59 protein-coding genes and 1 pseudogene are annotated in these 57,184 nt (G+C 63.7%); 38 read left to right on the top strand and 22 right to left on the bottom strand.

Features of this window, described 5'->3' with window-relative positions; genetic code table 11:
* Positions 1-91: 91 nt before the first annotated feature.
* The 5 genes from K6L26_RS31295 to K6L26_RS31275 form a co-directional block, all read right to left on the bottom strand.
* Entirely contained in the window at positions 92-1,039 is a 948-nt protein-coding gene (locus K6L26_RS31295) for an ESX secretion-associated protein EspG (protein ID WP_221853623.1), read from the bottom strand.
* A gap of 259 nt (positions 1,040-1,298) precedes the next feature.
* A complete protein-coding gene (locus K6L26_RS31290) occupies positions 1,299-1,595 on the bottom strand; it encodes a WXG100 family type VII secretion target (RefSeq protein ID WP_221853622.1) in 297 nt (98 codons plus the stop codon).
* Between the two features lie 48 nt (positions 1,596-1,643).
* Complete coding sequence (locus K6L26_RS31285) at positions 1,644-1,940, bottom strand: hypothetical protein (RefSeq protein WP_221853621.1); 297 nt, start codon at positions 1,938-1,940, stop codon at positions 1,644-1,646.
* A gap of 87 nt (positions 1,941-2,027) precedes the next feature.
* Positions 2,028-3,179 carry a PPE domain-containing protein gene (locus K6L26_RS31280; RefSeq protein WP_221853620.1) on the bottom strand — a complete coding sequence of 384 codons (1,152 nt, stop codon included), beginning with the start codon at positions 3,177-3,179 and terminating at the stop codon, positions 2,028-2,030.
* 44 nt (positions 3,180-3,223) lie between these two features.
* Positions 3,224-3,523 carry a hypothetical protein gene (locus tag K6L26_RS31275; protein ID WP_221853619.1) on the bottom strand — a complete coding sequence of 100 codons (300 nt, stop codon included), beginning with the start codon at positions 3,521-3,523 and terminating at the stop codon, positions 3,224-3,226.
* A 226-nt stretch (positions 3,524-3,749) separates the two neighbouring features.
* Between K6L26_RS31275 and K6L26_RS31270 the strand changes: the two genes are divergently transcribed.
* A protein-coding gene (locus tag K6L26_RS31270) for an IS3 family transposase (protein ID WP_085976171.1) occupies positions 3,750-4,975 on the top strand; the annotation gives its coding sequence in 2 pieces (ribosomal slippage) (positions 3,750-3,981 and positions 3,981-4,975; 1,227 coding nt in all).
* Positions 4,976-4,989: 14 nt separating this feature from the next.
* Positions 4,990-6,150, top strand: a complete 1,161-nt coding sequence (locus K6L26_RS31265) for a hypothetical protein (protein WP_221853618.1) — start codon at positions 4,990-4,992, stop codon at positions 6,148-6,150.
* 26 nt (positions 6,151-6,176) lie between these two features.
* On the opposite strand, the gene eccCa is transcribed toward K6L26_RS31265, so the two are convergent.
* The 6 genes from eccCa to K6L26_RS31950 all read right to left on the bottom strand — a co-directional run bounded on the left by eccCa (position 6,177) and on the right by K6L26_RS31950 (position 14,210).
* Positions 6,177-10,301 (bottom strand): type VII secretion protein EccCa, encoded by a 4,125-nt coding sequence (gene eccCa, locus K6L26_RS31260; protein ID WP_221853617.1) that lies wholly within the window; start codon positions 10,299-10,301, stop codon positions 6,177-6,179.
* A 54-nt stretch (positions 10,302-10,355) separates the two neighbouring features.
* Positions 10,356-11,837 (bottom strand): type VII secretion protein EccB, encoded by a 1,482-nt coding sequence (eccB, locus tag K6L26_RS31255; protein ID WP_221853665.1) that lies wholly within the window; start codon positions 11,835-11,837, stop codon positions 10,356-10,358.
* Between the two features lie 25 nt (positions 11,838-11,862).
* The gene (locus tag K6L26_RS31250) at positions 11,863-12,144 is read right to left on the bottom strand and encodes a hypothetical protein (RefSeq protein ID WP_206477755.1); all 282 of its coding nucleotides are present in this window, start codon (positions 12,142-12,144) and stop codon (positions 11,863-11,865) included.
* Positions 12,141-12,446 carry a type VII secretion target gene (locus K6L26_RS31245; RefSeq protein WP_206477754.1) on the bottom strand — a complete coding sequence of 102 codons (306 nt, stop codon included), beginning with the start codon at positions 12,444-12,446 and terminating at the stop codon, positions 12,141-12,143. The genes K6L26_RS31250 and K6L26_RS31245 overlap by 4 nt, the downstream gene beginning before the upstream one ends.
* Positions 12,447-12,462: 16 nt before the next feature.
* Positions 12,463-13,959, bottom strand: a complete 1,497-nt coding sequence (locus K6L26_RS31240; RefSeq protein WP_221853664.1) for a DUF4226 domain-containing protein — start codon at positions 13,957-13,959, stop codon at positions 12,463-12,465.
* A 122-nt stretch (positions 13,960-14,081) separates the two neighbouring features.
* Entirely contained in the window at positions 14,082-14,210 is a 129-nt protein-coding gene (locus K6L26_RS31950) for a hypothetical protein (RefSeq protein ID WP_272875863.1), read from the bottom strand.
* Positions 14,211-14,301: 91 nt separating this feature from the next.
* Here K6L26_RS31950 and K6L26_RS31845 point away from each other — a divergent pair, with 91 nt between their 5' ends.
* Entirely contained in the window at positions 14,302-15,387 is a 1,086-nt protein-coding gene (locus K6L26_RS31845) for a VldE C-terminal domain-containing protein (protein ID WP_237112285.1), read from the top strand.
* Between the two features lie 30 nt (positions 15,388-15,417).
* Here the strand turns inward: K6L26_RS31845 and K6L26_RS31230 are convergent, their stop codons facing one another.
* Entirely contained in the window at positions 15,418-16,113 is a 696-nt protein-coding gene (locus K6L26_RS31230) for a helix-turn-helix domain-containing protein (RefSeq protein WP_206477752.1), read from the bottom strand.
* A gap of 135 nt (positions 16,114-16,248) precedes the next feature.
* Here K6L26_RS31230 and K6L26_RS31225 point away from each other — a divergent pair, with 135 nt between their 5' ends.
* Both K6L26_RS31225 and K6L26_RS31220 read left to right on the top strand, forming a co-directional pair.
* Positions 16,249-16,794, top strand: coding sequence for a WhiB family transcriptional regulator (locus K6L26_RS31225; RefSeq protein ID WP_206477751.1), 546 nt, complete (start codon positions 16,249-16,251; stop codon positions 16,792-16,794).
* A 904-nt stretch (positions 16,795-17,698) separates the two neighbouring features.
* A complete protein-coding gene (locus K6L26_RS31220) occupies positions 17,699-19,624 on the top strand; it encodes a hypothetical protein (RefSeq protein WP_221853663.1) in 1,926 nt (641 codons plus the stop codon).
* Position 19,625: 1 nt separating this feature from the next.
* Here K6L26_RS31220 and K6L26_RS31215 read toward each other — a convergent pair whose 3' ends face one another.
* Complete coding sequence (locus K6L26_RS31215; protein WP_206477749.1) at positions 19,626-19,871, bottom strand: ribbon-helix-helix domain-containing protein; 246 nt, start codon at positions 19,869-19,871, stop codon at positions 19,626-19,628.
* Positions 19,872-20,009: 138 nt separating this feature from the next.
* Here K6L26_RS31215 and K6L26_RS31210 point away from each other — a divergent pair, with 138 nt between their 5' ends.
* A complete protein-coding gene (locus K6L26_RS31210) occupies positions 20,010-20,339 on the top strand; it encodes an ArsR family transcriptional regulator (RefSeq protein ID WP_245008816.1) in 330 nt (109 codons plus the stop codon).
* Positions 20,340-20,609: 270 nt separating this feature from the next.
* Here the strand turns inward: K6L26_RS31210 and K6L26_RS31205 are convergent, their stop codons facing one another.
* Positions 20,610-21,335, bottom strand: coding sequence for a DUF2637 domain-containing protein (locus K6L26_RS31205; protein ID WP_206477748.1), 726 nt, complete (start codon positions 21,333-21,335; stop codon positions 20,610-20,612).
* A gap of 803 nt (positions 21,336-22,138) precedes the next feature.
* On the opposite strand from K6L26_RS31205, the gene K6L26_RS31200 reads away from it, so the two are divergent.
* The gene (locus tag K6L26_RS31200) at positions 22,139-23,029 is read left to right on the top strand and encodes a ParA family protein (RefSeq protein WP_221853662.1); all 891 of its coding nucleotides are present in this window, start codon (positions 22,139-22,141) and stop codon (positions 23,027-23,029) included.
* Positions 23,022-23,888: a hypothetical protein gene (locus K6L26_RS31195; protein WP_206477747.1), complete on the top strand. Its 867-nt coding sequence runs from the start codon at positions 23,022-23,024 to the stop codon at positions 23,886-23,888. The genes K6L26_RS31200 and K6L26_RS31195 overlap by 8 nt, the downstream gene beginning before the upstream one ends.
* A gap of 163 nt (positions 23,889-24,051) precedes the next feature.
* Here the strand turns inward: K6L26_RS31195 and K6L26_RS31190 are convergent, their stop codons facing one another.
* Positions 24,052-25,257, bottom strand: a complete 1,206-nt coding sequence (locus K6L26_RS31190; protein ID WP_206477746.1) for an XRE family transcriptional regulator — start codon at positions 25,255-25,257, stop codon at positions 24,052-24,054.
* Positions 25,258-25,419: 162 nt separating this feature from the next.
* Here K6L26_RS31190 and K6L26_RS31185 point away from each other — a divergent pair, with 162 nt between their 5' ends.
* From K6L26_RS31185 to K6L26_RS31170, 4 genes are all read left to right on the top strand, one after another.
* Positions 25,420-25,689 carry a type II toxin-antitoxin system Phd/YefM family antitoxin gene (locus K6L26_RS31185; protein WP_206477743.1) on the top strand — a complete coding sequence of 90 codons (270 nt, stop codon included), beginning with the start codon at positions 25,420-25,422 and terminating at the stop codon, positions 25,687-25,689.
* Complete coding sequence (locus tag K6L26_RS31180) at positions 25,686-25,964, top strand: type II toxin-antitoxin system RelE family toxin (RefSeq protein ID WP_206477742.1); 279 nt, start codon at positions 25,686-25,688, stop codon at positions 25,962-25,964. The genes K6L26_RS31185 and K6L26_RS31180 overlap by 4 nt, the downstream gene beginning before the upstream one ends.
* Before the next feature lie 206 nt (positions 25,965-26,170).
* Positions 26,171-26,668 (top strand): hypothetical protein, encoded by a 498-nt coding sequence (locus K6L26_RS31175; protein ID WP_206477920.1) that lies wholly within the window; start codon positions 26,171-26,173, stop codon positions 26,666-26,668.
* A gap of 651 nt (positions 26,669-27,319) precedes the next feature.
* Complete coding sequence (locus K6L26_RS31170) at positions 27,320-27,661, top strand: hypothetical protein (RefSeq protein ID WP_206477890.1); 342 nt, start codon at positions 27,320-27,322, stop codon at positions 27,659-27,661.
* Between the two features lie 216 nt (positions 27,662-27,877).
* Here the strand turns inward: K6L26_RS31170 and K6L26_RS31165 are convergent, their stop codons facing one another.
* A complete protein-coding gene (locus tag K6L26_RS31165; RefSeq protein WP_016341434.1) occupies positions 27,878-29,284 on the bottom strand; it encodes an IS1380 family transposase in 1,407 nt (468 codons plus the stop codon).
* 535 nt (positions 29,285-29,819) lie between these two features.
* Between K6L26_RS31165 and K6L26_RS31160 the strand changes: the two genes are divergently transcribed.
* The 21 genes from K6L26_RS31160 (at position 29,820) to K6L26_RS31060 (ending at position 43,764) form a co-directional block, all read left to right on the top strand.
* Complete coding sequence (locus K6L26_RS31160; protein ID WP_206477889.1) at positions 29,820-31,547, top strand: ParB/RepB/Spo0J family partition protein; 1,728 nt, start codon at positions 29,820-29,822, stop codon at positions 31,545-31,547.
* Between the two features lie 363 nt (positions 31,548-31,910).
* The gene (locus tag K6L26_RS31155; RefSeq protein WP_221853661.1) at positions 31,911-32,948 is read left to right on the top strand and encodes a DUF932 domain-containing protein; all 1,038 of its coding nucleotides are present in this window, start codon (positions 31,911-31,913) and stop codon (positions 32,946-32,948) included.
* 511 nt (positions 32,949-33,459) lie between these two features.
* Positions 33,460-33,699, top strand: a complete 240-nt coding sequence (nrdH, locus tag K6L26_RS31150) for a glutaredoxin-like protein NrdH (RefSeq protein WP_221853660.1) — start codon at positions 33,460-33,462, stop codon at positions 33,697-33,699.
* Between the two features lie 43 nt (positions 33,700-33,742).
* A complete protein-coding gene (locus tag K6L26_RS31145) occupies positions 33,743-34,387 on the top strand; it encodes a hypothetical protein (RefSeq protein ID WP_221853659.1) in 645 nt (214 codons plus the stop codon).
* Positions 34,384-35,010 carry a hypothetical protein gene (locus K6L26_RS31140; RefSeq protein ID WP_206477884.1) on the top strand — a complete coding sequence of 209 codons (627 nt, stop codon included), beginning with the start codon at positions 34,384-34,386 and terminating at the stop codon, positions 35,008-35,010. Before K6L26_RS31145 ends, K6L26_RS31140 begins: the two co-directional genes overlap by 4 nt.
* Entirely contained in the window at positions 35,007-35,189 is a 183-nt protein-coding gene (locus K6L26_RS31135; RefSeq protein WP_206477883.1) for a hypothetical protein, read from the top strand. The genes K6L26_RS31140 and K6L26_RS31135 overlap by 4 nt, the downstream gene beginning before the upstream one ends.
* A gap of 48 nt (positions 35,190-35,237) precedes the next feature.
* The gene (locus tag K6L26_RS31130) at positions 35,238-36,023 is read left to right on the top strand and encodes a 3'-5' exoribonuclease domain-containing protein (protein WP_206477882.1); all 786 of its coding nucleotides are present in this window, start codon (positions 35,238-35,240) and stop codon (positions 36,021-36,023) included.
* Between the two features lie 15 nt (positions 36,024-36,038).
* Positions 36,039-36,221: a hypothetical protein gene (locus K6L26_RS31125; RefSeq protein WP_206477881.1), complete on the top strand. Its 183-nt coding sequence runs from the start codon at positions 36,039-36,041 to the stop codon at positions 36,219-36,221.
* Between the two features lie 10 nt (positions 36,222-36,231).
* A complete protein-coding gene (locus K6L26_RS31120; RefSeq protein ID WP_206477880.1) occupies positions 36,232-36,720 on the top strand; it encodes a hypothetical protein in 489 nt (162 codons plus the stop codon).
* 13 nt (positions 36,721-36,733) lie between these two features.
* A complete protein-coding gene (locus K6L26_RS31115) occupies positions 36,734-36,925 on the top strand; it encodes a hypothetical protein (RefSeq protein ID WP_206477879.1) in 192 nt (63 codons plus the stop codon).
* Positions 36,922-37,290: a hypothetical protein gene (locus K6L26_RS31110; protein WP_206477878.1), complete on the top strand. Its 369-nt coding sequence runs from the start codon at positions 36,922-36,924 to the stop codon at positions 37,288-37,290. Before K6L26_RS31115 ends, K6L26_RS31110 begins: the two co-directional genes overlap by 4 nt.
* Positions 37,287-37,502, top strand: coding sequence for a hypothetical protein (locus K6L26_RS31105; RefSeq protein WP_221853658.1), 216 nt, complete (start codon positions 37,287-37,289; stop codon positions 37,500-37,502). Before K6L26_RS31110 ends, K6L26_RS31105 begins: the two co-directional genes overlap by 4 nt.
* Positions 37,503-37,966: 464 nt before the next feature.
* The gene (locus K6L26_RS31100; RefSeq protein ID WP_206477917.1) at positions 37,967-38,407 is read left to right on the top strand and encodes a hypothetical protein; all 441 of its coding nucleotides are present in this window, start codon (positions 37,967-37,969) and stop codon (positions 38,405-38,407) included.
* Between the two features lie 545 nt (positions 38,408-38,952).
* Positions 38,953-39,261 (top strand): hypothetical protein, encoded by a 309-nt coding sequence (locus tag K6L26_RS31095; RefSeq protein ID WP_221853657.1) that lies wholly within the window; start codon positions 38,953-38,955, stop codon positions 39,259-39,261.
* Positions 39,262-39,317: 56 nt separating this feature from the next.
* Positions 39,318-40,244, top strand: coding sequence for a DNA adenine methylase (locus tag K6L26_RS31090; protein WP_206477900.1), 927 nt, complete (start codon positions 39,318-39,320; stop codon positions 40,242-40,244).
* A gap of 594 nt (positions 40,245-40,838) precedes the next feature.
* Positions 40,839-41,279, top strand: a complete 441-nt coding sequence (locus K6L26_RS31085) for a hypothetical protein (protein WP_206477901.1) — start codon at positions 40,839-40,841, stop codon at positions 41,277-41,279.
* A gap of 84 nt (positions 41,280-41,363) precedes the next feature.
* Entirely contained in the window at positions 41,364-41,846 is a 483-nt protein-coding gene (locus tag K6L26_RS31080; RefSeq protein ID WP_206477902.1) for a hypothetical protein, read from the top strand.
* Positions 41,847-42,250: 404 nt separating this feature from the next.
* Positions 42,251-42,436, top strand: a complete 186-nt coding sequence (locus K6L26_RS31075; RefSeq protein WP_206477903.1) for a hypothetical protein — start codon at positions 42,251-42,253, stop codon at positions 42,434-42,436.
* Between the two features lie 70 nt (positions 42,437-42,506).
* Positions 42,507-42,719: a hypothetical protein gene (locus K6L26_RS31070; protein WP_221853656.1), complete on the top strand. Its 213-nt coding sequence runs from the start codon at positions 42,507-42,509 to the stop codon at positions 42,717-42,719.
* Positions 42,720-42,802: 83 nt separating this feature from the next.
* Complete coding sequence (locus K6L26_RS31065; protein WP_221853655.1) at positions 42,803-43,138, top strand: hypothetical protein; 336 nt, start codon at positions 42,803-42,805, stop codon at positions 43,136-43,138.
* Between the two features lie 377 nt (positions 43,139-43,515).
* Entirely contained in the window at positions 43,516-43,764 is a 249-nt protein-coding gene (locus K6L26_RS31060) for a hypothetical protein (protein ID WP_206477875.1), read from the top strand.
* A 150-nt stretch (positions 43,765-43,914) separates the two neighbouring features.
* On the opposite strand, the gene K6L26_RS31055 is transcribed toward K6L26_RS31060, so the two are convergent.
* Positions 43,915-44,241 carry a hypothetical protein gene (locus K6L26_RS31055; RefSeq protein ID WP_237112334.1) on the bottom strand — a complete coding sequence of 109 codons (327 nt, stop codon included), beginning with the start codon at positions 44,239-44,241 and terminating at the stop codon, positions 43,915-43,917.
* A 167-nt stretch (positions 44,242-44,408) separates the two neighbouring features.
* Positions 44,409-44,870, bottom strand: coding sequence for a hypothetical protein (locus K6L26_RS31050; protein WP_206477873.1), 462 nt, complete (start codon positions 44,868-44,870; stop codon positions 44,409-44,411).
* Between the two features lie 192 nt (positions 44,871-45,062).
* On the opposite strand from K6L26_RS31050, the gene mobF reads away from it, so the two are divergent.
* From mobF to K6L26_RS31025, 5 genes and pseudogenes are all read left to right on the top strand, one after another.
* Positions 45,063-51,464, top strand: a complete 6,402-nt coding sequence (mobF, locus tag K6L26_RS31945; RefSeq protein ID WP_221853654.1) for a MobF family relaxase — start codon at positions 45,063-45,065, stop codon at positions 51,462-51,464.
* An 88-nt stretch (positions 51,465-51,552) separates the two neighbouring features.
* Positions 51,553-51,678 (top strand): annotated as a pseudogene (locus K6L26_RS31040) (IS21-like element helper ATPase IstB); the annotation flags it as partial.
* A 193-nt stretch (positions 51,679-51,871) separates the two neighbouring features.
* On the top strand, positions 51,872-52,177 hold the full coding sequence (locus K6L26_RS31035; RefSeq protein ID WP_237112333.1) for a hypothetical protein: 306 nt from the start codon (positions 51,872-51,874) through the stop codon (positions 52,175-52,177).
* Positions 52,174-52,485 (top strand): type II toxin-antitoxin system PemK/MazF family toxin, encoded by a 312-nt coding sequence (locus K6L26_RS31030; RefSeq protein WP_206477871.1) that lies wholly within the window; start codon positions 52,174-52,176, stop codon positions 52,483-52,485. The genes K6L26_RS31035 and K6L26_RS31030 overlap by 4 nt, the downstream gene beginning before the upstream one ends.
* Positions 52,486-52,763: 278 nt before the next feature.
* Positions 52,764-53,447, top strand: coding sequence for a GNAT family N-acetyltransferase (locus tag K6L26_RS31025; protein ID WP_221853653.1), 684 nt, complete (start codon positions 52,764-52,766; stop codon positions 53,445-53,447).
* Between the two features lie 133 nt (positions 53,448-53,580).
* Here the strand turns inward: K6L26_RS31025 and K6L26_RS31020 are convergent, their stop codons facing one another.
* From K6L26_RS31020 to K6L26_RS31005, 4 genes are all read right to left on the bottom strand, one after another.
* Positions 53,581-54,018, bottom strand: coding sequence for a hypothetical protein (locus K6L26_RS31020; protein WP_221853652.1), 438 nt, complete (start codon positions 54,016-54,018; stop codon positions 53,581-53,583).
* Positions 54,019-54,122: 104 nt separating this feature from the next.
* On the bottom strand, positions 54,123-55,352 hold the full coding sequence (locus K6L26_RS31835) for a hypothetical protein (protein WP_245008815.1): 1,230 nt from the start codon (positions 55,350-55,352) through the stop codon (positions 54,123-54,125).
* A 286-nt stretch (positions 55,353-55,638) separates the two neighbouring features.
* A complete protein-coding gene (locus tag K6L26_RS31010; protein WP_221853651.1) occupies positions 55,639-55,980 on the bottom strand; it encodes a hypothetical protein in 342 nt (113 codons plus the stop codon).
* Between the two features lie 52 nt (positions 55,981-56,032).
* Positions 56,033-57,118: a DUF1173 family protein gene (locus tag K6L26_RS31005; RefSeq protein ID WP_245008817.1), complete on the bottom strand. Its 1,086-nt coding sequence runs from the start codon at positions 57,116-57,118 to the stop codon at positions 56,033-56,035.
* Between the last annotated feature and the right edge of the window lie 66 nt (positions 57,119-57,184).

Genomic DNA, 57,184 nt, shown 5'->3' with positions numbered 1-57,184 from the left:
TTCCATACAAACACCCATTCTGACCCTTGTCTACAAAGCCCTAACCTGGTGTGTACAAACCATTTTGGCCAGTAGGCAAGCGTGTTTTGACTCACATTGCGCGGCGGTGGTCCCACTGGGCCCCGGCGGCGCTACGCTCAAGCAGCGTGGCCAGTTCGGCGGTAACCCGGGCGCGATCCGCGGGCGCGATGGTCAGCCAGGTTTCAATCTGATCGGACCAATGGCCACCCAGGAACTCGGTGGTGCTCATTACCCGGCCGTACTCGGTATCAATAAGACACAGCACAGTGTTCCCGCACATTTGCTCGGGATACTCAACCACGCCGACTGTAAGCATCGGCGCCATCGGATTACCGGCTGCCGCAACGACTTCCGCCTGGTGCGCAGACATACCCATACCGAAAAGGTCGGCCAGTCCCGCGCCGCCCAGGCAGCTACCTACAGCGGCCAACAATTCGTCTCGGCGGCCGTGTACAGGATCGATGTCGGCCGATTCGAGCTGGCCGGCCAGACCCAGGATCACCTCGGTCAGCGTGCTCAACGCCATGTCACGGCCCATGTCGCCCAACGTCGACAGCACTACTTCCGCGGGTAGCTCTGCTGGTGCACTGGATTCGGCCGATTCAAGCGGTGCGCCGTTGTTGCCGGCCAAAGCGGATACATCGTGAGGTTTCGCTGCCCACCCATGTGTCGTCGCTCCCACCCACGTGGAGCCTTGGCGGACAAGGGAAGCCACCATTTCTCGCAAAGTGTCATCATCGTGCCAGCGAGTGATGGACACCGAGACCTCGATGTCAGGGTTGGACAGCACCCGCATTTGTTCGGCGTATTCGTCTTTGACGCGCCCAGATACGTCGATGACCTCCCCCGCGAGCAGCTCGTGCCACACAGGATCCGCAGTCGTAGGAACACCAGATTTAGGCAGCCAGGGCGGTATCCGCAGAGTCTGCGGCAGAGACTCGCAGCCAGTCAGCGCCTGCGTAGCCCACAGTTGCGGAAGTGTGAATGCTCCGATAGCCGTGCGATTGTTGGTGTTCAACGACCGACCTCGAAACTCGCGACGTGCATCCGTTGATTCTCCCTCCGCCCAGACTGCCAATTTCCGGTCTTGCCCAAGGGTTTTAAGTGCGGCGCGAGTTCACCGAGGCGCGTGTGAGCGCTCGCATGTGCCGACGTCTCGGGTTGCCGCGCGTACCGCTGTCGAGGAGCCGATAACACCTGGGTGTCCGCCACGCTCGTTATGCGGGGGACCAGCCTATCGACTGGTCCCCCGCACTTCGAACGAGGTCGTAACCGGTTCACACTCCGGCAAAGCCCGAGCCCGACACCGCGTCGGCGTCCTGCATGCCCTGGTTGCCGCCCCGGGTTACCCGTGCATGGTCGCCGACGGTCTGGCGGATGGCGATCTGCATTTGGTCTGTCTGTGCCTGGATCTCGCGGAATTTCACGCCAGCGTGACGTGACTCGAAAGTTCCGTCGAGCGATCCGACCAGTTTCTTAATCGCGCTCATGTGCTCTTCGAGAGCAGCGCCGATTGCGTCGGTGCCTCTAGCATGGCCATCCATTGCCTCGTGATCCATAGAGATCAATGCCATGGGTTTGATTCCTTTCCTGAGAGATAAGTCGCGGGCCGGTCTGAGCGCTTAGCCGGCAATCCCGGCCTGCTGGGCGGCGTGCTGGGCGTCTTCGTTCTGCCAGCTGGTCACGGTGTTGCGCAGCTGGTGGACGATCCCCTGGGCCACAGAGTCGATCTTTGCTTGCTTCATGGTGACGTCGGTGGCGGTTTGGACGTTCTGTGCCTGCGACTTTCCTTTCCAGAATGAGTCCGATGCCAAGTTGCTCGACTTGTACTTGTTCATCAGGTTGTAAATCTCTTGGCGATGATTGTCGATCTCGTTGGTCACGCCGGTCACCTGGTCGGGATCCATAATCAACGTCATGCTGACCGTTCCTTTCGTTGCTGTCAGTGACCGTTGATGGTCACCCTGTTGTGGAGTCTAAACCCGGTTTTGCGCGCGTGAAGGGGGTCAAATTTCCCCGCCCGCGGTAACTACCGGTGGTTGCTTGGCCAGTCGGATACCCAGCCGACCGGCGGTAGCGCTGTGCGGCTCGCTCGAACCCTCCCCTCGGCGTGCTGCACCCATCGGCCCGTACATCGGTGCAGCGCCCCCCAACCCGGTGCCTGTGGACGCCGAAGCCCCGCGACTCACGTTCTTTGTGGTCGCTGCAGGAGACCAGCCGGCCGGAACCCCGAGTCCGCCGCTGACCGTCCCGATCCCGCTGACCGGCCTTGTGGCACCGAGCGCCGCCGACAGGCCACTGCCGCCGCCCCCAGCGCCAACACCGCTCAATGCTGTGCTGGCGGGCAGCGCCGAGCTGGTCCCGCCGAGGTTGGACATTCCCTGCCCGAGGCTCGATAGGGCAGGAGCGAACAAACTCATGGCTTGCTGTGGCATCGACATCAACGGTTGGACCAGCGTCTGTAGAAGCTGCGGCAGCATGCCGGCGAGTTGGCCCGCCATCGACGGAGCCATCGTCACGATCTGCATCATCTGGCCCATAACGCCGCTGTTCATCGGGCTCGCGGCTTCGGCCGAGGCACGCATGGACGCGTTCACGCCCGTCTGGGCAGCCTGCTCGCCTTGCATCGCGGAGGCCCCAGCCGCCTGTATCGCCGGGTTCGCCGGCGCTGCGGTGACCACCGGCGGGACCGCCAGTGCGCTCACTGCGCCGTCAACGGCACTGCCATACCCCATGCGCAAAGCCGAGTTTCGAGGCCAGTAGTCCAGGAAGTACTCGCCGTCGAGAAAGTTCATCGGCGGAAAGTTCTGGCCGAACACGTTCGACCCGGCCAGCGCAGCCCACGTCATGCGGTTTCCTTCGCAGACCGGTTCGGGAACCATGCCGCTGAGCGCAGAGGTATAGGCCTGCACCATTGACTCGGCAAGCAGCGAGTTCTTGAGGCAATGCGCGGCCATCACCGCGAGGTCGGCGATCTCGGGGACCGCTGAGGTCGCCATGGCCGTGCCACTGACCCCGATCCACTCGGTAGCCGTGGTCGCAGTGGTGGCCCCTTTGGCAGCCGCCTGGGCGGCGCAGCCATCGGCTATTGACTGCATCAACGCGCCCCACGCCGCTACCCCCGCCGGTCCCGTGCCTGGGGCGCCAACCATCAGCATGTGGTTCTGCCCTGGGGGTAGAGCCGCCGCGTCAGCTCCCAGCATTAGCCAAGCGACCCGTTCACAGCGTTCACCAGGTCCTGCTCCTCGATGATCAGCCCACCAGTGGCCATAGATACCGCTCGCGCGATACGCGACGCCGCGATCTCACCAAGGATGCCGTGCGTTACCCCGGCATTGGCTCCCAGCGCCGTCGACAACGCAAACGCCTCCGGGCCCGCTCCCATCGGCGGCACCACGAGGGTGTTTGCTGCGGTCGCTGCTGAGTGAGCGATCATCGTTTCCGCGCCGGCGGACTCCGCTGCCGCACCGGAAAGAATGGTCGGTGTGTTTGTCAGAAGCATGATTACCTTTCCCCGTCCCTAAGGCTTTGCCGAACCCCGGACGCGCGGGGTCCTCTTGGTAGCAAACTACGCCCGTGGTATGCCGATCTCAACAAAAGCCCAGCCCGGCTCCGCGCGTTGATCCGCCCCGGCGTGTCTGGAGAGTTCTTCCGTTGGGAAGGATGGGCACGTGGGATCGAAGTCATCGAGGCGGTATCCAGACGAGCTGAAGGTGCGGGCGGTGCAGATGGTGGCCGATCTGCGCAGCGAGACAGTTTCGGAGTGGGAGGCGATGGGCCGGGTTGCTGACCTGCTGGGCGTCGGTACTGCCGAAACGGTGCGCAAATGGGTCCGCCAGGCTGAGATCGACGCCGGCTCTCGGGCGGGGCAGACCAGCGAGGAATCCGAGGTCCTGCGCAAGCTGCGCCGGGAGAATGCCGAACTCAAGCGGGCCAACGCGATCTTGAAGGCGGCCTCGGTTTTCTTCGCCGCCGAGCTCGACCGGCCCTCTCAGTAGTCGTGGAGTTCATCAGCGCCCACCAGCACATGCGGGTGGGCGTTGATGGTCTCAAGTGGGGTGTCGAGTCGATGTGCGCTGTGCTTTCCGAGTACGGCGTCACGATCGCCCCGTCGACGTATTACGCCCACCGCGCCCGTCAGGGCCCCTCGAAAGCCGACTGGGCCGATGCGCAGGTGATCGATGCGATCTGGCAGCTTCGCCAATCGCAGAGTCTGTACCGAGTCCTGGGCGCTCGTAAAACATGGATTGTATTGCGCACCAATGGTATCGACGTATCGCGCTGTGTCGTGGAACGGGTCATGCGGGAGATGGGTTGGCGGGGTGCGTGCAAGCGCCGGCGGGTGCGCACCACCGTCGCCGATCCGGCAGCGACGCGAGCCCCGGATCGGGTCCGGCGTAATTTCGTCGCCGGTGCGCCTGACCGATTGTGGGTGGCCGATTTCACCTACTGCCGGACTCGTGCCGGCTGGGCCTACACGGCGTTCGTCACCGATGTCTATGCCCGCAAGATCGTGGGTTGGAAGGTGGCTACCGAGATGACCCAGAAGCTGGTGACCGATGCGATCGACCACGCTATCGACACCAGAAAGCGTTCGGGTGCAGCATCTTTGGATTCACTTATCCACCACAGCGACGCGGGCTCGCAATACACCGCGGTCGCGTTCACCGAACGTCTGGCCGCTGAGGGGATCCTGCCTTCAGTCGGATCCGTCGGGGATAGTTTCGATAATGCTCTGGCCGAATCGGTGAACAGCAGCTACAAGACCGAACTCATCGACCGCCAGCCGCTCTATCCCGGTGCCACCGAACTGGCGCTGGGGACCGCCGAATGGGTGGCCTTCTACAACCGTCAGCGACCCAACGGCTACTGCCAGGACCTGACCCCCGATCGGGCCGAAGCGCTCTACTACCATCGCCAACGGCACCCTCATGCCGAGGAGGCACTCAGATAAGAGAACCTCCCGACATGCCGGGGCGGATCACGTTGGTGAGTTTTGTGGGGGTGGGTCTGATACTTGGGGGTATGTCCTCGGGGTTGCAGGTGTATGTGGATATGGCGGCTGAGGCGTTGCGTGATGGCACGGATTTGTATGGTCAGCCGTTGCCTCGGGGGGCTGGCGGGTTGGCTGATCAGGGTGTGATTGTTGAGCAGTTGGCGAAGAAGATGGCTGCTGATGATCCCGCGGCGTTGGGGTATTCGGGTGTGACTGCGCAGATGTGGCGTGATCACGCGGCGGCCAATGCGCGTGCGGTGGCCGCGGTGGCGGCCAAGGATCGTTCCACTGCGGTGCATTTGGACGCTTCGGGCCAGGTGGTCGCTGAGGGTAGTGCGGCCATGGATTCCAATAATCAAGCCGCAGCGGACAACACCGCAGCGATCGCCCCGTACACGGGCAGTCCTGCCGGGGATCGGCAGATGTTGCGGGAGTTGGACAACCGCACCGGAACCGCCCGCAATCTCATCAAGGCCTCCGATCAGCGTGCGGTGATGTTGGCGCAGTTGTTGCGTGGTGGCCCCGCCAGCGCAGCGATGGCCCCCGCCGGCGCCGGCGCCATGGGTGGCGGTGCTCCAGCATCCATGGGCGGTGGCGGCGGAGGCTTCGCCTTCCCCAACCTCACCGGCATCACCAAAACCGCAGGTGGCTACCAATCACACTCAGGTGCAAACAGTTCCCCCTTGACGCACGCTGGTGGTCCTTCGGTCTTCCAGAATCTCAACGAGCGGCAGATGAAGGTCGCGAAGGCGATCGTCAATGAAGGCCTGCGTCTGGGGATCCCTCCAGCCGGAATCCAGATCGCACTCATGACCGCACTCACCGAGTCGCAGCTGAAATCCCTTGCGAACTCTTCCGTTCCCGCATCGTTGGCAATTCCCAACGATGGCGTGGGCCGCGACCACGATTCTGTAGGTCCCTTTCAACAGCGCCAAAGCTGGGGCGCTACTGCAGATTTGATGAACCCGACCATCTCGGCCAACAAGTTCTATACGGCTCTGCTTAAGGTCCCTGGTTGGGAGCGGATGGACCTCGGTCAAGCCGCTCAGGCTGTTCAACGTTCCGCATTCCCTGACGCCTACAACAAGTACCGGGCGCAGGCCGGGCAGCTGCTCAACGCCGTCACGGCGTAACAGCGAGCGACCACCGGCAGCCACCGCTACTGTGCGGCGGCTGTCGGCGGTTCGTCCCATGCCACCATTGTTGTGGTGACCTTTCCGCCGGCCTGGACATACAACCCGCGACCGCGGCGTTGTGGCTCACCTACAACCCCGCCCACCAGTGCTCCATCGTTCCTGGTGGCGTTGAGGATCACACCCGGTGTCTGCATTCCCAACACCTTGCGCATCACGTCACCTCCGTTGTGCGCCCAACGGTAGAAGTCGTGGGCTCCACCCGCGATGATCAGATGCAACCCGACATATCCCCCCAACTCCACGAACGGAGCCAGGGGGTCTAGACCCATACCCATATTGTCTAACGCTGTCATGTCGTCGACCAAAACAAAGATCCGCTTGCCGGTGAACTGCGCGCCGGCCATCAGCATCTGCTGGTCGGACCTACCCTCTGGCTGACGGGACTGCAGCTCGCTAGCCAGCTCGTAGGCCAGGTCCCGTACCTGGTCCTGCAGGAAGCAGTAGTGACCGAGATACCCCGACTCCTCGGTGACCACCCCCAGCTGATTCCGCTTGAGATCCACCATGTGGATCACGGCCTCCTCGGCCGTGTACTGCCGCATGATCCCGCGTGCAATGACACGGATCAGGTTGGAACGACCCGACTCTGAGGCGCCCACCCCCAGGAAGGTATTTACCTTCCTGAAGTCCACCCGTGCTGGTCCCAGGTCGGTGTCGACAATGCCCAACCGAATCGAATCCTTGTGGTCATCGGCGGTCCGTGGGATCCGCCAGACCTCATCGAGAGAGACCTTTTCGGGCAGCCGCCGCACCTTGACAGGTTTGTCCGAACCTGCCACGGACACGATCTGCTCGACCAGCGCCGACACCTCCAGGTCGCCGTCAGCGGTGCGGCGCCGGCCGGGAAACCCGTACATCATGTGCAGGATCTGCTTGCCCTCTTTGCTCAGGCCGCGTCCGGGGATGTCGTCAGGTACCTTCTTGGCTTCCTGGCGGCTGACATCGCTCATGGTGTCATCGGCTAGCCGCAGTTCCAGGATCAGCCGGGTGTTGTCGGTAACGGTTTTTTGCATACCGCCGCCGATAAGCGCCGAGGATGTCCACAGCACATGCACTCCATACGAGCCGCACTTGCCCATGATCGACTTGATGGCGTCATAGGACCGTTCGAATCGCAGGGCGAAATCTTGCAGGTTGTCGATCGCTAGCCATACCTCGCCGAATCCGTCGGGCGGCACATGCCCGCTGGCCAGTCCGAATCGCCTGCGGCGCCAGTCTTTGACGTCCTCGAGTCCGTACTCGGGGAAGGACCGTTCTCGGCTCTCGACCAAGTTCACGATCTCAGAGATCGCTCGTGTGAGGCCTTCGGGGTCATCCGCGCCGTAGATCCCGGCGCTATGGGGCAGCTTATCCAGTGTTGACAGGCCGGGCCCGCCCAACCGTATTCCGATGAACTGCACCTGATCAGGTGTGTACCGCATCGCCAGACTCGTCAGGAATGTCATCGCTGTTGTGGTTCGGCCCGACCGCGGCTCCCCGACAATACCGATGTTGGGGTCGGACAAGTCGTAGGCCAGCACATCTTGTGCATGCAATCTCGGTTTGTCCACGATGCCCACCGGAACCGACATCGACGGGTCTCGACGTTCGAAATAGCCCTGATACCACGGGGCTCCGTAGTGTTGCTGGTGCAGATCCTCCAGCAGACGAGGTGTGCGCAGGTCTTCCAGCCACATTTCGTGACGTCTTTTCGGGCGGTGCGGTTTGAGTGCGGCCACCGCGACGTCTACAAGGGCGCCGATCGCTACGTCATCTTCGTCATCGTCGGTTTTAGGTTCGGTCTGCGCGCCGGGCTTTTTCCCAGTGAGCTTGCGTTCTGGAAGCGGCACCGCATCGAGCGAAAACAGTTGCGGTTCAAAGTAATTCTCGGTCTGCTGTACTTGCTCGGCTTGCACTTCTGCGCGTGGAAGCCGGTACGGAGAGCCGACATCGTAAATCTGGATCTCCTGCAGCTCCCCCTCGCCAACCTTGATGAAACCGCGACCGCCACCACCGTCTTCGGGGATCTTCGCGGCCCGCGGATCCCCGATAAAGGACCGGGACTCTTGATCGCTGAACGCCCGTAGCGCGATCCGCCAACCAAAGTGTGCTTCCATCCCGCGCAGCTTGGATTCCTCCAGCCGCTGCGACGCCAGCAGCAAGTTGACCCGCAGCGAGCGCCCCAGGCGGGCGATCCGGACAAAAACCGGCACGATCTGTGGGTACATCTCGAACAGCTCGGTGAACTCGTCGACGACGATCTGAATCCAGGGCAGCGGCTCCCAGTCCTCGTGGCCCTCTTCAACTCGTGCCCGCTCGTAGTCTTCGACTTCTGCCAGTTCCGGGCGATCCAGGTTCTCAGCCACCGAATCCAGAATCTCTTGACGTCGATCGAGTTCGCCGCCCAAGACGTCTTCCAGTCGCTCAACATATTCGGCGTCCTTGCCGAGGTTGGAGAGCACCATAAGAGTGCCCGGAAGATCGGCCACGCGCCGCCCGAACGAGCGGCCTTTCCAGTCAAGGATGATGTGCTGCAGGACCTCTGCGGAGTGAGTGATCGCTTGCGAGAGAATGAAGGCCAGCAGTGTCCACGACTTCCCCGAACCGGTTGCTCCCAGGAGTAGGCCGTGATTGCCCATTCCGCGGGGGATCGCTGAGGTCGAGTTCACATTCATCATGAACGTCGATCCGTCTTTGTAGCGGCCCAGCGGAAATAGTCCTCGCAGCTTGCTGTCTGGCGACTTACGTGCGGCGTAGATGCGGTGCGGCTCCAGATGCCGGGCATCATCGATCCGGAGGGTTTCGAGCAGCCCGCCTTCTTGCTCCATGACTTCCACGACGCTCGACGCGCCCTTGGTGGCATCCCAGGTCGCCATGGTCCGGGCGAATTCGTCGGCGTCTTGCACCGACATGTAGTCGGTACGGGCGTAGTAGAAGGGTTCACCTAAAGCGGTATCGCAAATGCGGCGGTCGTCGGTGACCTGGAACGTCGTCTCCGGTGTCCATCCGCAGCCATCTGACCGGCGAGTGGCCAGCCGCAAGAATGTGGTCGCTTCAACACCCAAGCGGGAGCGGGTCACCCTATTCCATTCCTCGACAGCACCGGTGTCGTCATCCACCACGATAAGGTGGCGCAGATCGCTGACTTTTGGTTCCGTGTGCTGGCCGCCTTCGGGTTCTTTGACCGCGACGAAGGCTCCACCACGACTGTTGTTCAGATCAAAGACCCGGTCGAAGTCTTTCGGGCTGGTGAACACCAAGCGAGTGGGCCCGGCACCGTCGTGTGTGGTCGGGTCGCAGCTGTGTGGCATCCATTTGAGCCACTCCCATTGAGCGGGATTGGCGGTGACTACCGCGATGGCGATGTCATCGGGGCCGTGGAATGTTGCCAGTTGGCACAACATGGACCGCACCAGTCCGTGGATCGTGGGCATGTCCCCGTAGAAGGCGAATCCCGGATTGCTGCGCAACGCCAACGGCATGGGGATATCACGTATGTAGGGCTTTTCCAGGAAGAAGTCGCGCAGCATCGTGTTAGGCATGGGGTCGCGCTTGGTGCGGTCAGGCAGCTTCGGTGTCTTGAGGTCTATCGCCAACTGCGACAGCCCCACCCCTACACGGCATTTCCCGAATTGCAATGACGGCGGCCGGTGACACCACATGCGAGCAGATCCATCAGCGACGATCCGCACGAGATCCAACGGATTCGGATTGAAGAACAGCACTCGCGCGAACTGCTTCTCCCCCACCGCATCGACGACATTGCGGAACTCGTCGAGAGTCTGCCCGTACTCTTCGCGCTCACCTTCTTGATCCGAACGCGTCTTCTTGTTCGCGCCGCCGAACCTCTGCATCATCATGCCGCCGAACGACATCATCATCATCAGCGGAAATATCAGACCAACACCGGTAAAGGTGCGCGCGCCCACCAGGAAAAGCATGACGATGGTTCCGATGATGCCGACCACCAGGCCCACGGGCAAAATGACCGAGAGGATTGTGCGAAAACGGCCTGGCTGCACCGTAGGTGGTGCCGGGAGCGTGCGTTTATCGCCAGCAAGCGTGGGCGCTTTGATATCTGCAGGCCGCTCGAAAAGCTTTGTCGGCATGGAAGATTCCTTTCGGGCCATCAATCAACGGCATGATCCAGGCACAGCGTCTGGCTATTGGCCGGCAGTCATCAGGGGCAATGGGGCCTTACCTGGGGCAAGGGTGTCTTGTTTGATTTCGGCATTGGCCCGAGTCAGCAGCGGGCCTTCGGCGTAGGGCTGCACCATCGGCCAGGGTGCTTGGTCTGCGGCGCTGATATCGAGGCCGAGAGCATCCCAGGTGGGCTTGTCGAACGGAATCCCGAACCGCACCCCGTTGGGGGCCAGCCACCAGATACTCTCTTTGGTCGTTGCCGCTGGGTCCATGCCGGTGACCCGAAACAGGGCGGCCGCGTCCTGGGCTATCCACACTTGATCGGCTGTGGTTCCTCGGCGGTCATCGCGTGTCAACGACACGATCAACTTCTGCTGCTCATCAGTCAACGGCAGCGTGCGACCTACCAAAATGCTGGTGGTGGAACGCTTCTCTCCCGAAGCCTTCTCCCACGTCAGGCACGTGACGCCGTTGGTCGCCGGATCGACAAAGCTCAAGCGGTTCTGCGGGTAATAGTCGACGTCGAGGACATGTGCGGCGGGCACTCCCGCGAGCCGGTCGGTGGACACCTTGATCGCCGTGGCAGCACCGAACGCGTTCGACCCACGGATCAACGACGCCACCAATGGTGGCACTTTCTGAGCCCCCTGCTCAGTGAGCGCAAAGAATTCGGTTCCGCCTGAGGGATCTTCGACTTGCAGCACCGAGCCGACCACCACGCCGGGAGCGATATTCCACGGGCTGGGCGCCCCAGCGTTGGGGATCACAGGAATCCGTAACGGCGGCGTGGCTGGAATCGCGTTGAGCAGGACCCGTGACATAGCGCGGGGCTTGGCCGTGGACACATCCACTCCGACCGCCAACGCCGTGGCCCTATCGGTGGTGTCGATCGGTGAGCGCACCGATCCCCACACCGCGAATGTGCTTCCCCCATAGCGCATGAGCACAGCCTGGCCGTCAGGGAGCACGTGTGAACGATCTTCTGGAGATAACTGGCCGGCCAGGGCCGTCACTGTCGGTGGTGCCAGGGGGTTGTCGTGCAGGCTGTCACAGACAGCCCATCGTGAGCGGTCCTGGCGCGGTGAGGTGATCGGCCAGTTCGGTGCGCCAGGAATTCCCACCAAGGGCCCGGTCGGGTATTTCGACATCGCCGAGGATTTCACTGGCTCAGGGTTATCGGCCTTACCGGCGATCAGTCGTGCACTCGTCAAGTTCAGTACCGGATACAGGGTCTCGCCAACCCGCACAAACTGGGCCCCGGTGTCGAGGTCCCGAAGAATCAGCGAGTTACCCACAGAACCAACAGGTTTGATGATCGAAGCGATCACCATGATGATCACCAAGACCACGCCGATTGCGAGCGATGTTGCCACCGCCAGCATCTGTTCGCGGTGTGGATCTTCCTCAAGAGAGGCATCACCTGTGAGCTGTGCAGCACCTAGTCTGCGCAAGAAAAACAGGTAGCCGCTCGACTGCGGCGCCGAAGCGCGATTGACCGCCATGTCTTAAATCCCCTAATTGCCAGGATTATTCGTGAAGAAGGGATTTTGCTGCGCGAACGTCGTCCCAGGTGGGGATGTCGGGATCGATATCGCTGATCCCGGCAGCGCGCATCTGGTCACGCTTTGTGGCCTGCGAAACCAGCCACGCCACCCGATTAACGCGGGTGAGCATCAGCTGCAGCTTTTCAGTCCCCATTTTCATGGCGTCTTCCGTGATTTGAACGCTGACGCTGTAACCGTCTGCGTCCACGGTCGCCGCAAGCAGGTTGTCGGGGGTCACCTCCCTGAACAACCGCTGATCTTTCACCCTGACACCCCCTGTTGTCCCTGGCGGTGCGCCTCCTCGGCCGCGTCGAGGCGGACTGCAGCTGCATCGGCAGCTGCCGCGATTTGGCGCCGGTGCTGCCCACACCGGTTGTACGTCGTTGTCTGCTCGGCGAAAACCTCCGAGGCCGCACTGGCCACCGGTGCCATGATCGCGCCCTGCCGGTAGAGGTTCTCGTGAACCTCGTTGTAGTTGGCCGGGTAGGCTTCAAGGTCTTCGGCCCACTGGCGCCAACCGTGCGCGCGTTGCCGAAGGACATCGGTGTCAATCGTGGTCTTTGACATGATCGTTGATCTCCTTCTACTTGCCCGTGGTAGGACTCGACGTTGGGCCGGACGCTGGTTGCGCCGGTGCTGCCGCGTGCGCCGCAGTGCTGATCGTGGCGCCAGAGGTTTCCGGTGGCCGCCAATAGCCCTTCATTTCACCGTTGTTGGGAAGGTCGCTGATCGGCCGCAGCTGCCCATCCATCAACACAGTGTTCTTGTCCCACACGCTCACCCACCGGGTGCCAGTGTTGGCCAAATCCCCCCCCATGATCTGCGACGGCGGCACGTTCTGCTCCGGCGGGATCGTCGCGGTCACCGGTGGAACAGTGAAGCCCGCCTCCCGATAACCAGTAGGGATGTCCATCCCCTGATTGCGCACGTTGTCCAATGCCTTCGCCAGACCGACACTTGCGGCCTTTGTGGTCTTGCCGTCATTGTCGGTCACCACATCAGAAGGCGGCGCCGGTGCTGGCGGTTGGGCCTGCGGCTGCGGAGCCGGAGCAGGTTCGTCCTTCTTGGGCTCCGGCTCCTCTTCCTCCTTCTTCGGCTCGTCGGGGTGATCTGGTTCATCGGTGTCATTCGGGTTGCGTGTCCCCGGTGAATCGTCACGGTACGGATCAGGGCCCTCGGCCTGCTGTTGGGCGAATGCAGGCCCCAACGCTGAACCCAACGCGGACCCGAACCCACCTAGACTGTTCAGCGGCGCCCCGAGCGCACCGCCAAGAGCCCCGGGTATCTGCCCGGCCGCGTTCACAAGACCACTAAGCGGATCGCCCGTTCCCACGCCACCAAGATTGGGTGCAGGCGGTACCGGCTCACCTTGACCCGCGCCGGCCGCACCGGGTTGTCCCCCCGGAGCCTCGGGAGTCCCCCCACCGCCGCCGGCTACTCCCCCACCGCCGGTTACACCTTCAGGGTTTTGGTTTCCGCCCTGTGGGTTGGTCTGATCGGCGCCGGCCGTCCCGTCGGCCTCGATCTTCTCGTACAGCGCTTTCTTGGCCGCGATGATCCCCGCACTGGAGGCGTTGTCCAGCACGTTCGAGCTCAAGATGCGGTTGATATCGGCCATCCGGTTATCCATCATGTAGAACATCTGCTTGGACCCGGCAGGTGAGGTTAAATCGACCTTCGAGGACAGAGCCATCCATTCCTTCTGAATCTTCGACAGCTCCGCACGTCCCTCCTCGGTACGGGTGTGCGCGCCCAGGATCGCCTTCATCAACGCCGCGTCTGCGCTGGCCAATTGGGTCTGCGCCTTGTCTGCCTTTTCGTTGACTTCCTTGATCGCCTTGGCGACATCACCCGATTCCTGCTCACCAGTCCTGACGAACGGCGGCGCGTGGGGCGCAGGGCCAGGGGTTGCCGGTGCGGCTGGTGCTGCCGGGGCAACCGGCGCAGCAACCGGCGGAGGTGCGGTTGCCAGCACCTCAAACGGGTCGACACCCTTGCCCCGGTTGGCCGCACCGTAGAGGTCGCGCCACTCCGCCGGCGGCTGCTTGTCCCAGCCACTAGGGATACGAAAGTTCGGCATGCCCGAGAATCCGTGCGAGCCGTCCAACGAAGTCGGGATCGGTTGCGAGGAAGGCCAAAAGAACACCTCATCGCCCACCCGCACCGCGGTCCAGCCGTCGGGGGCTGCCGGTACCGGTGGCACTAGCGGCCCAGCCCGTCAGTAGCGCTGGTATCGCCGTACAGGTACAGAACATCGCCGAGGCATTCCTCGAACAAATCCTGCCAACGGTGCATCGACTGCTCTCCGATCGGCTCGTCGGGGTTGGTCATGCAGCTACCGTATCGCGAGGTTCGCTCACTCGAACGGGGTCAATTTTCTGCGTTGGTGAGTTTTGTGGGGGTGGGTCTGATACTTGGGGGTATGTCCTCGGGGTTGCAGGTGTATGTGGATATGGCGGCTGAGGCGTTGCGTGATGGCACGGATTTGTATGGTCAGCCGTTGCCTCGGGGGGCTGGCGGGTTGGCTGATCAGGGTGTGATTGTTGAGCAGTTGGCGAAGAAGATGGCTGCTGATGATCCCGCGGCGTTGGGGTATTCGGGTGTGACTGCGCAGATGTGGCGTGATCACGCGGCGGCCAATGCGCGTGCGGTGGCCGCGGTGGCGGCCAAGGATCGTTCCACTGCGGTGCATTTGGACGCTTCGGGCCAGGTGGTCGCTGAGGGTAGTGCGGCCATGGATTCCAATAATCAAGCCGCAGCGGACAACACCGCAGCGATCGCCCCGTACACGGGCAGTCCTGCCGGGGATCGGCAGATGTTGCGGGAGTTGGACAACCGCACCGGAACCGCCCGCAATCTCATCAAGGCCTCCGATCAGCGTGCGGTGATGTTGGCGCAGTTGTTGCGTGGTGGCCCCGCCAGCGCAGCGATGGCCCCCGCCGGCGCCGGCGCCATGGGTGGCGGTGCTCCAGCATCCATGGGCGGTGGCGGCGGAGGCTTCGCCTTCCCCAACCTCACCGGCATCACCAAAACCGCCAGCGCCTTCCAACCATCCAGCAGCAACGCAACCATCGACGCCGGCACGGGCGCCAACGTATCCGGCCGTGACCTGCCGCCCGGTGTCGCCAATGAATATAAGCTGCAACGCAAAACCATCCTGGCCGCCCGCGCCATCAGCGCCGCCTTTCCCGAAATACAGTCCATCGGCGGATTCCGCGCCGACTCGCTCAAATGGCACCCCAACGGCCTGGCGATCGACGTCATGATCCCCAACCCCACCTCACCCCAGGGCATCGCCCTGGGCCAGCGAGTGTTGAACTTCGTGTTGGCAAACCAACAGAAATTCGGTCTCGACCACGCCATTTGGCGTCAGACCATGTACATCCCGGGCCGTGCACCTTCCATGATGGAGAACCGCGGCGGCGCCACAGCCAACCACATGGACCACGTCCACCTCGCTACCAGCGGCGGCGGCTACCCCAGCGGGGGCGAAGCCTACGCGCTCTAATTATCCAATTTTCGTGTTACTCGAATTCGTTTATACCCCAACAATTTTCGTCAGAATCCGTGTCTCGACGTCGGTGGGCGGTCGCGCATTCTCCAACTCCGCCAGGCGCTCGGTTGCCAGCCCGGTCATCTCAGACACCGTCTGCAAATCCACCCCGCTGTCGCGCCGCCACACATACAACTGGTGACCCACCATCGCTGCCGGCGACGCCGCGATATCGGCCATCACAGCGTCCTTGGTCTTGTTGATCTCAGCAACCAGCTTCATGGCCTCCCCCATCGCCGAAGCCCGCATCCCTTTGGTCAGTAGCTGCCCGGCGTGACTGAGCGTGCGCACTACGTTCATTGCCATCGCCAGATACACGCGCGGATCAGCATCCGGATCTGGCAGCGTCGTCGCCGCCTGACGAGACGTATCGATCACCATCTGGGCCATCCCCAAGATCCCGTCGGTGGCTTCCTGGGGAATCGCCGACTCAGCCTCCGGGACTTCTCCGGTCTCCCCGACAGTCTCCAGAGTGCCCAAACTCCACTCCAAAACCGTCTCAATCTTGATCTGAGTGCGCTTCTGGGGGTACGCCTTCCCTAGCTCGATCTGACCGAGCCACTGCGATTGCACCCCAGCACGCTTTGCCAGCTCACGTTGGGAAAGATCCTTGACCTCACGCCGGTCCCGGATGGCTTTTCCAATCCGCTGAGCTGCCAACGCTCGATCGGACGGCACCACGAAAACGCACTATACCGTTCACCCCACCTGACCTGCACCAATGACAAAAAACATTGCTAAACATTGCACGATGGCATAGAAAATGTTTACTCTTGCGGCTAGCAGCATGTTCCTCCGGGCGAAAAGGACTCCCAGATGCGCGAGTTGATCAACACAAGTCGCGAATTGCGCAACAACCGCGGCGATCTCTACACGCAGCCCTGCCTTGCACAGACATGGGACCCGACTGTGTGGACAGATCCCGAAAAGTACTCCGAAGCTGAGCGCCACCACGCCAAGATGCTGTGCCGGACAGCGTGCAGCCGGCGCCTGGAGTGCATCCGCGAAGCCCTGGTACCTGACAGGAGCCAAGATGCGGCTACCCAGGGCATCTGGGGCGGCGTGATGTTCCCCGGCACCTTCGACGAGGCCCTTAACAGCACCTATGACCGGCTCGTCGACATCTACAGGGTTCTCTCCGGCACTGGCGAGCCCCCCGTTGGTTTCAAGCACCGCCGCCGCGGTGAAAAGCCCGACCCCCTGGCCGCACCGGACAAGACGCCCAAGCCGCACACCGCCCGCGCAAAAAAGACCGGAGCTCCCGAGGCTGACACTGCCCAGCAAGCCGCAAACCCCACCAACAGCCGATCCGAAGGCATCGTCGTCGGCCAGCCGCTCTACCTGTTCGCCATTCCGGCATAGCTCGACGACGTCTCCCGCCCATGGGTAACGAGAACGGCCACGTTGACGATCTGAGCGCGCAACCTGAACGTGTAGGCGGCCGAACCGTCGATGCCGACTTCGCCGAAGCACCGGTTAACTTCCTGGCCAATGACGACCAGGAGTGGGCCGAAGGCTACGACCAGACCGGTGTCGAACTTCACCGCCGCGCGAGCGGTCGAAATAGCCCCAGCTCTCCTCGCTGCCGCTGCGCCGGCATCCCGATGAGCGTCCTCCCGCAACGAGTCGCAGTCATGACCCCGAGGCCCGGTCAGGCTTGTTGCCGAAACCGACAACCAACTGAATCAAAAACTCGGGATGCTGACCAGCGTGTCATTGCGGAGCTACCGCACAGGTGCGTGCAAGACTCCCCACAACACGAATCCCAGGGGGCCCATCCACAACATCATCAGACACATCTAAATATCTGAACCGTCCCTGATAGCAGAAAACCCCGCCGAAGCGGGGACCTTCTGTGAATCGGAGTAGCACCTCCGATTCGGGATTCCCTAGGGAACCAGCCTGAGCAGCTGGCTCCAGGATAGAGGACACCGCCTTGAGCCGCAACACTTTCCAGCAATCCGGATTATGTGGCCGCGACGCTGCCTGCCGGCCCCATCCCGAGCCGCAGGCAACCGCCCGTCGCATGTGGCTGCCATGCGCTCGACGTGTCGTCTGCCGCAGACACAGCCTCGGTAACGCTCCGCAGCACGGTAGCTGTGCCGGAATGTGGATCGACAAGGACTTTGACCCCAAACGGCGCCCACCGACACACCAGGCGCACCTACTCCGCCTGCCCGCTCCGGCCACCCCACCGACCGGATCCGCGTAGCCCATGGCCCCTACTGCTCGTCCTGCCGACTCCCCGGCAGCAGTCTGGAAAGCGTTGGCGCGACGCCTGTCCCCCACTGGCAAGGACCGCTACAAGGCGTTCGACCCAGAGACCCGCGAGTACAAGCGCCGCCAGAAAATCACCGACACACTGCCCAAGACGATGGCTGCCGTCGACATCTACAGCGCCGGCGGCCTCACCACCCAGCTCGTGCTGGACTTCGATGCCAAAGAGCACGGCCCAGCCCAAGTAGAGGCAGACTTCGCCCGGGCGGCCCGCTGGGTTCGTGACTGCGGAGGTCGAATCGTGTCCGACCGCTCCACCAGCGGGGGACGCCACCTCATCGTGCCGCTGGCGATCGGCAGCTCGGCCACCCTCGCCGAAATGCGCCAGCTCGCCGACCAACTCAAAGCCCGACTACGCACCCTCGATCCCAAACCCACCAAGAGCACCGCCGGCTGCATCAGCGTGCCCGGCACCCGCTGCTCCGGAGGCGGATACCGCCTACTCGACGGTCCACTCAACGAGGCCGTCGCCGCGCTGACCGAACGCAGCGATTCTAAGTTTCTGCCCGCCCTCTACTCATTGTTGGGCACTCTCCCCGCCCCCACCACGCCACTTTCACAGCGCGAACTTTCAGACTCGGCCGCAGCCCAGTACATCGACGGGCACGACGACGACCAACGCATCGTGCAGGCCTACTGGTGGAACCGCCCGATCCCAGACGACGTCCTGCACTTCGCCACCCACGGGTGGATGAACGCCGCGTGGAACACACCCTCAGAAGCACGGCAGGCCGTCGTCACCAACGCTGTCCTGCGCGGTTACACCCGTGGACGAATCCGTGCCGCCATGCAGCCAGGCGGGCCCTGGTCAGTCCTTGGCGAGGCCTACCGCCAAAAACATGGGATCCGCGCCGATACCCAGTTCGAACGCGACTTTCAAACTGCCATCACATTCGCCGTCGGACGAGCCCACGCGATTGCCAAGAAATCGCAACGCGAGACACACAGAGAAAACTACACACACTTTTCAGAGTTGACTCTGGGGAGAGAGTTGGAGGATTCCTACAAAGCCTGGCTGGGCTACGCGCTGGCTTGGACAGACCACCACTTCAAAGGGACCGAGCGTTGGTCGATTCGTGATGTATGGCAGAGCCTGGCGGTGAAGGCCGCGGTGGCTGGAGAGCTCCGAGAAGGAGTTCCGATAGTTGGTGTGGGTGGTAGGTCAATTTCGTTGTCTACAGGCCTGCTAAGCCACAAAGCCACCGCGCGCGCACTGCGGAGAACCCGCGACATGGTTGGTGCGCCGATCCTGCTCACCAGGCGCTCAGTCGGCCGCGACCCAGACGTATATGCGCTCGTCGCCCTCAACCCAGATGGCATACAACCGATCCCGCGAGACCGAGTACGTTTGGCTGCCGTACACCCAGCCTGGAGCCGGCTCGGCCGTCATCACCGCACCATCTACGAACTCATCGTTCACAACAAGATGACCAGACCGTCCGAGATATTCGCCGCAGCGAAGGTCAATGAGCGCAGTGGCCACTACAGCCTGGCCGCCCTAGCCGGCGAAGGCCTCATCACTCGCCGCCGTGGCCACGTCAGCCCGGGCCCAGTCACGTTGGATGACATTGCCGACGAACAGCACCTCGACGAGGTATTTGCCGCTCGACAGGCACGCTATAAGCGCGAACGAGCCGCCTGGCACGCCTGGCTCGCACTACGCGACGAAGCGATGCTAGTCACCGACACCGACCTACCGGACTGGCGTAGTAAACACCTTGATTACGTGCTCCCCCACCATGCCGAATTTCTGGCATCAGTAATGGCAGACCTACCTCCACCCCTTGACGAAGCTCAACGACAGCTGGAGCGGCTCGAACAGGCCGACAGCGAGACGATCGCTGTCCACGCGGACGCTATTGCCCTATTGAGCCGTGTCTTGGGCGCGACCGTCGTGGCGACACACTCAGGCTAGATCATCCCGTCGCTGCCAACGGACCTTCAGCGGTCTGTAGCAGCTGCGCCTCGCGAAGAAGCTTCTCCACGTGTGGTGCCAATAGATCGGCCTCCGAGACTCCCCGATGTTGGGCCAGCCGTCTAATCAGTTCCTTTTCGGACTCGGTCAGGCGCTTGCGGATGAACTGGGTCGACCGGCGCTGCTCAGACCCATGCTTGATACCTGTCGGGCCATACACCTTGCGGCCTGGCTTCTTCGTCGCCACGTCACATCCCATCCGGTTGGTCAAATATCCCTGACACGATCATATAATACAGCGCCCTGACCTGCTATTACGCATATCGCGTTACGCCATATACGTTACGCGATACCCGTAACGCGCATGGCGTAATACGATGTCGGCGTGTCGTACGCCCAGTCTGAGCGAGTTCAGGAGATCTCGTACGCTCTGTTCGGGCAACGACACCGACTTGCCGTAATGGCGGCCATTGCGCAAAGCTCCGACGGTCGTGTCAATCCATCAGACCTGGTCAAAGAACACGGATTCCCCTCCCAAAGCTCCTTCCAGAACGTGTTCCCAGGCCTTGTCGTCGCGGGCTTGATAAAGCGTGTGGATGGTGTGGACCGCAGGGTCTACTACGAGCGCCAACCAAGCACTGCCTGGACCCTCGCCATCGAGCTTCTTGCCAAAGCACTGGCTGAAGACACTCCAGTGCCCGACACGATCGATTAGCACTCGGAGACTTCTGCCGAGCGCCTGGGATTCGATGCCCGCTGTAGGGCGGGCACCTGTTGTTCGCCCCCGACGCACGCTTGCGTCCCTCCCTTGCACAGTCGGTGCAGGAGCCGCCCGGTATCCGACGCCGCGGCTCCCTACATGAGGCAACGAAATTAGCCCCAGAGGTATCGCGTGCAATATCTCATGAGATATTGCACGCGATAGCATCAGTGATGAAGTGGCGGACATCTCGCCACCTTCCGCCAAGGCTCCGCCAGGTGTTTGTCAGCCGGCAGCATCTCCGGCTATACCTACCCCGAGCAGGGCGGACACCTCGTCGCGCACCCTGCCCACCACGTCATGGTGCCGATCGACCATCCTGCCGATCTCGCGCAGCTTCAACGGTGGTTCGGTCTGGAAGAGCAGCCGAATCATCTCAGCGACATCATCCTCCGGATAGCTGGACAACTTCCCGCTAGCCTGAATCCGCCCCGCCACAGCGCGGGACAGCTCCGCCGCTCCCCCGGCCGAATCCGCCACCACCGCCACCACCGTCTCGGTCGCTGCCGCAGCAACGTTCGCGCCCTCCGGGCTGAACGCCCACAACCGCGCCAACAGATGCGTGCACGCCAGAAGTGCGATCGGCGGGATGCAGGACATGCCGGCCCCCAGCCACATACCCGCCGTGATGGGCCCCTGCGACTGGCCCATCAGATGAGGCAACAACGGATGGACGAAGTTGGCCGCCATGCTGACCACGGCCCCGAACGCCAGAACACACCACGAATAGATCACGTTCGTCTTCTGGCCGGCGTAACCGCCGAAGGCCACCAGCGCCATCGTGGCGACGATGATCATCCCGTCCACGATCAGCGGCCACAGCCACGCGATGTACCCCGGCCACGCCAGTTGGGAGGCCATGTCCCATAGGGAGTAGAACGACAGCGCGAACGAACCGCCCGCGATGAACACCGTCACCGCCACCGCGCTCTTGCGAGCGCGGTGCAGCATCACCAGCTTCTCAGCTTCTCGATCGTCCCCCCTGGCCGGCTCAGCCACTTGCTGCATTGGCGCCGCGGGCTTCACACGCCCTTTTCGGCCGCGCCAAAGCCACCCCAGCCGCTTCTCCTTCGCCGCTCTATCGACATGTCCCCCGGCCGGCGCTGTCGGCGCATTCTCTGCCGGTTCCGGACGTGGAGAAGCAGCGGGTTCATCAGAAACGTCCGCAGCAACTACAGACCGCTCGTCCACAAGAGTCATCAGGCTTCCTTTTCGTAGCTCGGATTCGGATGGTGTTGGGTCTTCGGGGTTTGGGCGGTCACCGGGGGATTACGACAAGCCATCGCGACAGAGGTTGGGTGAAGCACTCCGACACGTAACGCAGGGGCTCCCCCGCGACTCATTGCGGGGCACAACGCGGATGACATTGGAGCAAACCTCCCGTCAAAGACTACGTGGAGCAACGCGAGTAATCACGCATCACGCAACGGACGCATTATCCCGCGAGACTGCGCGTGAATGGGCGGCTGGATTAGCAGGTGCAGTAACGCATACGACGGTGGATGTGATACTGCGCAGCATATCCGGTCACATGATGCGTAGCGCAATGCGCACGCTAACACGTGACACAACGGAACCGTGGACGCACCGAGTATCGCATCGCGTATCTCATGACCTATCGCGTGACGTAGGCGACACGCGATAGGGTGCGATAGACAATGAGATATTGCAGCCGTTAACATGTGACACATGACGCGGAACACCGCGAGGCATATCCGAGAATCTACCGCGCGAGCGGGGGAGTGGCAGAACGCATGACGACTACCAGCCTCATTGACGCCGAGACCTCACCGATCGATCTCGCCCTGGAGCGGCTGAAGTATCCGTTTGGTCGCGAAGACAGAGAAGACACCGGATGGGAGGACTCCCTGCTGTCCACCATTCCAGAGTCGGATCTGCGTGAGGCTCTGCAAGATCTGCTCGTAGCCGTCGCAGCATGGAAGGGCGGAGTTGGCAAGACTGAAATCGCCAAGGAGGTCGCCTGGATCTTGGCCGCGGTACTTGTCGACTTCGACTGGGACCGTGGCAACGCCAGCCGTGCATGGGGCTATCGCCACGAGACCCGCACCAACGCTCCACTGCTCGACGCATTCGAGACCGGACGCACCCCGCGGCCGCTCAAGGGCGGCGAGTTCCGTGCCGATCTTGTGCCGTCGCACCCCGACTGGATGGCCAACCAACCCGAAGACGAAGTCATCACGCGCCACATCGAGCAGTGGTCGACTGAGTGGCAGCGTCCCGTCGTCATCGACACCCACCCAGGCGGCGGCGACAGCACCTACGGCGCCGTCGCTGCCGCGCATGTCATCGTCGCGCCCGTCGTCCTGGAAGTCCGAGCACTCGAAGCTCTAGAAGGGATGGCCGATGAGCTCCGGTCCTACCCGCTGCTCATCGTGCCGAACGTGGTGGCTGCCGCACCCAAGAAGCGAGTCGACCACCTGGCATCGATCAGCAAGACTTACGGCATTCCGGTGTTGCCCCCGATCAGCAAGTACAGCTGGCTCGCCCAGCGCCAGTACCGCATGGCTGTATCGGCACGTAAACCGGTGCCGGCCCGCAGCAGACCATTCGTACAAGAGGTGACGGCAGTGGCCAGAGCGGTGGTGGAACTGGCCATTACCAGGGCAGCAGGGAAGAGTGAGTGAGACGATGACCCAGAACCAACAGTCCGGCCTCGGCGGCGGAGTTGACGCGCTGAACAAGCGGCGCACACGGCGCACACGTCAGGCACCGCCACCGCGCCACCCTGCGACACCAACGCCTCTGGCTGTCGTACCCGACACGGTCAACGACCCGCCTACGTCTGTCCAAGAGACTCCAGCCCGGCCAGAACCAGTCGTCGACACGGACACCGAGCAGGCACCGCCGGCCGAGCCCAAGCCGCAGGAGTCCGCGGACCGGGTCGTACTCCCCAGCGCCGAGACCGCCGAGCCTGCAGCCACGGGGTCGGCCCTTGTGCCCGTCGAGCCCGCCCCGGATGAACAGGTCAGGCGCGACTCGTCCAGCCATGCTGACGAGTCGCGCGAGGAAGCGTCAGCCTCGCCGGCCAACGCCGAACTCCCAGTCCTCGACAGCGACCTGCGAGATCCCGAAGCGCAGATCGTGTCGCCAACCGTCATGAGCATCCCGGAATCAATCGTCGCACGATTCGACAAGGCCCGGTCCAAAGCGCCCAGTCACACTGCCGTCGTGCTGAATGCTCTGCGGAAACATGCTCACGAGCTCCCTACTCTGATACTTGATCGTCGGCCAGGCCCTAACCCCGGCGATCTCTTTCCGTGGCGCGACACGCCCGGCGACTCGGGGTCTGAAACGCCACTGCCGCTGCGGATTCGGCCGACAAAGGCTGAGCTGAAGGTCATGAAGACACTGCAAGACTGGTCGACCAAGCAGATCCGTGCGCAGCGCCCGGGCGCGCGGGAAACCAACCGCAGCGAGATGGTGGCGGCCGCGCTCGACGCCTACCTGCCCAGCAGTGCGGGACCAGCCAAGAAGCAGAAGTAAGCCGACCGCCGCGGTTGGGGGAGTCGGAGTCGGGGTCCGGCTCCCTTGGCCGCCGCGGCCGCGTACGACCTGGGGGAGTAGATCGTCGGCAGCCATGATCCTGAGGACGTCGGCCGGGATCCCGCACTGGTCTGCGGCTTCGGAGAGCTTGGCGAGGTCGGGTTCATTCATCGGTGGATCCGTTCTCGCCGGCGAGGGCGGCGTCGGCCCGTTCAAGGGGCGTGCCGGGCAGTGTGTCGGGGGTCGGGGTTTCGGCGATCGCTGCGGCGATCGCCCGTTCGACCGCTCCGGTAGCCCAGCCATCAATCGGGGTTTGTGGTGCCTCATGTGGCGGACTGTCGAGGTCGACGGTCACCGTCACCGGAACAGGGAGCTTGAGCGCCGCGAGACGCTCTCGAACGGCCTGGGCGAGGCGTTGTCCGTATTCGGCGAGTTCGTCGCGCTGAAGGGCTTCCAGGCGGTCTCTGAGTACCTCGATCGCCGCCAGGGCGTCCTCGGCCGCCTGCTCTTCGGGGGTGAGCTCGGTCGGGTTTTCCTGTTCGGCTGCCACGGCCGCCTCGATCTCCTCGACCGTCGGTAGCGGTGGGGGAGGACCGTCAATGATCTCGACACCCAGATCCGTGAAGTACGCCCGCATGCGCTCGCTCAGCTCGTGGCCGGGGTAGCTGTACACCCGACCGGGTCTGATGGCGTTCTCCCGGCGTTGCAGCTCAGTCTCCGCGGCGTCAAACTCACGAAACCACGCCAACGAATCCACATCGGACAGGATCCGCTCGGGGTGCACAACGACGTTGACCGGCTCGGTGCGGTGCCGCCACAAATCCCATTCATCGTGGCCCACAGCGGCATTGAGGGCATCCCGAACCACGCCAGCTTCCCAGGAGCCCGGCCGGCCCGCCAAGATCGCATCAATGCCACCGATGTTGGCGGCCGCGCCAGCAAGGGCTGCGGTGACGAACGCGGCCCAATCGATCGGGAGGCCATCGGCATCCAGGTCAGGTTCCCAAGAACCATCGGCCGCTCGACGTACCGGCTGGTTGGTGAGCCTCGCGGCTTCGGTGAGCACCCGCACCGCCTCGTCGAGCACCACCTGGTGCGCCCGCGCCGTGGCTGTGGATCTCCTGCTGGTATCCGCATAGCCGCTATCGGCCAGTACGGCGTCCAGCACTTCGCGATATGGCCGGCCGATCGTTGCGGCCAACGCGTCGAGTGTGGCCCGCGCCGGCCATCCACGCACACCATTGGAGCGCCACTGAGACAGATTCGCCCGCGTGATACCGACCCGTCGCGCGATCTCGGCGTCCGTGACGTCCGGATGGGCGTTCTTGTACCAGTCGATCAGATCGACCAGGCGACTGCTGGGAGGCATTCACCCAGCATGAAGGCGATACGGACGTATGTCAATAGCCGCTAATCACAAGTGTTAAGTGACGCTTAACTGACATAAGGTACGTTATCGGCTAAATGTCCGGCTAATTGAAAGTTAATCATGCGACTAGTCAGAGGCTAATAATCCGGCTATTATCGTCACATGAAGACGGTACCGCTCAGCGAGGCCAAGGACAAGCTTTCAGCGTTGGTCGACGAGGCCGACAGCACGCACGAGATCATCCGGATCACCCGGCACGGGCGTGCCGCCGCGGTCTTGATGTCTGCCGACGATCTGGACTCACTCAATGAAACCCTGCATGCTTTACGGACCCCAGGGCTCGTCGACGAACTCAACCAGGCAGACGCCGACTACGCCGCCGGCAAGACCATCACCGGTGAAGATCTGCGTAAACGCTACGGTCTGTCGTGAGCAACGACCAGCCATGGGCGGTCCGACTGGCGCCCAGCGCGGTCCGGGCACTGGATCGACTTCCGCACAAAGTGGCGGCCGCGATCGTGGAGTTCATCACCGCAACACTGCCCACCGACCCATACCGGATGTCGAAGCCGCTCCGTCACGAGCTGGAGGGCTGGCGAGTCGCACGACGCGGCGACTATCGCGTCACCTTCCGCATACTCGACGACGCCCACGCCCTCCTGATCGGCCGTGTCGAGCACCGGGCACACATCTACCGCCCCAGCTGAGGCATGCGAGTGCATCACTGCAAATCGTCACCGTGACGAATAATGTTGCGTGACGGCGGAATCGTAGAACCGCTACCGAGTACAACAACAACAGCAGCACTCTCTCTCAGAGAGAATTCCAGAAATAGGCCAGAACCGGATTTGGTCTCACCAGGGAAGAAGCGTTCCGAGCCGCAGATGTCAGACCAGGTTGGGAGAATCAGGGTATGAAAATTTTCGATGGTCAGCAGCCGCAAAATGAACGGCTGGTTCGTGTGCTGGCCGCTGTCAGTGGATGCGCTGTCTTCGTCCTACTTGTGCTAGTGACGATCACGCTGGTCGCGTCGCTGCAAGCCTCCGCTTCAGCATTTAGCGCGCTCGATGCGGCAATCGCCGCGGTTGCATTGTTCGGATTGATGGCAGCAGGCTTAATCACTCGGCACATTTTCAAGCGCGGGTCAGCTGGGGCACGCCAGGTCAGCTCACTGCTTACCGATACAGCACCAGGACAGATCTTCAGCGGACTGGCCGGGCTTCTCCTCGCCATCGCCTCGATCTCTACTGTCATCGCCGCACACGGTTGGGCATCATGGATAGTGTCAGCCTTGTCGGCACTGTTCTGGTCCGGCGTCGGCGTGCGCGAGCTGCGCAACGGTTGGCGGCGATGGGCTTCACAGCGCGCAACCCTGCATAATGGACCTGCCATCGAACGCATTCCGGAATAGATAGCGAAGCGGATCATTTTCGCACCACTACTGCGCGCTGTAATTCGAAGATGCCCCGACTGAATTCCGGCCAGGAACAGCTGCCAGCACAGCAACAGCACGTATTCACTGCCAGTACGACGGCAAACGCTCCATTACCGCCTTGAACGAGGGTCCCTCAATTCCATCTTCTGCCGCGCTGACGTGACCCGATCCCCCATGCGTTGATCGCTTCAACACGTGGCGATGCCCGATAGAATGGATGCTGTGAGTTGCAGCAGCCTCGCACCGAAACTCCGCCGCCTGTTCAGCGTTATGCACAAAGCGTCTGAGCCACCGCTGTCCACACAAGCAGCCGCAGCAGCGATAACGGCACATCACGGTGTGTCGATGACAGCTAGTGCGCTTGATGCGCTTCTGGACGGCCGTAGAACCGATCCCGATCACGCCGAATTATCTGCTATCGCAGCCCTTTTCGGGGTTTCGCCGGAATTTCTGCTCACGGATGGCCCTGTCCCCCGAATCGAGTCACAACTCTCGCTGCTCGAAATGTTGCGCGATGCTCCAGGCGAGGTGACCTCGGTACGAGTGTGTCAACGGAGCTGGCCGACGATCACAACCGAGGAACGGCCTTAGTACCCGCTGTCGCTGAATCACTGTTGGAGGACAACCATGCTCGACTCGGAATACTCTGCTTTCGATGTTGCTGTTGCCGTGAGCGCGACCGGCGGTTGCGTCCAGGAATGGTCGATCACTGTCGACGATCAGACGATTCACGGTTCGTCAGAAGAATCCCGCGATAACTCGATCGCGGCGATGATGAGCACGCGGCCGGGTTCTGAGTGCACTATTCCTGATGTCGGAACGATCCGCGTCCCGCATCCGCAGGCCGCGATGGCCGCAGCCGTGATGATGCTCGACACTCGTCACAGCTACTATTTGACAGACTCAGCCCGACTCGTGCCCGACTCCCGTGAGATTCGCGAGTTTCTTGACCCATTCTTTGTTTGCTGATTGCTGATATCACTCACCTGGTGGGTGCTGCTGCGGTGCGATTTAGCCCGGATTTTGCGTGGTAATTGGTGTGGGTTCGGTGTGATGCCGAGTTGTGTTGTTGGGTAGTGGTTTTCGTGTGGTGGCGTAGAGGTGCTGTCCCGTGTCGCCGGGTGGGGCGGGCTTTCCTGGGGCCTGTGGGTCCTTCATCGTTGATGGGTCCGATGGGGTGGGGTGTTATCCGAAGGCGGTGCGGACGCGGTGCCAGGCGGCGGCGATCGCCGCCGCCCAGCGCCAGGTGGCATCGATGCGTAGCCGCAGTTGGCGGGCGCCGCGGGTGATACGGGCGGCCACGTGCAGGACCCGGTAGCGGAACGTGGTGATCTCGACGCGGGCCAGAGCGCGATCGCTGGCGAACCCGATGAGGCGGGTCCAGGTGACCAGGTCAGCGGCGGCCAGGACGATTTCGAGCCAGGCAGCATTGGCCCAGAAGGAGTGGCAGGGCAGGTTACGCAGCCCGGTGGCTTTGAGTTCGCGGATACGGTCCTCGACGCGGGCGTGCTGGCGGTGCCGTAGTTCCAGACCGGCGACCTGACCGGGTACGACACCCGGTGGTGTGTCGGTGATGAACGCGGTGACCCGCATGCCGTCGGCGTCGGTGAACCGCAACTGCGCGCCGGGGTGGGGGCGTTCTTTACGCAGGATCAGCCGGGTCCCTTCGGGCCAGGAGGCCAGGTTGACCAGGTCGGTGGCTTCAGCGACCCACGCGCCGTCGCGGATCCCGCCGTCGGTGTCGATCGCTGGATACCAGCAATCGCCGAGGTTGAGGGTGTCCACGGCGTCCTGGACGCGGGTATCGACGGGGTACCCGAAGGAGAACCCGGCCCCGGCGGCCCGGCACGCTGCGGCGAATTTGTGGGTGGATCCGGCGGTATCGCAGCGCACCAACACCTTCGGGGCCTCGGGGTTGTCGGGATCGTCGGGGTTGGGCCGCCACGCCGCTGGCAGCGATGCCAAAGCCTGGTGCAGGACGATGATGTGGTCGGAGGCGGTGTTGGAGCCGGCGTTACCGTTGCGCAGCAACCCGGCCAGGGCTTCGCCGCCGGCGATGTCGGGGCGGTCCAGAAACGCCAGCAGCGGGTGCAGCCCGAACGTTTTCTTCCAGGTCGGCGCAGCCCCGGCCTTGTTGTCGGAGTGATCGATCACCAGCGTGGCATCGATGTCGATATGCAGCCAGCCGCCGGTGGTGGGGGCGGCTCCGACAGCCCAGGCCGCTGCCCGCGCCGCGGCTCGGGCTGCGCGCACCCCGGGTAGATGCGCGGCATCGATCCGCTCATCGATCAGCCGCCACATGGTGGTCGTTGAGGCCTTGGCCCCCAGGACGTGCTCCCGGTCACCGCACAGCTGACCGACCGCGTCGATGCAGTCCGCGCCGTCGGCGACCGCGGCCGCCAGATCAGCGAACACCTCCCCAGGCGCATACACCCACGGGCCGCGGTAGGTGTCGGCCAACGCGGCCGTGACCTGCGCCGATAAGCCGGTCCGGTCGGCAAGCTCACGCAGCATGCCCATCCCGGCATGCGACACAACGCCATGGCCGTCGGCGGAAACTTTCACCGGCGATGCCGCCGCGATATTCTTCACCTGCGAAGTGCCTTCCCGTCAGGGTTTTTGAACCGTAGAGAAGTCCAATTATTCCTTGCAGGACAGGCACTTTCGCTTATCTACACACCCCCACAGTCAACATTCCACGAAAAATCCGGGTTAGTCCGCACCGCGGTAAAAGGACTTCTGTTACGCCCTCTGATCGACTCTGACATGACATGCGTTGTCGCAGGACCGATTCTGCACTGACACGCCAGCCGGCGCACCGGTCACCTCACCAGCCGCGCCTCGGCCAAGATCCGCGTCGCCAAACCGTCGCTGCCGCAACGGAAACAACTGAGTTCCAATGCCTTCTGCACATCGATCATAGGCCGACGTCCGGCTCGCGCTAGGCCACCGGCGGCGCTGCGCTTGGCCTTCGGCGGCGCTCAGCCGGCCACACTCGCTGCGCTCCCTTGCCGCCTTCCCACCCCGGGACCCAGACGCTCCCTCGGCCTGCTCGGCCCCGATCTCTTGTGCCAGAAGGCAAAAAGAACGGGCGGCCGCGAGGCCCCCACCACAGGAAGGCACCGCCATGACCGACACGAGTATCGACACCCAGGCCGAATCCCACGCCGACGAACACGGCACGCTCGAACACCTCGACCCGCACACCCTCGTCGTGGACGCCAACGTGCGCAACGTGGCCAACCTCAAGGCCAACTTCATCGCCAGCATCAAAGAGCACGGCGTCCTAGAGCCGATCGTCGCCGTCCGCGACGGCGAAGGCCAGGTCCTGGTCCGGATGGGCCAGCGCCGCACCCTGGCTGCCCGCCAGGCAGGCCTGGCCACCGTGCCGGTGTACCTGCGCACCCTCGCCACCGGTGACCAGACAGTGGAGCGTGTCAGCCAGCAGATTGTCGAGAACGATCACCGCGACGACCTGATCGACGCTGACCGGGCGCGAGGCATCCAGCAGATGATGGACGCAGGCCTAAGCGTCACCAAGGTCGCCAAAAAACTGTCCGTGGACAAGGAAACCGTCAAAGCCGCCGACACCGTCCGCAAGTCCAACGCTGCGATGCAAGCACTCGACGGAGGACAGATCAGCCTCGTGGAAGCCGCCGCCGTCACCGAGTTCGAAGATGACCCCGATGCACAGAAGCGGGTCGTGCAGGCTGCAGGCACGCCCGAGTTCAACCACGTCGTCGCCCAGGTCCGCGCCGAGCGTGAAAGCGTCCAGGCCCGAGCCCAGGCCGAATCCACCTACACCGAGCAGGGCTACACCCTTCTCGAGGAAGGCGATCACGGCGGGTGGCGACTCGACCGGGTTCCGCTGCGCCACCTGGTCATGGTCGAGGCCAGCGGAGCGCAGGTTGTCGCCACCGACGAGGCGATCATCGATCCGAAGCACTGGGGTCTGGTGCTCGAAGAGTACGAAGAGCTGGCCGACCCCGTCACCGGCGAGACCGTCGATGAGGACGACGTCGACTGGCTTACCGAGGACGATCCGCGCCGCGCACCCGTGGAGGGATTCCGGCACTACAACTCGGTCATCAAGCGCAGCAGTTTCGACCCGGCCTGGTACTGCCTCGATCCCGAGGCCGCAGGCCTGACCGTCACCGAGCACTACCAGCGCAACGCGGAGTACTTCGCCAAGCGGGCTGCAGCCCAGGCCGAGGAAGCCAACCGTGATGATGCCGACGCCGACACCGGCAGCGACGACGAGTCCGGTGACGATGTCGGCACCGAGGCTGAGCGTGAAGCCGCACGCATCCAGGCCGAAGCCGAGGCTGAGGAAGCCGAACGCCGGGATCGTAAGAAAGTGCTGGCGCTGAACAAACTGGGTTCGGCAGCGATCAGCGTGCGGCGCGAGTTCGTGACGGCACTGGTGGCCCGCAAGACCCTGCCCAAGGGTGCAGGAACGTTCGTGGCTGAATCACTGGCGCGCGACGCCTACATGCTGACCAACCACAACGCAGACACCATGGCCGCCGAACTTCTCGGCGTCGAACAGGGACGCCACGGTGTGCGCAAGCTGGCCGCAGCAAGCAGCGACGCCCGCGCCCACGTGATCACCCTGGCGCAGGTGCTCGGCGCACTGGAAGCTCGCACCCCCAAGGACGCCTGGCGCAACGTGCGCAGCGCCCGCATCACGGTCGACGCCGCCAGCGCCTGGCAGATGGCCGTCACCAGCGGTGACTACCTGCGATTTCTGGCAGCCAATGGCTACACCCTTAGCCCCGTGGAGGACGTGATCGTCGGCAACCGCACCGCCGACGAGGTGTACGACGAATACCTGGCCCAAACCGTCACCGAGTGAGCCGTCCCGGGTGGGGCAGGGCCATCGCTCTGCCCCACCCGGTGGCACACCCCTCGTCTCAACTGAAAACGGAAGCGCTTGCAGCGCTGCCTCATTCGGACACTCCTGACGGAGTGATCCAAGTTCGTTTGCCTTTCCGGCCATCGATCATAACCGGCGGTCCGGCCGCACAAGTGCCCGCTTCGGCCTGCGGCGCGGCCCCGGTCCCCCTGCCGGTCGCTGCGCTCCCTGGGACACCGGCACCGCCGGGCACTTGCTGCTTTACCGGCCCTGATGCCGGTTTTTGATCTCGGTGCCGGAAGGCAAAAACAACGGGCAGCACCCAAGCAGCCCCTCACCTCAACCCGAAAGGTCACGATCACCATGGCTCACGAACTCGACTCCACCAACAACGTTGTCTCCTTTGCCAACTCACGCCCCGACGCCTGGCACCGACTCGGCCAGTCGGTCAACCACACGATGACCGCGCGCGAAGCATTGGAAGCCGCCCACCTGGCCGGATGGAATGTGCGAAAGATGCCGCTTCAGGTCGCACTGGAGCCCGTCGTCACCGCAGACGGGGTCAGCACCCTGGCCCCGCTGAGCGTGCCCGACCACTACGCCACCGTTCGCGATAACCCGATCGTCCCCGGGCGTATCGACGTGCTCGGTGTGGTCGGCAGCAAGTACGAGCCGCTGCAGAACGAAGCGTCCTGCGATCTGCTCAACGCACTCACCGACCAGGGCGGAGCCGTGTTCGAGACAGCCGGAGCGCTGCGCGGAGGCCGCGAAACATTCGTGACCATGAAACTGCCCGAGGCCATGACGTTCGACGGGGTCGACGGATCCAAAGACCGCACAGAGTTCTACCTGGCCGCGCTCAACTCACACGACGGCACCAGCGCGTTCCGGTTCCTGGTCACCCCCGTGCGGATCGTGTGCGCCAACACCCAAAGCGCCGCGATCCGGGAAGCGAAGGCAAGTTTCGCCATCCGCCACACCGGCGGCGCCCGCCTGGCCATCGCCGAAGCCCGCGAAGCGCTGCGGCTGACCTGGAGGTATGTCAAGGCATTCGAAGACGAAGCCGCCGAGCTCTACGCCCGCCCCATGGACATCGACCAGATGCGCGCATTCACCGACCAGCTGCTCGCAGTGGACGCGGCCACCACCGTCGCCACCAAGAACACCCGCAGCCAACAGTCCCGCGCGATCGTCAAACTGTGGACGTCATCACCCACCGTCGCCCCGATCGCCAACACCCGATGGGCGGCCTACAACGCGGTCACCGAGTACATCGACCACTACGCCACCGTCCGCGGCCGTGGTGACGCCGCAACAACCCGCGCCCTGCGCGCGGTGACCATCGGCAGCACCGCCCAGACGATCAAGACCCAAGCGTTCCGGATGCTGCAAACCCTCTAGAAGTCCCCGCCACCCGGGCCGCCGGCACACCCGCCGGCGGCCCGGGCCCGGTGGCATTGCCGCGGAAGCGCCTAGCGGCGCTGCCCCACTACTGCGACCAAACAGCACCGCCGTTTTCGATGAAATGCCAACGTTGGGTTTATGGTCACCAATTTCTTACCCCGGTTCTGGCCTATGGATCGTGCACTGATGGTGGTGGGTAGCGCAAGGCCATCGGCTCCGGCCTCCGGCGAGGAAACTTTTCCCCACAACCTCGCTGCGCTCGTGGAAAACTTTCCCCCCGAAACCTTGCGCTACCCACCACCATCAGCGGTTTAACTACTTGCCAGAACCGCCGAAAGAATGGGGTTTGAGGACCAAAGAGCACCACGTTGCGTTTCGGTAATGAATGGCCGGAACGTCTCGGTTTCGAATTAAAAATAATGGAGATTGAAGGCAAATAAATGTAGCGAATACAGCAAAGTCGACATAGAATAGAAGAAATCCCGCACCAATTCCCAGGAGGCCACAAATGTCTCACATCACCGTCTACACCAAACCGTCTTGCGTGCAATGCACCGCCACCTACAAAGCCCTGGCCAAGGCCGGCCTGAGCTACGACACCGTCGACATCACCACCGACAGCGAAGCCCGCGACTACGTGATGAGCCTGGGCTACCTGCAGGCACCCGTCGTCGTGGCCGGCTCCGAACACTGGGCCGGCTTCCGCCCGGACCGCATCCGTTCACTGACTACTTCCCAAGTCGCCTGATCACTACGCCGCGCCAACGACCATCACCGAGGAGACCGCAATCATGCATCAACTCACCGTAACCCGCGACGAAACCACCACCACCACACCAGGATTCGTTGACTTCGAAGACGCCCACCGGATGCTCATGGCCCACGCGATCGGCGAAGACCTCTACCTGCACGCCCACGGCAAAACCAACACGCACGCCTCGACGTTTCACCTGGTCAAGCTCGAAGGCTCACCCAAGGCCCAGCCCCGCGTGGTCGGAATCGCCACCATCGAACCCGAACCCGGCCAACCGGTGATGTCCCCGTACTACTGCGCAGTGGCCGCCCAGGAATGGATCGCCGACCATGAGGCCGCCTACTACCACGGCATCGACCACGACCCCGGCCGCAACTACGCCGGCCACGTGCTCACCGCGGCCCGCGCCGAAGCGCTGCGCCAGTTCCGCGCCGGCACACTGTTCGACGAAGCCGTCCGACTGTCCGACAACGGAAACCAAGACGTCCCACGGCCCCGCCAGACACGCCTGGAGATCCTGCGCGACTACGCCGTCGACCTCGCCAACACCGGCGACATCCTCAGCGCCGCTCAGCTGGCCGGCGAAGTGGAACGCCACCTCACCCCCGACATCACACCGCAGCAGACCGCCGCCCTCATCTGGTGGACCGCCCTACTCATCTGGGGAGCCAAAGCATCATGACCGCCGCATTCCAACGCCCAACCCTGCACCTGGTCACCGACGCCGGCGACACCCCAGCGCCCGCCGCCGACAACGAAACCTACGACGACTTGCAGGCCGAAGCCATTCTGGCCCAATGGAACCCAGAAAACCAGCTCGTCGGATCCCTGATGTGGCTCACCACCACCCAGGCCCTGCCGATCCTGCAGGCAGTACCCGCCACCGCCATCTGGCGGCCCACCGCCCGCTGGGTCTACGAGATCATTACCACCCTCGTCGACAACGGACAAGACCCCAACCCTGTCGCCATCATGGACGCCGCACGAGCCCAGCCCTACAGCCAGGCTCTACAGCCCGACCAGCCGCCCACTGCCCACCAGATCAAGCAGGCCGCGCTGTACGTGTTCGAGGCCTACCGCCACGCCATGACCCCCGACGTCGCCGCCGGCACCTACGCGCGCGACGTCCTCGAGGAGGCCTACCGCCGCGGATTCACCCAAGCCGGCCTGCGCATGCAGCAGCTCGGGGAAACCAACGCCGAACCCGAAGCCCTTACCAGCCAGTTCATCGCCATCCGCAACGATCTCGCCGAGCTGCGCCGCCGCGCCGAAGCCACCGCAAAACCAGGCTGGTGGAAACCGTGAACAGCACCGACACCCTCAACCGCCACGTAATCGACCGCGCCGCACGCCATCTTGCCGCGGTGAGCTTCACACACCCCGGCAGCGCACCCACCCGCGCCACCACACTCATCGACAGCGTGTACGCCCGCGCCCAAACCCGCGCCGAACGCCGACACCGCAAAACCGCCACCGCAGCCTGAACATCACCGCTCACCCACGAGCCCCCACACCCAGAAGAAAGACCCCCAATGGACCACAACCCCCAGCCCGAGCAACAAGACATGGACCGGCTACGACATGACGCGCTGACATCCCTCACAGGCGATTCGCTGGCCGACACCTATGAACGAATGGCCATCTCCACCGCGTTCGACGACGCCGAACAAGCAGCCGCCGCCCGGCAAAGCAGTGACCGCGGACGAAACCTGGCTCACATGTCCGCCCTGGCCGCGGACGCAAAATTCGGAACGAACATCGCCGCGAAATACGAAGCCAACTACACGACCGGCCAGCCACCTCACTCTGAACCGTGGCGCTACTTCTATGACACTGAATTTCACTGGGACGCAACCGGAATCCATCTGATATCGATCGGCATCGTCAGCGGCGACGGCCGAGAGTTCCACGCTCACTCCGACCAATACAACGAGCGCGCCGCGTCAACAGATGCATTCCTCGCCCAGCACGTTTTACCCACAGTCACAGGTATGCCGCGCCGGTCATTGCATGAGTTGCGCCAGGACCTCGACACCTTCTTCAACCCACGCCCCCGACAGCTGTGGGCAGATTTCGGCGCCTGGGACCAAGTCTCGCTGATGCAGATCTGGGGAGGCATAGGGCAGCAACCCACCTGGTTACCCATGCAGACACGCGATGTGCGGCAGTACGCCGCCATGCTCGACAACCAGCTGCCCGATTATCCAGCACGACGCCACAACGCTCTCCTCGACGCAAAGCACGTCCACACGATGTTCTCCAGCATCGCTGAGCGCCTCGAACGAGCCAGCCGCATCATTGCGGCCGGACTGACTTGACAGAAGGAGAACGACATGAGCACTAGCTACTACGAACTGCCTGAACATCTCTGGGAGGGCAAGGGGCCTGGCCGGAACGAGGACGGGTCACCCCGCCGCGACTCCACGCCGTCTGAGATCGCGTGGTTGCGTGGTGTTGGCCAAGCCCTGGCGACGCTGCACGCACCCCGACGCGCCACCGATTCTGAGCCGACATAAGGAACTTGCAATGACCAACGATCAGAAAGAAGAAACGATGACCGGGGGAATCGTCACCATTTCCGGCAGCATGAGGAACTTCGATCAAATGCTGGTGGTTGCAACAGAACTCACCAGGCAGGGCGACATCGTGCTCATGCCGTTCGTCCACAAGGGTATCGCCACCACCGCTGAAGCGGACCACCTTGACGCCCTGCATCTCCGCAAGATCGACCTGTCCAGAGCCGTTGTCGTCGCGACCGACGAACTCGGTTACTTCGGCAAATCGACTCGCCACGAGATTGAGTACGCCGAGCGCTCCGGAATGCCCGTCACCTACGCCCGCGTGATCCGGCGGAACGACCAAGACACCATCACCTTCACCAACAATCCGGTGCCGCAGTGGTGTGAGACCTGCTCAGGCAAAGGCACGCTGAACGGCGCTCTCTGCATCGATTGCGAGGTCAGAGGTAGCGGGTGGCGCAAGGGCCACCGCCCCGAGCCCGCCGCCGCGAGCTGACGTAAGAGTCCTGATGGACAACGACGACGGCGAGGGCCTCGATCTCGCTGAGCACGCATGCGCGATCGGTGAGCAGCTCCACCCGGCGTATTGGGACGGCCACGCCGCCAGAGTCGCCCTCGTCGAGAAGAAACGACACACCGAGCAAGCGCGAGGACGTCGCCAGGTGCGCAATCGCCCCTCGCCGGGCGGAGAGCCACGATGACAACCACAGAGCGCAACGATCCCGGTCAACACACCTGCCGTGCCCAGAAATGCCCGGCCGAAGTATCCGCAGACGAGTTCATGTGCCTGGCGCACTGGAAAATGGTCCCCGCAGCACTGCGTGCAGCCATCCAGGCTAGCTATCCACTCAACGTCGAGGCCATGGCATCCGCGGAGTTTCTTGCCATCGCTCAAGGGGCAATCGATGCGGTCGCGCACAAAGAAGCGCGCACCGCACCCCGCAAAGAAGCTGACGCGACCTCGACCACACGTAAGACAACCAGCACCACAGCCGGCAAGAACACCGCCCGCCGACGTCGCAAAGCCGAACAACTAACCCTGTTTGAACTGAGCGACACCCCATGAACACCCTCACCGCGGCCACCCTCGCCCAAGCCCGGGCCGACATCCACGCCGCAGTCGCCGCCTACGACGACACCACCCGACGCCGCCAGTGCGCGCAGTCCGCACGCGACAACGCCACCACCGTCGTCCTTGCCGGCGACGCCACCGACGACGAGCTGCGCCACGCGCACTACTACCTCGACGACGCCGCCGGAATCCTCGCCACCACATAACAACCCAGTCGGCCGGGTTCATCTGGCGCTGCGGATGCCGCTGCCACTACGACGCCATGAGCGTCGGCCGACTCTTCTAGCCGCCGCGCCTGGCCGGCCTCGATCGTGGGGCCGGCCAGGCTGGTGTTGCGTGTCGGGCCGCCGGGCACGCTGCGTTGGCGTCGGGGCGCCAAGCGCCGCCACCGATGTGGCCACCTGACGGCGGCCAGTCGTCCGTAGCCCCTCACCTTTAACCGTCAGCAGGTCGCCAAGCGTACTTCGGACCCGACCTCAGTAAACCCGTCGGGCGCGGTGGGTTTCGACGGCGGAGGACATTTGCCGCCCTACCTGCTCGCTGCCGCTCGCGGGCGGCAAATCCGCCGAAACCCACCGCGCCCGCCAAGTTGACACCGGTCGTCTCCTTCAGTGATTGCTCCCCAGCGCTGACCGGCGCACCAATCACCACACAGAACGGGAGAACAACCATGGACCACGGATTCGACCTCGCATTCGCACTTCTCGACGAAGCCGCCGAACGAATCGGCCACCAGCAGTACGGAATCACCCGCATCCTCTTCCACAACTACGGGCCGATCCTGCTCACCACCGTCCACAACTACACCCGCGAAACCGGACACCACCTCGTCCTCATCGCCGCAGACGACCACGGACAGATGGTCGCCATCGAAGCCACCGCACCCGACCTCGACACCGACCCGGTAACCCGGATCGTTCACGTCCGAGCCGGCGACCTCACCTTCCACGCAGTAGACACCTGGACCTTCCGCGCCCGCGCCGAACACACCTGCACCCTCACCGCCGAAATCGGCGCCGAGCCGGCCTGGACCGTCCAGGTCGATGACGAAACCACCACCAGCTACCACAACATCGACGACGCCATCAACCACGCACTCGCCGCAGCCTAAGCCAGCCGGTGGGGGCCGACATCCCGAAAGTCGGCCCCCACCGACCCCTCACAGAATTCCGGGGATCCCTCCGCCACGCGCTGCGCGACATCGCGAATCGCCAACAGCGCCGAACTGCTCCACGACCGGGAACACAAGGAACAGTCATTCGTTCAGAAATCGTGCTCCGGATCGACAATTTCAGATCCTTGTCTCTCGGTCAGCACGGAGAAGGAAATGCGCGTCACACCATGCTGTGACGCGGGAGTGCGCACCCTAGCGCCAATCACCGCAAATTCAACAAACGACTTAACGGAAAAGATCTAGGTACTTCGTCAATTCACTCAAGCGCAGCCGCCCAAGAATGTTGAGCATCGAATTTCTTGGCAATAAAATTGACTAACTGCGCAAAAGAACTACACGCCAAAGGAAAAGGTCGTGAAAACCCCGGTTGACGTCTTCACTAAAGTCCGCATCTCCAATCCGCCTCCGCCGTGTCCCGATGAACCGACGAACCGACCACCAATCCGCCGACTGATCCCGCGCCAATTAACGAGGACTGACTAATGCCCACTCACGTTGTCATCGAACACAAGTGGAAAGTGACGATCCACTGCCCCGAAAACACCCACCGCATCTCATCTACGGCTTACCGGCCCGACGTCCAGATCCTGCCGGTCCGCATTGAATGCGAGTGGACCCAGGGAAAGGCCGCACCCGTCTATCAGTTCTGGGGTCCACGAATCCTCAAGTCCGGCGTGCCCGGGCGTCCCATCCACGGCACCGCCACGGGCGCCGATCCAGTACCCGCATGGGTCCGCGACATGTTCGAACCGTACCCACCCATTTGGGAACAGGAACACCTCCCCTCGTGAACCCCACAACCACGCGCTGGGTCAGTCCACTGCGATACCCCGGCGGAAAAGGACGCATGGCCGATGCACTGGCCGACATCTTCCTTGCACAGTTCGGCTTACTCGACGTCGAAGTCTGGGTTGAGCTGTTCGCCGGCGGCGCCGGCGCAGGACTGCATCTGCTCGACCGCGGCGTGGTCGACGAGGTCTGGCTGACCGAGAAGAACCGGGCGTTGGCCGCGTTCTGGCGAACCGTCGTGGACAACGGTCTGGAACTGGCCGAGCGGGTCCGCGCTTGCCAGCCAGACATGTCCACCTGGCACACCGCACGCGAAGTCGTAGCCACCTCCGAGGCCGGCGCCGCTATCCCCGACCTCGACCTGGCATTCGCCGCGCTCATCATCAACCGCTGCTCACGCTCCGGAATGGTCAACGCCCGCGTCGGCCCGATCGGCGGAAAGCACCAAACCGGCCGCTGGCACCTGCGGTCACGTTGGAACCCCGAAGGATTGGCCGACCGCATCGAATCGATCAGCCGACTCGGTCACCGGATCCGGGTTTCCGAAGGCAACGCGATCGACCGCATCGCCGAGCTCGACGGCTCTGTCGGGATCGAAGACGAACTCCTGCTGTTCGTCGACCCGCCCTACTTCGTGCAAGGCAACAGGCTCTACGCCCACGGCATGACATTCGACGACCACAAGAATCTCGCCGCGGCGCTCACCAACTGTGCCGCACGCTGGCTGCTCACCTACGACAGCGACGAACGCGTCCTCGGCCTCTACCCAGACAGCCGCGTCCTGGCCTACGACATCGCATGCACAGCCAACCGGGCCCACGTCGACGAGGAATACGCGGTCCTGTCCGACAACCTCACAGTCCGCCAGGACCAACACCTACTCGCCACAGGTGGCTCACGCTGGGTCCAGCACGGTCCAACTAGTCCACCCTGCCAAGAAGCAAAACAGCATGTCAGCACCGATTCAGGAGCAGAACTGGACTAGCCAAGTCATCCACGGCTCTTCTCTAGTCCACCGCGATGTTGGCTGCTGCCGGTGACAATCACCGCGCTTGTCGGCGCGTCCTCTGCGGCCAAGCCCATTGCCGATCGCTCACCCAGTCGTCGCTAACGCCACGACCACAAATCCGTACCAACGCAGCAAGAGGAGTTCACCTCCTGCCCAACCGGCCCCGCGCCGCTACGTGCCCCGCAGCGAACTGCGGGCAGGCCCAGTCCGACGTCTTCGGGGGTCACGTGGCGGGCCGCGCGTCGTGTTGCTCCGGCGTCGGCGCGCTAGGCGCGGTCCGCCGGTGTGGCCACCTGACGGCGGCCAGTCGTCCGTAGCCCCTCACCTTTAACCGTCAGCAGGTCGCCAAGCGTACTTCGGGCCCGGCCGCAGTCAACGCTCTCGGCTGGGTTGGTGTCGCCGGCGGAGGACATTTGCGGCCCTACCGAGCTCGCTTCTCCGGCGCTCGCGGGGCCACAAATCCGCCGACACCAACCCGCCTTCCGCGTGGACAACACGGCCAATCCCTCAGTGAACGCTCCCTCAGCGCTGACCGGCGCACCAATCACACAACAGAACGGGAGCAACACCATGAGCGCATTTGTCGTCCACCCCGAGCACATCAACGTCCTTCTCTGGGCCGGCCTGCAAGACCCCCGCCTGGGGGCGCTGCGCTGGCAGACCGCTCGGCTGGCCGAGGAGCTGCAGCCCGAAAACGCCAGTGAAGTCGGGCAGATGCTCATCGATGCCAATGTCGCCGCCGTCAACTACATGTACGGCGAAACGTCCGAAGCGGAGACCTACCGCTACTACCCGCCGCGGCACCGCGGCTGGACCGGGGTCGAGCTGCTCAACGCGCTGCACTGCTACCGCTACCAATCCGACGAGCACCCCGACTGGGAAGGCAGCCAAGCGCAGGCCTTCGTCGACGCGCTCGAAAGCCGGATCGTTCACCGGCTCCCCGGATACACCAGCGGGCCCTGGGCGATCACCCCGCACAGCATCCCGGCCGCAGCCAAGCGCAGCGCCTAACCACCGTGGGCCCGGTCCTCTCCTCAACGCAGGGGAGGACCGGGCCCAACCCTTCCACCCCCAAACAGAAAGGCAGTCACCGCAATGACCCTCGAGAACTACTTGCAGATGCTCCAGGCCCGGTACGACGCCGGCGAGAAGCCAGCACCCATGAGCCTCGATGACTACATGGTGTTGCTGCAACAGCGCCTCGACGAGTTCACCGCTGCCCAACCGGCACCGCGCCACACCTACCGGATCCCGTTGCCGCCGTTGCTCGAATGGTTCATCCTGCCCACCGATGAGCAGTTCGTCGAACTGCCCACCAAGGCACCCAAGCCCAAACCGACACCGCGCCGCTACGTACCCAGCAGCGAACTACGGGCCCGACGGGACAAGCTCATCCAGCAGCGTGACGCGCTCATGTTCGGCGGACCAGCCGATCGAGCCGCAGCCAACATCAGCGGCAACGCCAGATGGAAGAAACTCGACCGCGACATCACCAAAGGCGCCCGCCTCGCCCGCCGCACCGAGGCACTCGACTACAAGATCAAAGCGGCCGAACACCGCGAGCAGAAACAGAACTAACCGCCGCGCACCGGCCGGCCTCGTTCGCGGGGCCAGGCCAGCGCTGGCGTGTTCCGGTGTCACGTGGCTGGCCGCCTGTCGCGTTGCTCCGGCGTCGGCGCGCTCAGCGCGGTCCGCCGGTGTGGCCACCTGACGGCGGCCAGTCGTCCGTAGCCCCTCACCTTTAACCGTCAGCAGGTCGCCAAGCGTAATCGTGCTGTCCGTCCTCTCCCAATCGGTCGCCAGCGAAGTGCCGTCGACGGCGGAGGACATTTCTGGCCCTACTGAGCTCGCTTCTTCGGCGCTCGCGGGGCCAGAAATCCGCCGACGCCACCCCGCGCACCCGCATGGTCGCTGACGGCCATCCCGATTCACCGCTCCCCAACGCTGACCGGCCGAGTCAGCACAAACCGAAGGGGACACCAATGTCCAACAACGCCACCACCATCGACCCCTGGGGCCCCTGGACTCCAGCCCATCGCCTCAGCCCCCAAGAACGCGCCGAGTACGAGCCCGAGCAGGAGCACGACCACGGCGGGCCGTGCGGCTCCTGCCACGACTACACCTGCCCGTCCATCACCAGGGGCGGATTGTGCCCCGAAACCTACTAGCCCACACCCGGCCTGGCCCCGACACCCCAGGGCCAGGCACCACCCAACAGCAACACAGGAAAGGCACGCCATGAACACCACCGCGGCCACCCTCGCCCAAGCCCGGGCCGACATCCACGCCGCAGTCGCCGCCTACGACGACACCACCCGACGCCGCCAGTGCGCGCAGTCCGCACGCGACAACGCCACCACCGTCGTCCTTGCCGGCGACGCCACCGACGACGAGCTGCGCCACGCGCACTACTACCTCGACGACGCCGCCGGAATCCTCGCCACCACATAACAACCCAGTCGGCCGGCCTCCACCACCCCGGGGGCCGGCCGACACAACCACCCACCCCATCACCTACCGAACGGAGACACACGATGATCGACCACTGGGAAACCGAAGAGTGGAAGCGCTGGTTTCACTGCAACACACCGCCAGTCGTCATCCCCAAGCGCCGCTCCAAAGTCAGCACCCGCGATGGCGTCAAGTGGATCACCTACCACGACAAGATCGACGGCAAAAACGTCACCGTCGAGATGCCCAAGGACGCACCGACAAAGAGCTGCCACCAAGGTCGCCACGACGACTGCCCCCACCGCCTCGGCCAACGCGCCGAGGGCGGCGTGCACCTCAAGATCAACGGCGAAGGGTTCATCTGGCGCTGCGGATGCCGCTGCCACTACGACGCCATGAGCGTCGGCCGACTCTTCTAGCCGCCGCGCCTGGCCGGCCTCGATCGTGGGGCCGGCCAGGCTGGTGTCGCGTGTCGGGCCGGCTGTTGCGTTGCTCCGGAGCCGGGGCGCCAAGCGCCGCCAGCGATCTGGCCACCTGGCGGCGGCCAGTCGTCCGTAGCCCCTCACCTATAACCGTCAGCAGGTCGCCAAGCGTACTTCGGGCCCGGCCGCAGTCAACGCTCTCGGCTGGGTTGGTGTCGCCGGCGGAGGACATTTGCCGCCCAACCTGCTCGCTGCCGCTCGCGGGCGCCACATCCACCGAAACCCACCGCGCCCGCCAAGTTGACACCGGTCGTCTCCTTCAGTGATCGCTCCCCAGCGCTGACCTACCAGCGCCCAACCGAAAGGACAAGACCATGAGCACCCTCTCCGCATACCGCGACATCGCCATCACGACCGTCGCGAGCGCACTCGCAATGTGCTTGGCCTACGTCCTCACCACAGCACACGAAGGTCTTGCCGAACGCGACGCCGACCGCACTACCTGGGCCAGCCAGCTTGCCGAAGAGCACGCCGAGCCCATGAAGAACCTCGACCTCCAGCACGCCCAGGCCCGCGCCGAGCACGAAGCCATCATGGCGCTCATCACCAACAGCCGCTCATAACCACTTAACCCACAGCGGGCGGCCCACCTCCCCCACAGAGGCTGGGCCGCCCGCTGTCGGCGTCCTCACATTTCGTGTCGCGCAAACAAGTCTGGGCCACCCCTCGGAATCAACTCTTCGAGAAGTGGCCCAGCACCCAAGCCCTACGAGCTAGTCGAAAAGCGTCGGCTCCCCGGTCTCTAACAAGGCCGCGCGCACTGCGGCGTCGTCCCAGCCGCCTGCCACCGCCGCGCGTAGCGCGCGAGCCCGTGCCGCGCGTGCTTGCACGGACATCAAAACGTGCCGCCCACCCCGGCCCTTGCGGGCCATGTCGAGCATGTTGTCCAACTGGGTGCCGATCACGATATGAGGCGCAACCTCATCACGTCGGGCCCGCACACAAACCGGGTTGTCGCATGTGACGTGACGGGCACACTCCCCGGCCCGGATCACGCCGAGTGCCAACGCCAATGCGTACCGGTGTGCGCTGATTACCACCGGACCACCTGGCCGGTTCACCCAGAACCGGCCATAGCCACTATCAGCGATGGCCCCCGTCCAAATATCGCAATCCCTCGGTTTCGGGCCTTTGACCACTTTGGCCCGAAACCGAGCGATCTCCCGGCGATGTATCACCGGGTCAACGACGAACTCCGACCGCTCGATCACGACGCGACCGGTGCAGCATCCACATCTAGCTCACCTGGCTTCACTTCCTTGGCCTCAAGGTCCTCCGGTGCCGGAGGACCTTCGGGACTCGGAGGCACCTGCTGTGCCAGCGCGTCGAGCAGCTTGCGCAGCTCGCTACGACTGATCTCCAGCAGTTCAATCGTCTCAGCGTGTGTCTGTCCTTCCTCCAGAAGGACCTTCACCTGACCGGCCTGATCCAGAGCCCGGGACTGCTCCCGCTCTTGCAGCTCACTCACCCGACCACGCAGTTTGTCCAGCGTTGCCAGCTGCTCCAACGCGGACTTGAGTTCGGCACGCTCGGCCGAGGCCTCGTCCTCCAAAACGAAGAACGCCTGCATCGCCGCTTCAATGCGCTCCTGCTTCTTACGCCGTGCCTCGGTCTTCGCCAGCACGCGATCCGCGGCGCGCCGGCGCGCCGAAATCTCTGCACCTGCCATTTTCCTAGCCCTCTCATCAGACCTAACCGTTGCTCCCCCGACAGCCCTCACAGCCGCTCCCATTCATCGCAACATCGCCCATCAGCAACTTCTACAACGCTCACCCCTTCCCCGCCTTCCCTGCCAAGACCAAGACCCACAGACCTCTTGCACTTAGGTCACGAAAAGATAACGACTGCTACGATGCCTTCTGTGACCGCCACTTGTCACAAACTGACCGCCGGGGACGGGTACGAATACCTCACCCGGCAGGTCGCTGTGCACGACAGCACCGAGAAAGGCCGGATGGCCTTGGCGGACTACTACCACGCCAAGGGTGAATCGCCGGGCCAATGGATCGGCTCGGGCCTGGCTGCGCTGCACCAACCGGTCGGGCGTGAACTCACACCTGAGCAGCTCGAAGACTGGACCGTCGAGGAAGGCTCGGAGGTCACTGCCGACCAGATGAAGGCACTGTTCGGTCTCGGGTGCCACCCCAACTCCGAAAAGATCGCTACCAAAGCCGTTGCCGCAGGCATACATCCCGATGTCGCGAAAACCATCGGAAACCTCGGCCGCCCGTTCCCGATCTACACCGGGGCCTCGGAATACCGCAAGGCCTGCGCCGAGGCGTTCAGTACCTACAACGAAAGCATCGGCCGACCCCGCGATACCGCGGTCGATCCCGCGGTGCGTGCCACGATCCGCACCGATGTGGCCAACGAAATGTTCGTCACCGAATACGGCCGCTCCCCCGATCAGCGCGAGCTGGCTGGGTTCATCGCCAAACAGTCCCGGCCGGCCACCACCGCGGTGGCGGGCAACGACGTGACATTCACCCCGGTCAAGTCGGCGGCCACCTTATGGGCGGTCGCACCCACCCCGGTGCGTCAGCAGATCGAACGTGCTCACGAGATGGCCTGGCGTGACGCGCTGCGATCCGCCGAAGAAAACGCGCTGTTCTCGAGGATGGGGGCCGGTGGAATCCAACAAGTCGACACCCACGGATTCATCGGAACGGCGTTCGTGCACCGCGACTCGCGTGCCGGGGATCCCAACCTGCACACCCACGTCGCGTTGAGCAACAAAGTGTTGGCCACCGGCACCGATGGCATTCCCCGCTGGCTGGCCATGGACGGGCGCCCGTTCTACAAATCGATCGTCGCGATGTCGGAGACGTACAACTCGCGGTTCGAGGCCTACATGATCGAATTCCTGGGTGTGGAGTTCGCTGAGACGCCCACCGAGCCCGGCAAGCGGCCCATCCGCGAGATCGTCGGCATCTCACGCGAATTGATCGAATTCTGGTCCAAGCGCGCCAAGATGATCGACGATCGGCTGGCTCAACTGACCATCAAATTTCAGCAAGAAGTGGGCCGCGAACCCACCGCCGCCGAAACCTACGATCTGTCTCAGCGCGCCACCTTGGAAACCCGCGACGCCAAGAAATCGCCGCGCTCGTTCGCCGAGCAGCGCCACACCTGGCATCAAGAAGCCGTTCACATTCTGGGCTCCGAACACGCTTTGGCCCAAATGCTGACCACCACCCTCGATCGCCGCCACGAGCAGCTGTTGGGGCGCGTCAGCGACGAATGGGTCACCGAACATGGCGCCGCGATCCTGGCCACGCTGGCTGACACCCGCGCCAAATGGCAGTGGGCACACGTGCACGCCGAAGCGTGGCGCATCGCCCGCGCCGAAGGTGTTGCCCACCAGTCCGATATCGCTGAGCGGCTCACCATCGCTGCTCTGGCCCAGTCCGAGCGTGTGGCTTCCAGTTCCCTGGACGGTGAACTGGCCGAACCCGACTTTCTGCGGCGACGCAGCGGCGAATCGGTCTACACCACGCACGGCACCGACGTGTACACCTCCGCCGAGATCCTCGCCGCCGAACGACGCATCGTCGCCGCCGCCACATCCAGAGGTGCGCGCAGCCTCGATCACCGCACCATCGAGATTGCGCTGCTCGAACACGCCGCCAACAACGACTTCGCACTCAACGCCGGTCAGGCCGCCATGGTCCGCCAGCTGGGCTCCTCACGTGCCCGTGTGCGGCTGTGCCTGGCGCCGGCTGGCACCGGCAAGACCGCCAGCATGAACGTTTTGGGACGAGCCTGGACCGACAGCGGTGGCTCCGTGCTGGGTTTGGCTCCCACCGCATCAGCAGCCAAGGTCCTCAGCGATGACATTCACTCGGTGGCCGACACCCTCGCCAAATACGTGTACTGCGTGCAGAACCCGGAAAAACCCACACCCAAATGGTTCGACAAGGTCGGCCGCGACACCCTCATCGTCCTCGACGAAGCGGGCATGGCCGGAACGCTGGACCTCGATGTGCTTGTCGCCCACGCCCAATCCCGCGGCGCCACCGTTGTCCTCATCGGTGACGATCAGCAGCTTGCCTCCATCAGTGCCGGCGGTGTGCTGCGCGACATCGCCCACGAAACCGGCGCCATCACCTTGAGCGCCCTCGTGCGGTTCAAAGACCAAGCCGAAGGCGCTGCCGGGCTCGCCCTGCGCGACGGCGACACCGCCGCCATCGGCTTCTACATCGACCACGACCGCGTCCACATCGGCTCCGATGCGGCCGCCGCCGACATGGCCTACAAGGCGTGGCACGCCGACCGGGCCGCCGGCCTCAACACGATCATGCTCGCCCCCACCACCGACACCGTCGCAGAACTCAACAACCGCGCCCAAGCCGACCGCATCGCCCGCGACGGCATCACCGGCCGCGGCGCCACCCTGCGCGACGGCGCCACCGCCTACGCCGGCGACATCGTGTTCACCCGAAAAAACGCGCGGTGGCTGCCCCTCTCGCGCACCGACCACGTCCGCAACCGGTACCGCTGGACTGTGCGCAAGGTCCACAAAGACGGCTCAGTGACCGTGCAGCTGCTCGGCAACGACGACAAGCCCGGACGCACCGTGCGTCTGCCCGCCGACTACGCCGCCGACCACCTCACCCTCGGCTACGCCGCCACCGTCCATGCCGCCCAAGGCATGACCGTCATGACCTGCCACCTCGTCGGCGCCTCCACCCTCACACGCCAACTGCTCTACGTGGCCATGACCCGCGGCCGGCTCAACAACCACATCTACTTCTCCACCGCCGAACACGACCCGCACAAGATTGTCAGCCGCAAAGCCGTCGTCCCCGACACCGCCACCGACGTGCTGTCATCGATCCTTGCCCATGACGGCGCCCAACAATCGGCCACCACCGCCGCACGCGAGGCACGCAACCCGTTCGCGCGCCTGGCCCACGCCGCTCCCGCCTACACCGACGCGGTCGGCTCCAGCGCCGAGCACCACGTGGGCCGCGACGTGATGACCGACATCGACAGCGGCTCGGAAAAACTGCTACCCGGGCTGACCCAGTACCAGGCCTGGCCCGCGCTGCGCAAGCAACTCGCCCTCATCGCCCTCGAACACAACGGATCGGCCACCGAAACCCTCGATACTCTCCACGACGCCATCAACAGCCGCGAACTGGACACCGCCTACGACGTCGCGGCCGTGCTGCACTGGCGCATCCGCGCCAACCTCGACGGCGGACCGCTGCCCTGGATGATCACCATCCCCGCCCAGCTGCCCGAGCCGACCCGCCACTACCTGCACGCCCGGCACTCCCGCGTACGTGAACTGGCCGCCGAAGTCCACGAGCAAGCCATGAACTGGACCCCGGCCACAGTCCCGGTCTGGGCCCGAGCTCTCCACGCGGTAGCCCCCGACCTCACCGCACGCGTCGCAGTCTGGCGCGCAGCGCTCGGTGTCGAAGACGCCGACCGGCGCATCACCGGACCCCGGCAATACTCCGTAGCCACCCGCCGCTACCAAAAAAGGCTCGACGCCGCAGTCGAAAGCAGGCTGCACGAGGCCGCGACTGTCGACAGCAACTGGCGCGACGCCATCGAACGGATCGAGCCACGCATCCTCACCGATCCGTACTGGCCCGACCTCACCGAGCACCTTGGCGCCGCCGATCGCGCTGGCCTCAACGTTCCTCAACTCCTGGCCGCCGTCAGCGACCGGCCCCTGCCCGACGAGATGCCCGCCGCCGCCCTGTGGTGGCGGCTGTCGCGCGAACTGGCCCCCGCCGCCACCGCCACCGCCAACTCTTACCAGCGGCCGGAATGGTCGGCACACCTGTACCGGCTCCTTGGCCCCGCTATCGCCGAATACACCCTCGCCGATCCCGCCTGGCCCGCACTCGTCGCTGCCGTCGAATCAGCCGACCCCACACAGTGGCGGCCCACCGAACTGCTCGACGCCGCCCACGATCTTCTCGACGCCGGCGCCAGAGGAAACCATGTGCGGCCCAACGAATGGGCACAAGCCTTGACCTGGCGGGTCGAACTTCTGCTCAGCCCGATCCCTGACATCGACCTGCACCACAACGACGTCGAGCCTCCGCTGACCCCCGAACAGCAAGAACAGGCCGCCGCGCACTTCCCCGACCCACAGACCACACCGCCGACCACACCAGGGTCCGCCACCCAGCACAGTGCCGACGAGGAATACCTGTCCAGCCTCCAAGATCTCGCCCCACCCGAAGACGAGCTCCATCTGCCCGAGCCGCATCTGGCCGACGAGGAATACCAATCGCTGTCCTTCGAGGACCTGTCCCCCTACCGACCGAACCCCGCCGTACCGGACCTGGTGGCGCTGTGGGAATCCGAACGCACCTTGCGTCATCAGCTCAACGAACTCACCGTCGCCAGCGACGACCCCAGTCACTGGGCCACACCACATCTGGCTGCCTTCAGTGACCAGTACGCGACATTGCTGACTGAATTCCGCCGCCAACAACCCCACCACGAAGCGATCACCGCCGCCTACCAAGACTGGCTCGCTGCCGATCGTGCCGTGCAGGCTGCCCAAGCCCGCCTCGATGGGCCCGCCCGCTCCCACCCCGCCGACGGAGAGTTCACCGACGACGATGACGCCCACGGGGATCTCGCGGCTGCCGTTGCCGCCGAACAGCACGCTCGCCAGTGCCTCGCCGACGCCCGCGAGGCACTGCACACCTTCCTCGGTGGAGCCCAGCCCGTCACCGACGAGCTGCTCAACACACTCGTCCAGCACGCCGCCGACGCCGACAACCAACTCATCATCGACACCCGCGCTCGACTGACACGCACCAGCAGCCAGGTCCGCGCTGCCGAACACACCGCTGCGCTGGCCTACGCTCACGCCCAGCGCAGCATCGATCAACAGCGCATCGTCGACGAGCTGACCCAAACTCGCCTCGAATACACACTCCTGGAGGACGCCGCCGCCCGGCCGGCCCGCACACCACGCCTGGCCGTTGCCGCCGACGGACTCGACGCGACCCAAACCGAGGCCGCCGTGATGCTCGGCCGCTCCCCATACACCCTCAACGTGCTCACCGGCGACCGCGCCGCCACTCAACCCGTCCTGCAGACACTATCGGCGGCCGCCGCCGGACACCAACGACCACTCATCGTCGTGGGCGCCACCGACACCGCCGTGGCAGACGCACTCGCTGCCGGCCTGGCACCCGCCGGCTACCGGGCCGATCAGATCCCGCCCCAAGTCCTCGACACCGCTACCGTGCTGGTCCCCGACGCGGCCACCTGGAACCTACCCACACTCCACAACCTGGCCGACCACGCCCGCGCCGCCCACGCCAAACTCATCCTGACCGGCGACACCGAAACCACCGCCGCCACCGGCCAATTCCGAACCCTCGCCACAGAACTGCCCTGGACCCAGACCGCCCAGACACCCACCAACACGCTGCTAGCCGATGACACCGAACAGCGCCGCAGCGCCGCACGCGACCTCACCGACCACCACAACCTCACCACCACCAACGACATGGCCACCGCCCAAAGCACCGCCATCGACGCCTACCAACACGACCTCGCCAACGGCTACGACACCGTCATCGTCACCACCCCCGCCCTAGCCGCCCAACTCAACACCCGCATCCACAACCAGCGTGACACCGACCGCCACACCCTCGGCACCCACCAACTCGGCCCCGGCGACATCATCACCACCACCGCCCCCACCGAAACCGCCCAAGGCTCCCCCATCGCCTCCGGCGGCCGCTGGCGCATCACCACCCTCGACCCCGCCACCCACACCGCACACGCCGCCGCCCTCCACGACCCCACGCTCACCATCACCATCGACCCCCAGACCCAGATCGAACTCGGCTACGCCCAAACCCACGACCAATACAGCGCCAACCCGCGCGCACAACGCGTCCACCTACTGACCGAAACCCCCACCGAACGCACCCAACTAGCCCCCGCCACCCGCAGCCACACCCACCTCTACGTCATCGCCCCCGACGATCACACCGCCCAGGACACCATCACCTGCGCCGCCGAACACGACCACCGGCCCACACTCGGCCTAGACACCAAACTTGCCGCCGCACAACACAACATCGACCGCGACCAACCCGTCACCGACATCGACCAACTCGCCCTGCGACTGTCCGACAAACGCGACCAACTGCGCGCCGCCCGCACCACCGACCACCAAAACTGGATCCGCCAACAACAACGCCTCACCGCCGCCCGCCAACGCGCCACCAACCACGACCAACACAACAGCGGCCCCGACCGCACCCGCTAAATGGCTAGGTCTTCTGGCTCGCAGCTCGTAGCTCGTAGACGCGGGGGCTCGACGTGTCCGCAGTGGTCGCACCGGTAGGTGCGTTGCGACAGCGGGCCGGCGGTGCGGCGCCATCGTTGACCGACTTGCCTTCGGCGGCCACATTATTGAGACCGGCACCGACTCCTACCGGCTGCCTCACACCCGCAACCAGAAAACCACGGCGGCCAATTGAGCGGCCACCTCGGCGTGCTCGAGCGAGTGCTTACCCATCTACCTGCGGGTTCGATGGATAAGCGCAGGTCATATGGTCGAGCAGTGCGCACCGATCACAGCTTTCAGGAAGTGGAACGACGATCAACGGCGACGCGGGATACACCGGAATGTGCACGTCATTTTGCACCGATATTGAGTGTAGTGTGTGCGCTATGAGTAAGCGAGTGAGTTTGATCCTCAAAGATGCCGACGAAGCTGCGATCGCGCCGTATCTCGATGAGCAGTCGGCCGCGTTCGAGGTGTTGCGGCAGTGGGCAAGTCGACGCGGCGAGGCGGACATCAAGTCCGAGGCCGCCGCGCTGCGCGCCCTGCTGCAGGCCGGCGCGGAAGCCTTGCGTGAACATGTCCTCGACACCGGATACGCCCAACTGGCTGCTGAATTCAACAGCGAACCCGCCGACGCCGAGCGCAAAGCAGGACGCGAGCGCTACGCGCGCCGCACCGAGGCTCGCCTGTGAACCGTGGGATGCGCAGCCAGGCCTACCGAGTCGACCTCGGATACGGCCTCAAGCCGTGGGTGATCCTGAGCAACAACGCCCGCAACCGCAACCTCGACACCGTGTTGGCCGCGCGGATCACCACCACGAGCAAGAACGCCCACATCCCCACCGTGGTCCCGCTGACTGCCGCGGACCCCCTCGTCGGATTCGTCCTGGTCGATGACATCGTGCAGCTCTACCACGACGAGCTCACCGAATCGCTGGGCAGCCTGTCGCCATCAACGATGCAGGACATCAGCACGGCGCTCCGGATCGCACTACCGTGAGTGCACCATTCCCGAAGGAGCGCAACGATGGGCCAAATACCGGCTGCGATGATGCAGTCGAGCAAATGCTGGTGCCACCCTCAATATTTTGCGCAGAACCGGAACACTGCCTGGTCAGTGACGTGCCTTACGGACTGGACCGCCGGAGCGTCCTCGCCGCTGACCGGTATGAAATCTGGTATAAATTCCGCGGTTTCGTCCGCTAGTGGTCTCATAGGGTCAAACCAATGACATGATCGGTTTTGCACCACCGGGCGCTGAATTTTGGGAGAGCTGTTGTGAGCCCCTCGAACAGGATCGCTGTAACCGAACCCGCTGCGGAAGACTTCGAACAGCTACCGTTCTGGTATGGCCTGGTCGGTATCGACCAAGAGGACTATTCGTCGGAGATCGATGGGTTCACGTCCGCGCTGCAGGACGGGTATCTGGGCGCGGCCGTGGGGAAGCCCGGTCGCGACAAATTTGCGACGCTGATGGACCTTGATCAGTCACGCGCGTACTACGCGAGGACGAGCGTGCGGGTGCTCAGGCTGAATGGTGAGCCGATCGGCATTTTGATCATGGGCGCGCACTGGCGGCTATGGGAGATGATGAAGGAGCGGGGAGCGCATCTGGCGGGTGCGACGGTGGATGGATTTCCGCGCGGGGAGGTGGATTTTATGATTGCCGCCGTGGCGATGGCCAAGCTTCACGTGCTAGCTGTGCGCCCCGATCAGCATGGCCGCGGGCATGGCAGACGGTTGATCCGGGAGGCTTTCAAGATCTGCAAAGCCGATCAGTTGTCCATGTTGTACGGCCAATTCCGCTCGGACCGGCCGCATTTGCGGAAGTTCTACACCGCAGCCGGATTCGCCGTACTTGATCCCGGAGAACCGATGCCGCTGTACATGGCGACGGGCACAGAAGGCGACCTGCTGACAGTGGGGCCGTCCGAAACAACTTTCTGGACCACTATTCCGTAATGATGTCACCGAGTCCGGGTCAATTGTCAGAGATCGTTGACACCAGCCCTACGGCGTGGAGCGCTTGCTCTAAATAACGACCCATCCCATGGGCCCGATATCAGACCAATAGAGGGCGATACCCGACCCCAGTTCAAGTCGCCGTGTGCGTGATGATCGTTCGGTCCTCGGCGCCGAATACTCGGGCGCGGGCTTGTGCGAGGCGCAGTTTCCGCTGCACTTCGGCCCGAGCGTAATCATCAAGTCCGGCGTCCAGCAACCGCCTACTGAAAAGCTTCACGTCGATGAGTGCTTGCTCGACGTTGTCGCCAATTGCGTACTGAGTATGCGACCGGTGGCCCAGCTCGGAATCCCAGATCCGCGCCCAATCCCATAGTTCGTCTGCATCGAGTCCTGACACGTGGCGAACCACGTCATCGACCGCTGATTCAACGTAAGCCAGCGCATCAAGTGGTTGCCCCTTCACCACTGCGAGAGGTATGAGTGGGATTTGGGTGAAACGTCGAACATCGCGGACGCCCAGGCCGAGCACTGCCGCAATGTCTTTCACCGACAACCCGTCGAGGCTCATTTTCTTGACCAGGGCGGCGGTAAGCCACTCTTCGCGACGCCGAGCCCATCGGACGACATCCGTGGCTGCGGCGTGGGCCGACTTATACGGATTCTCGCTCATCGTTACCCTGCGCTCTTGAGAATCTCCGCGCCGCGGTCCCGATAGCCGTAGACCTCGAACGGGCCCAGACCAGTGCGGACTGCGCCTGGGGCGGGAAGCGAGGCTTCGACGACGGCGCGGATGCGCATGACCCGGCGCCCATCCACGCGCACACGCGCGAAGGTGACTTCCATACCCGGCTTGGGAGCATCGGAGGTTTGGGTGAACTCCACGGTGTCGCGGTCTGACCGCACGTCGGTGTCGCGCAGTTCCCATCGCAGGCGGGTGACACGCCGACCAGGCAGGACTTCTAGAGGGCGATACCCGACACTTGTGACGACCCAGGGGCCGTCACTGCCAAGGTCCATGGCGAACACTTCGCCGCTACACACGCCGCCGGCGGTGCAGCGACCAGACGATTCCCCACCTTCGCTCATCGGGATCAGCGCACTGCGCTGCCCCTGGGGCTCAGGCAATGTCGCGGTGTATGCCGGCGTGTGCACACCACGGTCTGGAGTTAGGGCCCACGCCGCGATCGCGACAACCACGAGGCCGACAACCAGCGTCACGATTCCTGCTGACCGCCGAAGCCGCTCCCTAGCCGGCACACCGAAAGACAGTGTCCCAGTTGATGTGTCCTTGGCGGGAATGAGGGGACGGGTCAGATAATCACAGTTCCATTGAACTACGAATCCGCAGTCTTCGGCAGTATCGCGATATTCCACGGACTGGATCTCGGCCCGGCGACGAGCGTTGTCCATGAACGCCACGACCTCCTCGCCGCTAATCGCGTAATAATCGAGGGCCGGCCGTACCGAGAACAAGGTGGCGCGTACGCCAGTTCCCGGCAGAACTTCCCACAGCACAGAACCGCGTCTTTTACGGCTTGCCGGACCGACGAGCAGGACAAGCGTTCTCGCGAATCGTCGTTCAGCGCGACCAATCCTCCACGCCATCCTCATCCTGGCTGCGCGCGTCAAGTTGGCCTCTTCGTCGTCTGGAGTCTGGTAGTCAGACAACCAAACGTGCAGGGCCTCTAGGCCACGGTGAATACCAATGAGCACACCGGCTGTGGCGGCCGCGAACAGGCACAAGGTGACAGCAACCAGGCCCCACTTCAGGCTGGCGATGTAGTAATCGAGTCCCCCCGTCATCGCTTTCGATATGTAGCGTGCGCCGTCGGGCGGGCGAAGATCTTCCAGAACCCACGGCGCTGCATCGATGATCACCTTCGCCCACAGCGCCGCAGCCACCCCCATCGCTGTGGCTGGTGCCCACGCCGGTCTTCCTCGTTGAGGCCATGCTCGGCGGTAGACGTGGACAGCCGCAACCGTCAACGCGGCCCCGATAGCGGCTAACACGGTGAATGTCACGAGTGATAGAAACATCGGCTCGGTCATTGAGAACCCTCTCCTTCGTTGTTGAGCCTGAACTGCTGGCCTAAACCGCGAATGTCTAATTCGGCGGCGCTGCGGTCTGCATGACTTCTCCTATGTTTCGCCCACGATTGGTTGTTGAGCTCTGTTGGGAGGCAGCCGATTACCTGTAGATCAGTGAGATCGGGAACGCGCCGGGCGTGCTCTCCTCGATGCCACGCCCGGTTTCGGCGTCAACCCAGGTGAAGCGCCACTCAGGCTTCGGCTCGATCACGATCGCCCACCGATGGTGCACGTCATCGGCGGTGCGCTGGGCCTCGTCGGCGTCAAGGCCGAGGATCTCGATGTCGAATTCGTTTGCCTGTCGGGCGAATTCTTCGTCCCTATCGTGGCCGTAGGTATAGAGCATGTTGGCGCCTTCGTCATCAATGAAGATGTAGCGGTGCTCGGCGTAGTACTCCGTGTTGAAGTCCTCGGCGGTCAGTGGAGGGTGAGTTGCGGTCATGGGTTTCCCTGTCGTTGTTGTGTGCCGATAGAGGGGGCGAGATGTGGGTGTGTTAAAGCGTTGGCGATGGCAAATCCGGCATGTCTTCGTCGGTGCGCCAGTTCCACACCGGCAGACCGGCTATCGAGTCATCGCCCTCTGTTTCACCGGTGGGACGATCGATGAATGCGGCGACCGCTGGAGTGGTGTCGGTGAGAATCAACGAGGCCAAGGCAGTGGAGCTGCCGTTGTACGGCAGCACTTTGCGGAACGAACGCTCCTGCTCGATGGCGGTATTGAGCAGAGTGCGGTCGGCGTCACCGGTGAACGGGATCCAGTTGTGATCAGTGGTCATCAGTGACAGTTGTTCCACGTTGGCGTACCCCGCACGCGACACCGAGAACGTGCAGATCGCCAGCAGACGCACCTCGCCGGCTTCGGCCATCTGCCAGTGTTCGAGTTCGGTTTCGAATCGTTTGGTCAGCTTGCGGTGCAGGTCCTCATCGAGAAACCACGGGTGTCCGGGCTGGTGGCGGATCTGCACCTTGTATCCGTGGTTGGCTGGCTCGATCGCCTTGATCTCCCCTACCCCGATGAGCAATTTGGTGGTCTTTCCGGGCTGCCGTCGCGCCGGCGCCCATGCTTTAATCCGGCGCTGCTCGATCTCGGTCTTGCGGGCGGCCGAGAACGGCTCGGGCACAAACAGAGACGGGGCCAGGGGGTTCTTTCGGACAAGTTTGCCGTCGACTGCGGCCCGCAGACGGTGGTGAACGACCGTCCAGGAACGGTGCCCGGTGAACGCCGCGTGCCACATTGTCAGTTCCGCCTCGTCCCACAGGTAATGCAGCACAGCCAGCAGCGACAGCTTGTTGCCGTCGCTCTGAACGGTGTCTGACGGCGAACCGGACGGTTCAGGGGCAGAGCGGTTGCCAGCCTTCGACAGCGAGAATCCCAACCGCAGGGCCGTCGTACCATCGGCAGGGTTGTCCACGATCGACTTGTCAGCAACAGCCCCATAGCCAGAAAGCTCACTGGGAGGCAGCCACGAGCGGCACCGATGATCGTGCGCGGCGGCCGTTCCTGGCATCCGTTTGACGATGAGGTCGCGTCCAGCCGCAGCGATGTACATCTGCACCCCCGGGGACTGGCACAGGCACAGCGGTCGGCACCGAGCGGCTTTCGCGCGGCCAAGAGCCTCTTGGGCCTCTGGGGTGTGGACATCGTC

The sequence above is a fragment of the Mycobacterium farcinogenes genome, assembly GCF_019739075.1.
GTDB lineage: Bacteria > Actinomycetota > Actinomycetes > Mycobacteriales > Mycobacteriaceae > Mycobacterium > Mycobacterium senegalense.
The sequence above is the reverse complement of the archived record's forward strand: the minus strand, read 5'-3'. Positions and strand labels throughout refer to the sequence as shown.

What these genes read in the sequence shown, in the direction of transcription:
- K6L26_RS31290 (WP_221853622.1), bottom strand. Translation starts at nt 1,595, where the DNA reads ATGGCATTGATCTCTATGGATCACGAGGCAATGGATGGCCATGCTAGA.
- K6L26_RS31285 (WP_221853621.1), bottom strand. Translation starts at nt 1,940, where the DNA reads ATGACGTTGATTATGGATCCCGACCAGGTGACCGGCGTGACCAACGAG.
- K6L26_RS31280 (WP_221853620.1), bottom strand. Translation starts at nt 3,179, where the DNA reads ATGCTGATGGTTGGCGCCCCAGGCACGGGACCGGCGGGGGTAGCGGCG.
- K6L26_RS31275 (WP_221853619.1), bottom strand. Translation starts at nt 3,523, where the DNA reads ATGCTTCTGACAAACACACCGACCATTCTTTCCGGTGCGGCAGCGGAG.
- K6L26_RS31265 (WP_221853618.1), top strand. Translation starts at nt 4,990, where the DNA reads ATGCCGGGGCGGATCACGTTGGTGAGTTTTGTGGGGGTGGGTCTGATA.
- eccCa (WP_221853617.1), bottom strand. Translation starts at nt 10,301, where the DNA reads ATGCCGACAAAGCTTTTCGAGCGGCCTGCAGATATCAAAGCGCCCACG.
- eccB (WP_221853665.1), bottom strand. Translation starts at nt 11,837, where the DNA reads ATGGCGGTCAATCGCGCTTCGGCGCCGCAGTCGAGCGGCTACCTGTTT.
- K6L26_RS31245 (WP_206477754.1), bottom strand. Translation starts at nt 12,446, where the DNA reads ATGTCAAAGACCACGATTGACACCGATGTCCTTCGGCAACGCGCGCAC.
- K6L26_RS31240 (WP_221853664.1), bottom strand. Translation starts at nt 13,959, where the DNA reads ATGCCGAACTTTCGTATCCCTAGTGGCTGGGACAAGCAGCCGCCGGCG.
- K6L26_RS31950 (WP_272875863.1), bottom strand. Translation starts at nt 14,210, where the DNA reads ATGACCAACCCCGACGAGCCGATCGGAGAGCAGTCGATGCACCGTTGG.
- K6L26_RS31845 (WP_237112285.1), top strand. Translation starts at nt 14,302, where the DNA reads ATGTCCTCGGGGTTGCAGGTGTATGTGGATATGGCGGCTGAGGCGTTG.
- K6L26_RS31225 (WP_206477751.1), top strand. Translation starts at nt 16,249, where the DNA reads ATGCGCGAGTTGATCAACACAAGTCGCGAATTGCGCAACAACCGCGGC.
- K6L26_RS31205 (WP_206477748.1), bottom strand. Translation starts at nt 21,335, where the DNA reads ATGCTGCACCGCGCTCGCAAGAGCGCGGTGGCGGTGACGGTGTTCATC.
- K6L26_RS31200 (WP_221853662.1), top strand. Translation starts at nt 22,139, where the DNA reads ATGACGACTACCAGCCTCATTGACGCCGAGACCTCACCGATCGATCTC.
- K6L26_RS31190 (WP_206477746.1), bottom strand. Translation starts at nt 25,257, where the DNA reads ATGCCTCCCAGCAGTCGCCTGGTCGATCTGATCGACTGGTACAAGAAC.
- K6L26_RS31185 (WP_206477743.1), top strand. Translation starts at nt 25,420, where the DNA reads ATGAAGACGGTACCGCTCAGCGAGGCCAAGGACAAGCTTTCAGCGTTG.
- K6L26_RS31175 (WP_206477920.1), top strand. Translation starts at nt 26,171, where the DNA reads ATGAAAATTTTCGATGGTCAGCAGCCGCAAAATGAACGGCTGGTTCGT.
- K6L26_RS31170 (WP_206477890.1), top strand. Translation starts at nt 27,320, where the DNA reads ATGCTCGACTCGGAATACTCTGCTTTCGATGTTGCTGTTGCCGTGAGC.
- K6L26_RS31160 (WP_206477889.1), top strand. Translation starts at nt 29,820, where the DNA reads ATGACCGACACGAGTATCGACACCCAGGCCGAATCCCACGCCGACGAA.
- K6L26_RS31155 (WP_221853661.1), top strand. Translation starts at nt 31,911, where the DNA reads ATGGCTCACGAACTCGACTCCACCAACAACGTTGTCTCCTTTGCCAAC.
- nrdH (WP_221853660.1), top strand. Translation starts at nt 33,460, where the DNA reads ATGTCTCACATCACCGTCTACACCAAACCGTCTTGCGTGCAATGCACC.
- K6L26_RS31145 (WP_221853659.1), top strand. Translation starts at nt 33,743, where the DNA reads ATGCATCAACTCACCGTAACCCGCGACGAAACCACCACCACCACACCA.
- K6L26_RS31140 (WP_206477884.1), top strand. Translation starts at nt 34,384, where the DNA reads ATGACCGCCGCATTCCAACGCCCAACCCTGCACCTGGTCACCGACGCC.
- K6L26_RS31130 (WP_206477882.1), top strand. Translation starts at nt 35,238, where the DNA reads ATGGACCACAACCCCCAGCCCGAGCAACAAGACATGGACCGGCTACGA.
- K6L26_RS31125 (WP_206477881.1), top strand. Translation starts at nt 36,039, where the DNA reads ATGAGCACTAGCTACTACGAACTGCCTGAACATCTCTGGGAGGGCAAG.
- K6L26_RS31120 (WP_206477880.1), top strand. Translation starts at nt 36,232, where the DNA reads ATGACCAACGATCAGAAAGAAGAAACGATGACCGGGGGAATCGTCACC.
- K6L26_RS31115 (WP_206477879.1), top strand. Translation starts at nt 36,734, where the DNA reads ATGGACAACGACGACGGCGAGGGCCTCGATCTCGCTGAGCACGCATGC.
- K6L26_RS31110 (WP_206477878.1), top strand. Translation starts at nt 36,922, where the DNA reads ATGACAACCACAGAGCGCAACGATCCCGGTCAACACACCTGCCGTGCC.
- K6L26_RS31105 (WP_221853658.1), top strand. Translation starts at nt 37,287, where the DNA reads ATGAACACCCTCACCGCGGCCACCCTCGCCCAAGCCCGGGCCGACATC.
- K6L26_RS31100 (WP_206477917.1), top strand. Translation starts at nt 37,967, where the DNA reads ATGGACCACGGATTCGACCTCGCATTCGCACTTCTCGACGAAGCCGCC.
- K6L26_RS31095 (WP_221853657.1), top strand. Translation starts at nt 38,953, where the DNA reads ATGCCCACTCACGTTGTCATCGAACACAAGTGGAAAGTGACGATCCAC.
- K6L26_RS31090 (WP_206477900.1), top strand. Translation starts at nt 39,318, where the DNA reads ATGGCCGATGCACTGGCCGACATCTTCCTTGCACAGTTCGGCTTACTC.
- K6L26_RS31085 (WP_206477901.1), top strand. Translation starts at nt 40,839, where the DNA reads ATGAGCGCATTTGTCGTCCACCCCGAGCACATCAACGTCCTTCTCTGG.
- K6L26_RS31080 (WP_206477902.1), top strand. Translation starts at nt 41,364, where the DNA reads ATGACCCTCGAGAACTACTTGCAGATGCTCCAGGCCCGGTACGACGCC.
- K6L26_RS31075 (WP_206477903.1), top strand. Translation starts at nt 42,251, where the DNA reads ATGTCCAACAACGCCACCACCATCGACCCCTGGGGCCCCTGGACTCCA.
- K6L26_RS31070 (WP_221853656.1), top strand. Translation starts at nt 42,507, where the DNA reads ATGAACACCACCGCGGCCACCCTCGCCCAAGCCCGGGCCGACATCCAC.
- K6L26_RS31065 (WP_221853655.1), top strand. Translation starts at nt 42,803, where the DNA reads ATGATCGACCACTGGGAAACCGAAGAGTGGAAGCGCTGGTTTCACTGC.
- K6L26_RS31060 (WP_206477875.1), top strand. Translation starts at nt 43,516, where the DNA reads ATGAGCACCCTCTCCGCATACCGCGACATCGCCATCACGACCGTCGCG.
- K6L26_RS31050 (WP_206477873.1), bottom strand. Translation starts at nt 44,870, where the DNA reads ATGGCAGGTGCAGAGATTTCGGCGCGCCGGCGCGCCGCGGATCGCGTG.
- K6L26_RS31035 (WP_237112333.1), top strand. Translation starts at nt 51,872, where the DNA reads ATGAGTAAGCGAGTGAGTTTGATCCTCAAAGATGCCGACGAAGCTGCG.
- K6L26_RS31020 (WP_221853652.1), bottom strand. Translation starts at nt 54,018, where the DNA reads ATGAGCCTCGACGGGTTGTCGGTGAAAGACATTGCGGCAGTGCTCGGC.
- K6L26_RS31010 (WP_221853651.1), bottom strand. Translation starts at nt 55,980, where the DNA reads ATGACCGCAACTCACCCTCCACTGACCGCCGAGGACTTCAACACGGAG.